General features: G+C 67.4%; 53 protein-coding genes and 1 pseudogene (2 of these 54 cut by a window edge). 18 read left to right on the top strand and 36 right to left on the bottom strand.

Annotated features, from left to right (window positions below; genetic code table 11):
- Positions 1-19, top strand: part of the annotated coding region (locus tag ASE66_RS02285; RefSeq protein WP_156412025.1) for a M20 aminoacylase family protein (this coding region is incomplete at its 3' end). The annotated region extends 1062 nt beyond the left edge of the window; 19 of its 1081 annotated nt are in view.
- Between the two features lie 28 nt (positions 20-47).
- The gene (locus ASE66_RS02290; protein WP_057187949.1) at positions 48-1151 is read left to right on the top strand and encodes an NAD(P)/FAD-dependent oxidoreductase; all 1104 of its coding nucleotides are present in this window, start codon (positions 48-50) and stop codon (positions 1149-1151) included.
- A gap of 179 nt (positions 1152-1330) precedes the next feature.
- Here ASE66_RS02290 and ASE66_RS02295 read toward each other — a convergent pair whose 3' ends face one another.
- Positions 1331-1666: a GIY-YIG nuclease family protein gene (locus ASE66_RS02295; protein WP_057187950.1), complete on the bottom strand. Its 336-nt coding sequence runs from the start codon at positions 1664-1666 to the stop codon at positions 1331-1333.
- A gap of 98 nt (positions 1667-1764) precedes the next feature.
- Here ASE66_RS02295 and ASE66_RS02300 point away from each other — a divergent pair, with 98 nt between their 5' ends.
- A complete protein-coding gene (locus ASE66_RS02300) occupies positions 1765-2328 on the top strand; it encodes a DUF2239 family protein (RefSeq protein WP_057187951.1) in 564 nt (187 codons plus the stop codon).
- Here ASE66_RS02300 and eda read toward each other — a convergent pair.
- The 8 genes from eda to ASE66_RS02340 all read right to left on the bottom strand — a co-directional run bounded on the left by eda (position 2325) and on the right by ASE66_RS02340 (position 10784).
- Positions 2325-2969 carry a bifunctional 4-hydroxy-2-oxoglutarate aldolase/2-dehydro-3-deoxy-phosphogluconate aldolase gene (gene eda, locus ASE66_RS02305; RefSeq protein ID WP_057187952.1) on the bottom strand — a complete coding sequence of 215 codons (645 nt, stop codon included), beginning with the start codon at positions 2967-2969 and terminating at the stop codon, positions 2325-2327. The two genes, ASE66_RS02300 and eda, sit on opposite strands and share 4 nt — an antisense overlap.
- Before the next feature lie 28 nt (positions 2970-2997).
- Positions 2998-3687 carry a 6-phosphogluconolactonase gene (gene pgl / locus ASE66_RS02310; RefSeq protein WP_057187953.1) on the bottom strand — a complete coding sequence of 230 codons (690 nt, stop codon included), beginning with the start codon at positions 3685-3687 and terminating at the stop codon, positions 2998-3000.
- The gene (gene zwf / locus ASE66_RS02315; RefSeq protein WP_057187954.1) at positions 3684-5192 is read right to left on the bottom strand and encodes a glucose-6-phosphate dehydrogenase; all 1509 of its coding nucleotides are present in this window, start codon (positions 5190-5192) and stop codon (positions 3684-3686) included. The genes pgl and zwf overlap by 4 nt, the downstream gene beginning before the upstream one ends.
- Positions 5193-5478: 286 nt before the next feature.
- Complete coding sequence (locus ASE66_RS02320; protein WP_057188645.1) at positions 5479-6234, bottom strand: ABC transporter ATP-binding protein; 756 nt, start codon at positions 6232-6234, stop codon at positions 5479-5481.
- On the bottom strand, positions 6231-7079 hold the full coding sequence (locus ASE66_RS02325) for an ABC transporter ATP-binding protein (protein WP_057188646.1): 849 nt from the start codon (positions 7077-7079) through the stop codon (positions 6231-6233). The genes ASE66_RS02320 and ASE66_RS02325 overlap by 4 nt, the downstream gene beginning before the upstream one ends.
- 8 nt (positions 7080-7087) lie before the next feature.
- Positions 7088-7999 (bottom strand): nickel transporter permease, encoded by a 912-nt coding sequence (gene nikC / locus ASE66_RS02330; protein ID WP_244494774.1) that lies wholly within the window; start codon positions 7997-7999, stop codon positions 7088-7090.
- 11 nt (positions 8000-8010) lie between these two features.
- A complete protein-coding gene (locus ASE66_RS02335) occupies positions 8011-9078 on the bottom strand; it encodes an ABC transporter permease (protein WP_057187956.1) in 1068 nt (355 codons plus the stop codon).
- Positions 9079-9194: 116 nt separating this feature from the next.
- Complete coding sequence (locus tag ASE66_RS02340; RefSeq protein WP_057187957.1) at positions 9195-10784, bottom strand: ABC transporter substrate-binding protein; 1590 nt, start codon at positions 10782-10784, stop codon at positions 9195-9197.
- Between the two features lie 258 nt (positions 10785-11042).
- On the opposite strand from ASE66_RS02340, the gene ASE66_RS02345 reads away from it, so the two are divergent.
- Genes ASE66_RS02345 through ASE66_RS02360 form a run of 4 tightly spaced genes read left to right on the top strand, consistent with a single transcriptional unit; the run spans position 11043 to position 18568 of the window.
- A complete protein-coding gene (locus ASE66_RS02345) occupies positions 11043-14426 on the top strand; it encodes a DUF2126 domain-containing protein (RefSeq protein WP_057187958.1) in 3384 nt (1127 codons plus the stop codon).
- Positions 14427-14434: 8 nt separating this feature from the next.
- The gene (locus ASE66_RS02350; protein ID WP_057187959.1) at positions 14435-16957 is read left to right on the top strand and encodes a circularly permuted type 2 ATP-grasp protein; all 2523 of its coding nucleotides are present in this window, start codon (positions 14435-14437) and stop codon (positions 16955-16957) included.
- Between the two features lie 10 nt (positions 16958-16967).
- Positions 16968-17846 carry a transglutaminase family protein gene (locus ASE66_RS02355; protein WP_057187960.1) on the top strand — a complete coding sequence of 293 codons (879 nt, stop codon included), beginning with the start codon at positions 16968-16970 and terminating at the stop codon, positions 17844-17846.
- Between the two features lie 14 nt (positions 17847-17860).
- Positions 17861-18568 (top strand): HAD family hydrolase, encoded by a 708-nt coding sequence (locus tag ASE66_RS02360; protein ID WP_156411990.1) that lies wholly within the window; start codon positions 17861-17863, stop codon positions 18566-18568.
- Positions 18569-18577: 9 nt separating this feature from the next.
- Here the strand turns inward: ASE66_RS02360 and ASE66_RS02365 are convergent, their stop codons facing one another.
- Positions 18578-19576, bottom strand: coding sequence for a BMP family protein (locus ASE66_RS02365; protein ID WP_057187962.1), 999 nt, complete (start codon positions 19574-19576; stop codon positions 18578-18580).
- 131 nt (positions 19577-19707) lie between these two features.
- A complete protein-coding gene (locus tag ASE66_RS02370) occupies positions 19708-21153 on the bottom strand; it encodes an aldehyde dehydrogenase family protein (RefSeq protein ID WP_057187963.1) in 1446 nt (481 codons plus the stop codon).
- Here ASE66_RS02370 and ASE66_RS02375 point away from each other — a divergent pair.
- Positions 21043-22812, top strand: coding sequence for a sensor domain-containing diguanylate cyclase (locus ASE66_RS02375; RefSeq protein WP_156411991.1), 1770 nt, complete (start codon positions 21043-21045; stop codon positions 22810-22812). The genes ASE66_RS02370 and ASE66_RS02375 overlap by 111 nt on opposite strands.
- Positions 22813-22851: 39 nt before the next feature.
- Here the strand turns inward: ASE66_RS02375 and ASE66_RS32600 are convergent, their stop codons facing one another.
- From ASE66_RS32600 to ASE66_RS02395, 5 genes are all read right to left on the bottom strand, one after another.
- Positions 22852-23004 (bottom strand): hypothetical protein, encoded by a 153-nt coding sequence (locus ASE66_RS32600; RefSeq protein WP_164470436.1) that lies wholly within the window; start codon positions 23002-23004, stop codon positions 22852-22854.
- Positions 23005-23079: 75 nt separating this feature from the next.
- Complete coding sequence (locus ASE66_RS02380; protein ID WP_057187965.1) at positions 23080-23775, bottom strand: phosphatase PAP2 family protein; 696 nt, start codon at positions 23773-23775, stop codon at positions 23080-23082.
- Positions 23776-23783: 8 nt separating this feature from the next.
- Entirely contained in the window at positions 23784-24767 is a 984-nt protein-coding gene (locus tag ASE66_RS02385; protein WP_057187966.1) for a diacylglycerol/lipid kinase family protein, read from the bottom strand.
- Between the two features lies 1 nt (position 24768).
- Positions 24769-25665, bottom strand: a complete 897-nt coding sequence (locus ASE66_RS02390; protein WP_057188647.1) for a transglutaminase-like domain-containing protein — start codon at positions 25663-25665, stop codon at positions 24769-24771.
- A 233-nt stretch (positions 25666-25898) separates the two neighbouring features.
- Positions 25899-26270: a PRC-barrel domain-containing protein gene (locus ASE66_RS02395; RefSeq protein ID WP_200964535.1), complete on the bottom strand. Its 372-nt coding sequence runs from the start codon at positions 26268-26270 to the stop codon at positions 25899-25901.
- A gap of 371 nt (positions 26271-26641) precedes the next feature.
- On the opposite strand from ASE66_RS02395, the gene ASE66_RS02405 reads away from it, so the two are divergent.
- Complete coding sequence (locus ASE66_RS02405) at positions 26642-26908, top strand: glycine zipper domain-containing protein (protein WP_156411993.1); 267 nt, start codon at positions 26642-26644, stop codon at positions 26906-26908.
- A 95-nt stretch (positions 26909-27003) separates the two neighbouring features.
- On the opposite strand, the gene hutC is transcribed toward ASE66_RS02405, so the two are convergent.
- On the bottom strand, positions 27004-27753 hold the full coding sequence (hutC, locus tag ASE66_RS02410) for a histidine utilization repressor (protein WP_057187969.1): 750 nt from the start codon (positions 27751-27753) through the stop codon (positions 27004-27006).
- 11 nt (positions 27754-27764) lie between these two features.
- Positions 27765-29132 carry a formimidoylglutamate deiminase gene (locus ASE66_RS02415; RefSeq protein ID WP_057187970.1) on the bottom strand — a complete coding sequence of 456 codons (1368 nt, stop codon included), beginning with the start codon at positions 29130-29132 and terminating at the stop codon, positions 27765-27767.
- A gap of 157 nt (positions 29133-29289) precedes the next feature.
- Here ASE66_RS02415 and hutI point away from each other — a divergent pair, with 157 nt between their 5' ends.
- Genes hutI through ASE66_RS02440 form a run of 5 tightly spaced genes read left to right on the top strand, consistent with a single transcriptional unit; the run spans position 29290 to position 35020 of the window.
- Positions 29290-30456, top strand: coding sequence for an imidazolonepropionase (gene hutI, locus ASE66_RS02420; RefSeq protein ID WP_057188649.1), 1167 nt, complete (start codon positions 29290-29292; stop codon positions 30454-30456).
- Positions 30453-31979, top strand: a complete 1527-nt coding sequence (gene hutH, locus ASE66_RS02425) for a histidine ammonia-lyase (protein ID WP_057187971.1) — start codon at positions 30453-30455, stop codon at positions 31977-31979. The genes hutI and hutH overlap by 4 nt, the downstream gene beginning before the upstream one ends.
- Entirely contained in the window at positions 31976-32785 is an 810-nt protein-coding gene (gene hutG / locus ASE66_RS02430) for an N-formylglutamate deformylase (protein WP_057187972.1), read from the top strand. Before hutH ends, hutG begins: the two co-directional genes overlap by 4 nt.
- A complete protein-coding gene (gene hutU / locus ASE66_RS02435; RefSeq protein ID WP_057187973.1) occupies positions 32782-34449 on the top strand; it encodes a urocanate hydratase in 1668 nt (555 codons plus the stop codon). Before hutG ends, hutU begins: the two co-directional genes overlap by 4 nt.
- Before the next feature lie 10 nt (positions 34450-34459).
- The gene (locus ASE66_RS02440; protein WP_057188650.1) at positions 34460-35020 is read left to right on the top strand and encodes a HutD family protein; all 561 of its coding nucleotides are present in this window, start codon (positions 34460-34462) and stop codon (positions 35018-35020) included.
- Between the two features lie 159 nt (positions 35021-35179).
- Here the strand turns inward: ASE66_RS02440 and ASE66_RS02445 are convergent, their stop codons facing one another.
- Positions 35180-36256, bottom strand: coding sequence for a citrate synthase/methylcitrate synthase (locus ASE66_RS02445; RefSeq protein WP_057187974.1), 1077 nt, complete (start codon positions 36254-36256; stop codon positions 35180-35182).
- A gap of 98 nt (positions 36257-36354) precedes the next feature.
- Here ASE66_RS02445 and ASE66_RS02450 point away from each other — a divergent pair, with 98 nt between their 5' ends.
- A complete protein-coding gene (locus tag ASE66_RS02450; RefSeq protein WP_057187975.1) occupies positions 36355-37494 on the top strand; it encodes a citrate synthase family protein in 1140 nt (379 codons plus the stop codon).
- 27 nt (positions 37495-37521) lie between these two features.
- Here the strand turns inward: ASE66_RS02450 and ASE66_RS02455 are convergent, their stop codons facing one another.
- The 11 genes and pseudogenes from ASE66_RS02455 to ASE66_RS33060 all read right to left on the bottom strand — a co-directional run.
- Positions 37522-38985 (bottom strand): argininosuccinate lyase, encoded by a 1464-nt coding sequence (locus ASE66_RS02455; protein WP_244494775.1) that lies wholly within the window; start codon positions 38983-38985, stop codon positions 37522-37524.
- Between the two features lie 111 nt (positions 38986-39096).
- Positions 39097-40218 carry an SAM-dependent methyltransferase gene (locus ASE66_RS02460; protein WP_274532921.1) on the bottom strand — a complete coding sequence of 374 codons (1122 nt, stop codon included), beginning with the start codon at positions 40216-40218 and terminating at the stop codon, positions 39097-39099.
- 279 nt (positions 40219-40497) lie between these two features.
- A complete protein-coding gene (locus ASE66_RS02465) occupies positions 40498-41904 on the bottom strand; it encodes a TRAP transporter large permease (protein WP_057187978.1) in 1407 nt (468 codons plus the stop codon).
- 3 nt (positions 41905-41907) lie between these two features.
- A complete protein-coding gene (locus ASE66_RS02470) occupies positions 41908-42486 on the bottom strand; it encodes a TRAP transporter small permease (RefSeq protein ID WP_057187979.1) in 579 nt (192 codons plus the stop codon).
- A 127-nt stretch (positions 42487-42613) separates the two neighbouring features.
- Positions 42614-43585, bottom strand: a complete 972-nt coding sequence (locus ASE66_RS02475; protein ID WP_057187980.1) for a sialic acid TRAP transporter substrate-binding protein SiaP — start codon at positions 43583-43585, stop codon at positions 42614-42616.
- A 42-nt stretch (positions 43586-43627) separates the two neighbouring features.
- Positions 43628-44380, bottom strand: a complete 753-nt coding sequence (locus ASE66_RS02480) for a FadR/GntR family transcriptional regulator (RefSeq protein WP_057187981.1) — start codon at positions 44378-44380, stop codon at positions 43628-43630.
- A gap of 127 nt (positions 44381-44507) precedes the next feature.
- Complete coding sequence (locus tag ASE66_RS02485; RefSeq protein ID WP_057187982.1) at positions 44508-45293, bottom strand: ABC transporter ATP-binding protein; 786 nt, start codon at positions 45291-45293, stop codon at positions 44508-44510.
- Positions 45290-46063: an ABC transporter permease gene (locus tag ASE66_RS02490; RefSeq protein ID WP_057187983.1), complete on the bottom strand. Its 774-nt coding sequence runs from the start codon at positions 46061-46063 to the stop codon at positions 45290-45292. The genes ASE66_RS02485 and ASE66_RS02490 overlap by 4 nt, the downstream gene beginning before the upstream one ends.
- Before the next feature lie 2 nt (positions 46064-46065).
- A complete protein-coding gene (locus ASE66_RS02495; RefSeq protein WP_057187984.1) occupies positions 46066-46578 on the bottom strand; it encodes a mismatch-specific DNA-glycosylase in 513 nt (170 codons plus the stop codon).
- Positions 46575-47143, bottom strand: a 569-nt coding sequence (locus ASE66_RS33055; protein WP_244494776.1) for an ABC transporter substrate-binding protein, incomplete at its 5' end; no start/stop codon positions are given. The genes ASE66_RS33055 and ASE66_RS02495, both read right to left, overlap by 4 nt.
- A gap of 1 nt (position 47144) precedes the next feature.
- Positions 47145-47450: pseudogene (locus ASE66_RS33060) on the bottom strand (ABC transporter substrate-binding protein); the annotation flags it as partial.
- A gap of 263 nt (positions 47451-47713) precedes the next feature.
- On the opposite strand from ASE66_RS33060, the gene ASE66_RS02505 reads away from it, so the two are divergent.
- Together ASE66_RS02505 and msrA are read left to right on the top strand one after the other, a co-directional pair.
- On the top strand, positions 47714-49270 hold the full coding sequence (locus ASE66_RS02505; protein WP_057187985.1) for an acetolactate synthase large subunit: 1557 nt from the start codon (positions 47714-47716) through the stop codon (positions 49268-49270).
- Between the two features lie 106 nt (positions 49271-49376).
- Positions 49377-49883: a peptide-methionine (S)-S-oxide reductase MsrA gene (msrA, locus tag ASE66_RS02510; protein WP_057187986.1), complete on the top strand. Its 507-nt coding sequence runs from the start codon at positions 49377-49379 to the stop codon at positions 49881-49883.
- 59 nt (positions 49884-49942) lie between these two features.
- Here the strand turns inward: msrA and ASE66_RS02515 are convergent, their stop codons facing one another.
- The 6 genes from ASE66_RS02515 to ASE66_RS02540 form a co-directional block, all read right to left on the bottom strand.
- Entirely contained in the window at positions 49943-50335 is a 393-nt protein-coding gene (locus ASE66_RS02515) for a VOC family protein (protein ID WP_057187987.1), read from the bottom strand.
- Between the two features lie 5 nt (positions 50336-50340).
- Positions 50341-51384 (bottom strand): histone deacetylase family protein, encoded by a 1044-nt coding sequence (locus ASE66_RS02520; RefSeq protein WP_057187988.1) that lies wholly within the window; start codon positions 51382-51384, stop codon positions 50341-50343.
- A gap of 65 nt (positions 51385-51449) precedes the next feature.
- A complete protein-coding gene (locus ASE66_RS02525; protein ID WP_057187989.1) occupies positions 51450-53768 on the bottom strand; it encodes a putative bifunctional diguanylate cyclase/phosphodiesterase in 2319 nt (772 codons plus the stop codon).
- 48 nt (positions 53769-53816) lie between these two features.
- Complete coding sequence (locus ASE66_RS33645) at positions 53817-54437, bottom strand: TetR/AcrR family transcriptional regulator (RefSeq protein WP_057187990.1); 621 nt, start codon at positions 54435-54437, stop codon at positions 53817-53819.
- Positions 54434-55609: an acyl-CoA dehydrogenase family protein gene (locus ASE66_RS02535; protein WP_057188652.1), complete on the bottom strand. Its 1176-nt coding sequence runs from the start codon at positions 55607-55609 to the stop codon at positions 54434-54436. The genes ASE66_RS33645 and ASE66_RS02535 overlap by 4 nt, the downstream gene beginning before the upstream one ends.
- Before the next feature lie 150 nt (positions 55610-55759).
- Positions 55760-56017 carry a hypothetical protein gene (locus tag ASE66_RS02540; RefSeq protein ID WP_057187991.1) on the bottom strand — a complete coding sequence of 86 codons (258 nt, stop codon included), beginning with the start codon at positions 56015-56017 and terminating at the stop codon, positions 55760-55762.
- 251 nt (positions 56018-56268) lie between these two features.
- Between ASE66_RS02540 and ASE66_RS02545 the strand changes: the two genes are divergently transcribed.
- On the top strand, positions 56269-56647 hold the 5' end (the start) of the coding sequence (locus ASE66_RS02545) for a hypothetical protein (protein ID WP_057187992.1). 803 nt of this gene lie beyond the right edge of the window; 379 of the gene's 1182 nt are visible here — the first part of the coding sequence; the start codon lies at positions 56269-56271; its stop codon lies beyond the right edge, outside the window.

The raw sequence follows: 56647 nt of genomic DNA on the forward strand, positions 1-56647 counted from the left end.
GAGTCCGCCGGGCTGCACCNCGAAATGGCGATGCCGCAGCGCGCGGCATGAGCGACATAGACTGCCTCGTCATCGGGGCCGGCGTCGTCGGCCTCGCGACGGCGCGTGCGCTTGCGCTCGCCGGCCGCGAGGTCGTGATCGCCGAGGCTGCCGACGGGATCGGCACGCAGACCTCGGCACGCAACAGCGAGGTCATCCATGCCGGCATCTATTATCCGCCGGGCTCGCTGAAAGCGCAGGTTTGCGTCGAGGGGCGCAAGCTCCTCTACGCCTATCTCCGCGAGCGCGGCCTGCCGCACAAGGCCTGCGGCAAGCTGATCGTCGGCACTCATGCCGGCCAGCGGCCGGCGCTGGAGACGATCGCGAGCCGAGCGCAGGCCTCAGGCGTGGCTTCACTGCGCTGGCTCGATGGTGCGCAGGCGAAGGCGCTGGAGCCGGAGGTGACCTGCGAGGTCGCCCTGCTCTCGCCCGAGACCGGCGTCGTCGACAGCCACGCGCTGATGCTGTCGCTGCTCGGCGAATGCGAGGCGGCCGGCGGCGCGCTGGCCCTCAACACGCCGATCCTGGCCTGGCGGCGCGAAGCCGACGGCTTCAACGTCGATTTCGGCGGCGAGGATCCGGCGACCTATACCGTTAACACCGTGGTGAACTCGGCCGGCCATGGCGCACCGCGCCTGCTCGGCAAGCTGGGCGGCTTTCCGGCCGAGCATGTGCCGAAGCAGTCCTTCGCCAAGGGCAACTACTTCTCGCTGCTCGGCAAGCAGCCCTTCAGCCATCTGGTCTACCCCGTACCGGAAGCGGCGGGTCTCGGCATCCACGCCACCATCGACATGGCTGGCCGCGTCAAGTTCGGCCCCGATGTCGAATGGGTCGAGCACGACCAGGACCTGATCGTCGATCCCGCCCGCGCCGAAAAATTCTATGCGGCGATCCGAACCTATTGGCCCGCTTTGCCGGACAACGCACTCGTCGCCGACTATGCCGGCATCCGGCCCAAGCTGCACGGGCCGACCGAGCCGATGCCGGATTTCCGCATCGACGGGCCGGCGGTCCATGGTGTGCCGGGACTGGTCAACCTGCTCGGCATCGAGAGCCCCGGCCTGACGAGCTCGCTTGCGATCGCGGATTTGGTGGTGGAGCGGTTGGCCTAAAACCCTGTTGCGACGAGTGGGCGCGGGATCCCCTCTCCTGGAAGGAGAGGGGTAGGGGTGAGGTGTTCGGACTGGAAACGTTCGCTTGAACCCAACCGCGCGGTGAGCGCTCACGCCACTGGTCAAGCGGCCTACACCTCACCCTGCCCTCTCCTTCCAGGAGAGGGTTCCCCGCGCCCTTACAATCCCTCCGCCCCCAACTCCACGCACCAATGCGCCAGCCGCGCCTTCATGACGCGCTCGCGGCCGGCCTCCAGCGCCTTCTCGTCGAGCCGCTCGATCTCCTCGAAGGCGAAGGCGCCTTCACCATGCGCGCTCCAGGCCGCCTGCAGCTTTCGCCCGCGATGGCTGCCATGGCGCAGCGTGAACCAGACGCGATTCTGGATCGTCGAAAGATCCGGCGCCTGCCCGGCCCAGCGCTCGCCTGTCGCGAGGCAGCGCACCAGATAGATGCCGGCGATGACCTTGCGCTCCTTGTAGGCCGCGACGGCGACTTTCCGGTTCTCGTGACGCATCGCGTCCTCCTTTCATGAGGCTGCGGTGAATATCACCCGGGCGATATTGACTCAAGTATTTTCATCCGGGTATTTTATTGCTCCACTGGGAACCGACCATGTCCGACGCTGACCGCCTTTCGACCGCCTTCGACGGCAACACCATCCTGGCCCGCGGCCCACTGGCCGAGATCGCCCTCGCCGTGCGGCAGCGCCTGAACGAACGCCCCGAAACGGCGTTGCTGACCTTCGACGACGCGACCGGCCGGGTAATCGATCTCGACCTGCGCGGCACGCCTGCGGAGATTGTGGCCAGGCTGAGCGATGAGCCCCGCGGGCGAGGGCGGCCGAAGCTCGGCGTGGTGGCGCGCGAGGTAACCTTGCTGCCGCGGCACTGGGAGTGGCTGTCGGCGCAGCCGGGCGGCGCATCGCAGGCGCTGCGGCGCCTGATCGACGAAGCCCGGCGCGGCGATCGCGGCGAGACGCAAGGCCGTATCGCCCGCGAGACGGCCTATCGCTTCATGAGCGCGCTCGCCGGCAATCTGTCCGGTTTCGAGGAGGCAACGCGCGCGCTCTTCGCCAATGACGAGATCGGCTTCTTCCGGCAGGCGGCGGGCTGGCCGGCCGACATCCGAACCTATGCCCAGGAACTGGCCTGGAGCGGGGTTCGGAGCGAGGACTAGCCGCGCAGCTCGGCCACTCTCGCGCGCGCTTCCTTCGACAGCTTTGTCACCTGTGCCCAATCGCGGTTCTTCACCGCATCGGCCGGGACGAGCCAGGAGCCGCCGACGCAGATCACTTGCGGCAAAGCGAGGTAGCTGCCGAGATTGGCGAGCGACACGCCGCCGGTCGGGCAGAACTGCATCTGCGGGAACGGACCGGAGAGCGCCTTGAGACCGGCGACGCCACCGGCCTGCTCGGCCGGAAAGAACTTGCAGGTGAAGCGGCCAGCCGAGACGGCGCGCATGCATTCGGAGGCCGTGGCGACGCCCGGCAGCCAAGGCAGGCCGGTCTTCTTCATCGCCTCGTCGACAGCCTCGGTGAAGCCCGGGCTGACGACGGCAAGGGCGCCGGCATTGTGGACCTCGGCGGCCTGAGCCGGCGTCACCACCGTGCCGGCGACGGGCAGGATGCCGGATACCTTCTTCGCGACCATTTCCAGCGCCGCCATCGCGGCGGGGCGGCGCAGCGTGATCTCGATCACGTCGATGCCGCCGGCGAGCAGGGCTTCCGCCAGCGGCACGGCGATCTCGACCTCGTCGATGACGACGACGGGGACAACGCCGCAGGCCTTGAGGCGGGCGATTTCGGGGGCAATCGACATCGGCAGAACTTCCTTTCGCGCCTTCCGCTTACGCCTTGGCCCAGTAGACGTCGAGCCCCTGCGGGCGGGCGAGCAGCAGGCCGACCGGGAAGGCCGCCGGCAATTCGACCGCCGAGGCCAGCACCCGGTCCTTCTCCTGCCCTGATATCAACAGGGCGACATGGCCGGCGCTCTGCAGCCGGGCCGGCGAGAGCGAGAGCCGTGGCGGCAAATCGGGCGGGCTTGCAGCGACAGCATGCACAGAGGCCGGCGCGGTCAGTGCCGCCGTATCGCCGGGAAAGAGCGAGGCGACGTGCCCGTCCGCGCCCATGCCGCTGACGACGATATCGAGTGCCGGCAGGCCCTTCAGCACGCGGTCGAGGCTGGCGGCGGCCATGGCAAGGTCGTCGCCGGCATTGTGGAAGGAGACGAACGGGCTCCGCCCCTCGCGCAGGGGGGCGAATGCCGCGCGGATCATGCGCTCGTTGGAAGCCGGATCGCCCGGCGCGACGAAGCGCTCATCGGTCGGCATCAGCGTGATGCTCTCCCAGGGCAGGTCATGCGCGCCGAGCGCCGCGAGAAAGCGCGCCGGCGTGGTACCGCCCGGCACGGCGACGAGCGCCCTGCCCTGCGCCGTGACGAGCGCACGCAGCCTGACCGCGACGGCCTCGGCCAGGGCCTCGGAGGCGTCGGCCAGCGTCTCGAAACGGTGGCGGACCAGCGGGCCGGCCGCACTCATTCCGTGAACTCCGGATCGGCCCAGGAGCGGCTCTCGCGCTCGATCAACCCGATCGCCTGCGACGGCCCCCAGGAACCGGCAGCGTAGCGATGCGGCTGGGGATAGTATTCCTGCCAGCCGGCGAGGATCGGGTCGATCCAGCTCCAGGCCTGCTCGACCTCGTCGCGGCGCATGAACAGGGTCTGGTCGCCGCGGATCACATCGGTCAGCAGCCGCTCATAGGCATCGGGCGTGCGCACGTCGAATGCGGTCTCGTAACGCAGGTCGAGCTGGCGCGGCACGACCTTGAGCTTGCCGGAGCCCGGCACCTTCATCATCAGCTGCAACTGCACGCCATCATTGGGCTGAAGCCTGATGACCAGGCGGTTGGCGTAGAGTTCCTCGCAACCGGGAGCGCGGCCGAAGATCGAATGCGGCACCGGCTTGAAGGTGACGGCGATCTCGGAATAGCGCTGCGCCATGCGCTTGCCGGTGCGCAGATAGATCGGCACGCCAGCCCAGCGCCAGGTATCGAGCTCGCAGCGGATCGCGACGAAGGTCTCGGTGCCGCTGCCATGGCCGAGTTCCTCGGAATAGCCCTTGACGCGCTGGCCGTCGATGACGCCCGGCCCGTACTGGCCGCGCACGGTGTGACGTTGCACGTCGGGCCCGACGATCGGCCGGAGCGCCTTCAGCACCCTGACCTTCTCGTCGCGGACGGCGTCGGCCTCGAGCTGGTTCGGCGGCTCGATCGCGAACAGGCAGAGCAGTTGCAGCACATGGTTCTGGACCATGTCGCGCAGATGCCCGGCCTTGTCGTAATAACCGGCGCGGGATTCGAGCCCGACCGTTTCCGCCACCGTGATCTGGACATTGTCGATGTCGCGGCTCGACCAGGAGCGCTCGAACAGCGTGTTGGCGAAGCGCAGGACGAGCAGGTTCTGAACCGTCTCCTTGCCAAGATAATGGTCGATCCGGTAGGTGCGGCTCTCCGGCAGGATGCGGGCGACGGCGTCGTTGATCTCGCGGGCCGAGGCCAAGTCGCGGCCGAGCGGCTTCTCCAGGATAACGCGGCAGGTCGGCGTCAGGATGCCTGCATTCGCCAGGTTCTCGCAAATCGGGATGAACAAGTCGGGCGGCGTCGAGAGATAGAAGGAGCGCACCCGCTGGGAGTCGCCGAGCGCCTTTTTCAAGGCTCCGTAAGTCTCGGGCCTCACGGCGTCGAGCAGCACCATGGTGAGGCGGCGACGGAAGGCGGCAATGCGCTCCTGCGACAGGCCGGCGGCGGCGAGCTTGGCGGCGATCTCGTTGGGGATGCCCTCGACATCCTCCTGCTTGCGGACGATGCCGATGATGCGGCTCTCCTGCGGCAGCACGCCCTCCTCATTGCGCTGGGCCAGTGCCGGAAAGAGCTTTCGCAAAGCGAGGTCGCCGCCGGCACCGAAGATCACCAGATCGAAGGGTGGGACCGGCGTGCGCTCCGGCGCAGCCTCCGGCTTCAGCAGGCGTTCAGCGATCGCGTCCATGGCGGCATGCTCCTGACCGGGCCGACGTGAGGTCGGCGCGAAATCTCGTCGATCGATCCGTTCCGGGTCGATCGGAAAGCGCGCGCCAGTCGAACCGAATCCTGCGACGACAATGCGACCAAGCCGGCAGCTTGCCAAACGGTTTAGGTGAAGAAATGGCGCACGCGCCATCATTCTCGGGCGGCGCGAAGCGCAGACCCGAGGATCTCATGACGAGCAGGCACCCAAAGGAGCCCCCTCCGGCCTGGGATGCTCGGGCCAAGCCCGAGCATGACGTGCTGACCCGCTACCCCGCCCGCCGGAAGCCCTCGCTCGCAGTCAGCAATTGCTGGGCATAGGCCGTCTGCGGGGCGCGCGCGGCGAGCGTTGCGGCGGTCATTTCCTCGACGCCGCGGCCGAACTGCATGACCAGCAGCCGCTCGCACATATGGCCGACCACGGCGAGGTCGTGGCTGACCAGGATATAGGTGAGCTTGCGCTCATGGCGCAGCGCCTGGAGCAGGTTCAGCACCTCGGCCTGGATCGAGACGTCGAGCGCCGAGGTCGGCTCGTCGAGCAGCAGGATGGTCGGCTCCAGCACGAGAGCACGGGCAATCGCGACGCGCTGGCGCTGGCCGCCGGAGAGCTGGTGCGGGTAGCGGAAGCGGAAGGAAGTCGGCAGGCCGACATCCTGCATGGCGCGGCTGATCTTCGCCTCGGCGTCGCTGATGCCGTGGATGGCGAGCGGCTCGGCCAGCGTGTCGTCGACGGTCTTCTTCGGGTGCAGCGACCCGAAAGGGTCCTGGAAGACCATCTGGGCGGCGCGGTAGAAGGCCTTGTCGCGGAGCTTGGGCTGGCGCTTGCCGAGGATGTCGACCTCGCCGCTCCAGTCGCGGTTGAGGCCGGCGAGCACGCGCAGCACGGTCGATTTGCCCGAGCCGGACTCACCGACGATGCCGTAGCTCTCGCCCGGCGCGACCGCGAAGGAGAGATCCTTCACGACATGCGAGTCGCCGAAGGAGACGTTGAGCTTGTCGACGGAGATGGCGGAGTTCGTGCTCATGCCAGCCATGCCGGGTCGCGGGTGAGGGTCGCGAGCTTCTCGCGCGGATGGTCGAGATCGGGCAGGCAGCCGAGCAGGCCGCGGGTATAGGGATGCTGCGCCCGGTCGAGTTCGCCAGCCGGCAGCGTCTCCAGCGCCTTGCCGCCATACATGACGATGACGCGGTCACAGAATGACCTCACCAGATGCAGATCGTGGCTGATGAAGATCAGCCCCATGCCGCGGCTGGTGACGAGGTCGTCGAGGATCTTCAGCACCTGCAATTGCACGGTGACGTCGAGCGCCGAGGTCGGCTCGTCGGCGATCAGGATCTCCGGCTCGGCGATCAGCATCATCGCGATCATCACGCGCTGCCCCATGCCGCCCGAGACCTCGTGCGGATAGAGATCGTAGACTCGCCCCGGCTCGCGGATCTGCACCGCTTCGAGCATGGAAAGGCTGCGCTCCTTCGCCTCGCGCGCGCTCGCCTTGTGGTGGACGCGATAGGCCTCGGCGATCTGGTCGCCGACGGCCTGAACCGGGTTCAGCGAGAATTTCGGATCCTGCATCACCATCGAGATGTGGCGGCCGCGCAATTTGCGGCGGCTCGCCTTGTCCATCGTCGTCAGATCCTTGCCGCGGAACTCCATGCGCTTGGCGTTGACCACGCCGGGATGCGGGATCAGATCGAGGATGGCGCGGCCGGTCATCGACTTGCCGGAGCCGGATTCCCCGACGATGCCGAGCCGTTCGCGGCCGAGCGTGAAGGAGAGCCCGCGCACCGTATTGACGATGCCGGTCGGGGTGTGGAAGTCGACGCGAAGATCGTCGAGCGTGAGCAGGGGCGCTTCAGACGTTGCATTCATCTCGGCGCTCACCTCGCATCCAGCACGTCGCGCAGGCCATCGCCGAGCAGGTTGAAGCCGAGCGCGACGACGCAGATGGCAAGGCCCGGGAAGGTCGCGACCCACCACTGGTCGAAAATCTGCTCGCGCCCGGCCGAGATCATTGCGCCCCATTCCGGAATCGGCGGCTGGGCGCCGAGGCCGAGGAAGCCGAGACCGGCAGCGATGATGATGATGCCGGCCATGTCGTAGGTGGTGCGCACGATCAGCGAGGGCACGCACATCGGCACGACATGCTTCAGCACGATCCGCATCTGGCTCGCGCCCTGCAGGCGCATCGCCGAGATGTAATCGGCGTTGCGGATGATCATCGTCTCGGCGCGGGCGACGCGGGCATAGGGCGGCCAGGCCGTGAAGGCGATGGCGATGACGGCGTTCTCCAGTCCGGGGCCCAGCGCCGCGACGAAGGCGAGCGCCAGCACCAGCCGCGGGAAGGCGAGGAAGACGTCGGTGATGCGCATCAGCACGGTGTCGATCCAGCCGCCGAAATAGCCGGCGGCACAGCCGATCAACAGGCCGAGCGGCCCGACCGTGATGACCACGAGCATGACGATCACCAGCGTGACGCGGGTGCCGTAGACGATGCGGCTGAAGATGTCGCGGCCGAGCGCATCGGTGCCGAACCAGTGCTTGGCCGAAGGCGCCAGCAGGCGCTGGTCGAGTGCCTGGGCGAGCGGATCGTATTGGGCGATCAGCGGCGCGAAGGCCGCGAGCAGCAGCAGGGCCAGCACGATCACGAGGCCGACCACGGCGGCCGGGTTCTTCCTGAAGGCGAGCCATTGCCGGTAGAGCTGGCCAAGCTTGGCCTGCCGGCGCGATTCCGGCGAGGTCGTGGTCAGCCAGGCATGCCAGGTAACGGGAGGGGCGGTGTGGTCGGTCATGGCCATCTCCTTCAGCGCGCCCGCGGGTCGGCCAGCCGGCCGAGAATGTCGGAGAACAGGTTGATGGCGATGAAGACGGTGCCAACCACCAGCGTGGCGCCGAGCACCGCGTTCATGTCGGCATTGAGCAGCGCGTTGGTAAGATAGCGGCCGAGGCCGGGCCAGGCGAAGATCGTCTCTGTCAGCACCGCGCCCTCAAGCAGGTGCATGTAGGAAAGCGCGATCACGGTGACGAGCGGCACGAGGGCATTGCCCAGCGCATGGCCGCAGACGACACGCCATTCCGACAGCCCCTTCACCCGCGCGGCCACGACATATTGCTGCTGCAGCTCGGTGATCATGAAACTGCGGGTCATGCGGCTGATATAGGCGACCGAGAGCAGGCCGAGCACGGAGGCCGGCAGGATCAGATGCCAGAATGCATCCAGGACCGCCTCCCATTCGCCCTGCATCGCAGCATCGAGCATGACGATGCCGGTCATCGGAGTGACGAAATCCTCGAAGGCGACCGAGAGCCGCCCGGGGCCGGCGACCCAGCCGAGCTTGGCATAGAAGAGCAGGAGCCCCATCAGCCCGAGCCAGAACACCGGGATCGAGTAGCCGATCAGCCCGATCACCCGGGCGATCTGGTCGATCCAGCGGCCCTGGTTGACGGCGGCGAGGATGCCAAGCGGAACACCGAGCGCGACACCGATCAGGGTGCCGAGCGTCGCGAGTTCCAGCGTCGCCGGGAATACCGTCTTGATGTCGTCGGTGACCTTCTGCGCAGTCAGCACCGAGGTACCGAGATCGCCGGTGAAGACCTTGCCGATATAGACCGCGAATTGCTGCCAGTACGGCTTGTCGAGACCGAGCGCGAGCCGCGCCTTGTCGTAGACGTCGGCAGGAGCGCGATCGCCGACGACGGCCAGCACCGGATCGATCGGCATGACGCGCGCGATCAGGAAGGTGACCAGCAGCAGGCCGAAGATCGTGATCGCGACCGTGGTCAGCTCGCGGCCTAGGATCTTGGCCCAGCGGGCGGCGCGGCTCTTGGCGCGCGGCGGGGCGGGTGGCGTCGGTGCGCTGATGGCGACCATCGTCGGCTCCGTCCTTCTTGTTCTTGGAGGGCATCGCCCGCCCGTGCGGGGGGCGGTAAAGCAAGAACCCGCCGCAGCCTGGTGATGGGCTACGGCGGGTTCTGCTGGCGGATGCCTCAGTTCTTGGTGATCGGAGCGTAGAAATTGGTGTCGGAGGTCGGACCGATCACCCAGTTGCCGACGTTCTTGCGCTGGGCCGAGACTTCGACCTGCTGGAACATGATGACGAAGGGCGAGACCTTCTGGTGGTCGCGCTGCAGCTCGCCATAGACGTTAGCGCGCTTGGTCGCATCACTCTCCAGGACGTTGGCCTGCGTGACCTTGGTCATGTCCGGGATATCCCAGGCATTACGCCAGGCCAGCGTCTTCGACTTGGCCTCCTCGCCATTATCCTCGTTGATGGCGAAGGTCTCGGCATTGGTGTGCGGGTCGAGATAGTCCGGGCCCCACTGGCCGATATAGATGTCGTGGGTGCGGGCGCGGTACTTGGTCAGCGTCTGCTTGCCGTCGCCCGGAAGGATCTCGAGCTTGATGCCGGCCTGGGCCCAGGTCGACTGGACCGCCTGGGCGATGTCCGTGATCGGATTGACCGAGCGGGTGTCCATGGTGACCGTGAAGCCGTTCGGCAGGCCGGCCTTGGCGAGCAGTTCCTTGGCCTTGGCGACGTCGAGCTTGTAGGGCCGGTCGGCGATCGCGCCGAGGAAGCCCTTGGGCAGGAAGCTCTCATGGCCCTTATAGGTGCCTTCGACGATGTTGCGCTCGATCGAGTCGTAATCGACCAGCCACTTCAGCGCTTCGCGTACCTCGGGCTTGGCGAGATTCGGGTTCTTCTGGTTCAGGCCGAGATAGAGAATGTAGCCCTTGTCGCCCTGGACGATCTCGACATTGGCATTGCTCTTGACCGCGGCGAGCTGGTCCTTGGAGAGATTGCGGGCGATGTCGATATCGCCCTTTTCCAGCAGCAGGCGCTGCGAGGCCGGCTCCGCAACGTGGCGGACGATGACGCGCTTGGTTTTCGGCGCGCCCTTGTACCAGCCTTCATTGGCGTCGAGCGCATATTGCTCGTTCGGCCGGTAGGTGCGGACCTTGTAGGCGCCCGAGCCGGCCGAGGCGAGCTTGAGCCAGCCATTGCCCCAGTCGCCATCCTTCTCATTGGCCTTGACCAGCTTGGAATCGACGATCGAGGCGACGCCCGAGGTCAGGCAGTTGAGGAAGAAGGTCGGCGCGAAGGGCTTGGAGACGGTCACCGTGACAGTGTTGTCGTCGGTCGCCTTGACCTTCTCCAGCACGGTGTCCTTGGTCAGGCCGAACTGGGTCAGGATGAAGCCCGGCGACTTGTTCAGCGTGACCGCGCGCTGGAAGGAGTAGACCACGTCGGCAGCGGTGAGCGGATTGCCGGAGTGAAACTTGACGCCCGGCCGGAGCTTGAAGGTATAGGTCAGATTGTCGGGGCTGACGGTCCAGCTCTGGGCGAGTTCGCCGACGAGTGCGTTGTTGTTCTTGAGATCGACGCCGATCAGCTTGTCATAGAGATTGGCGCCGACCTCGACGCCGGAGAACTCGAAGGCCTCGGCCGGATCGAGCGTGATGATGTCGTCGATCTGCTTGGCCATGACGATGGTGTCTTTGGGCGTCTGGGCCTGGGCGGTCGTCGCCAGCAGAGCAGCGAAGGCGGACGCCGCCATCAATTTCGCAACATGACGCATGGAAAATCCCCATTGTGCTGTCTGCGAGCGCTCCCGGGCGCCCGTTGGCGCGCACTCTGTGGCCAGATCGCGCCCGATGTCCAGCAGGGCCAAAGCAGAGTTCGGCGGATGGCGCGCAGCATGCACGCTTCTTGCGCAACGGCCTGAATTGCCGGCGCATTCCTGCGCACGAAGCTGCTTGCTCCGGCGTCTTCTGCAGTTATCGTGACGGATCGTGGCCGCTCCCGGTCCGCACTTTAGCAAGCAGGGGCCCAGCTCTTGGCCATCATCGCTGCACTGCATCACGTTACCCATTACCGCTATGACCGGCCGGTCACGCTCGGGCCGCAGATCATCCGCCTGCGACCGGCGCCGCATTGCCGCTCGGCGGTGAAGAGCTATTCGCTCAAGGTCACGCCGGCGCAGCATTTCGTGAACTGGCAGCAGGACCCGAACGGCAACTGGCTGGCGCGCTACGTCTTCCCCGAGCCGGTCACCGAATTCCGCATCGAGGTCGACCTCGTCACCGAGCTCTCGATCATCAACCCGTTCGACTTCTTCGTCGCGGCCGAGGCCGAGCAGTTCCCTTTCGCCTATCCCGAGGAACTGCACGACGAGCTCGCGCCCTATCTGGTCACGGAGCCGGCCGGGCCGCTGCTGAGCGAGTTCATGGCGACCGTCCCGCGCGAGAAAACCAACACCGTCAACTTCGTCGTCGACCTCAATGCCCGGCTCCAGAGCCTGATCGCCTATGGCATCCGCATGGAACCGGGCGTGCAAGAGCCCGAGCAGACCCTGGCGATCAAGTCCGGCTCCTGCCGCGACACGAGCTGGTTGCTGGTCCAGATTCTGCGCCATCTCGGCCTCGCCGCCCGCTTCGTCTCCGGCTACCTGATCCAGATGAAGGCGGACGTCGATCCGCTCGAAGGCCCGCGCGGCACCGACAAGGACTTCACCGACCTGCATGCCTGGGCCGAGGTCTATCTCCCCGGTGCCGGCTGGATCGGGATGGACCCGACCTCGGGCCTGCTCACCGGCGAGGGCCATCTGCCGCTGGCGGCGACGCCGCATTATCGCTCGGCCGCGCCGGTCAGCGGCGTCGCCAGCTATGCCGAGACGCAGTTCGCCTTCGAGATGAGCGTCGCGCGCGTTCACGAGGTGCCGCGCATCACCCTGCCCTTCTCGGACGCCTCCTGGCACGAGCTCGATGCGCTCGGCGAAAAGGTCGAGGCCGATCTCCAGGTGCAGGATGTCCGGCTGACCATGGGCGGCGAGCCGACCTTCGTCTCGATCGACGACCAGACCGGCGAGGAATGGAACACCGCCGCTGTCGGCCCGACCAAGCGCGAGCGCGCCGACGTGCTGATCCGGCGCCTGCGCGAGCGCTTCGCGCCCGGCGGCATGCTGCATTACGGCCAGGGCAAATGGTATCCGGGCGAGAGCCTGCCGCGCTGGGCCTTCGCGCTCTACTGGCGCGAGGACGGCGAGCCGATCTGGCGCAATGCCGCGCTGATCGCGCGCGAGCCCGGCGCCAGGACCGGAGGCGACCGCGAGCATGAGGTCGTGCCGACCTCGGCTGCGGTCGAGACGCTTGCTGCCGGCCTGTCCGAGCGGCTTGGCCTCGGCGCCGACTATGTGCTGCCGGCCTATGAGGACACCGGGCACTGGCTGGTGAAGGAAGGCCAGCTGCCGGAGAATGTCGATCCTCTCGACCCGAAGCTGTCGGATCCGGAGGAGCGCGCCCGCATGCTGCGCGTCTTCGAGCGCGGGCTCGGCAAGCCGAGCGGCTATGTCATCCCGGTGCAGCGCTGGCAGGCGGCGGCGGACGACCGGCGCTGGCGCTCGGAGAAGTGGAAGCTCCGGCGCGGAAAACTCTTCCTGGTGCCGGGCGATTCCCCGGTCGGCTATCGACTGCCGCTCGGATCGCTGCCGCATCTTCCGGAAAAGGCCTACCCGCATATCCACCCGCAAGATCCGCTGGAACCGCGCGGGCCGCTGCCGCCGGCGCAGGCCGGCGCCCGGGGAGCGCCGCTGGCGGCCGACCCGCCGCCCTCCTTCGCCGGCTCGATCCAGCCGACGCGGCCGGCCGGCAGCAGCGAGCCGCAGACCCCGCGCCAGGACATCGTCGAGCAGGAGCTCGGCGCCGAGTCGGTACGCACGGCGCTCAGCATCGAGGTGCGCGACGGCGTGCTCTGCGTCTTCCTGCCGCCGGTCGAGCGGCTTGAGGATTATCTCGACCTGATCGCCAGCATCGAGGCGACAGCGGAAGAGAGCGGCCAACCGGTCCATATCGAGGGCTATTCGCCGCCGCAGGACTCGCGCCTCAACGTCATCAAGGTCACGCCCGACCCCGGCGTGATCGAGGTCAACATCCACCCAGCGAAGAACTGGGCGGAAGCCGTGGCGATCACGCGCGGCGTCTATGAGGAGGCTCGGCAAACCCGGCTCTGCGCCGAGAAGTTCATGGTCGATGGCCGCCACACCGGTACGGGCGGCGGCAACCATGTCGTGCTCGGCGGCATGACGCCGGCCGACAGTCCGTTCCTGCGCCGGCCCGACCTGCTCAAGAGCATCGTGCTCTACTGGCAGCGGCACCCGTCGCTGTCCTATCTATTCTCCGGCCTGTTCATCGGTCCGACCAGCCAGGCGCCTCGCATCGACGAGGCCCGGCACGACCAGCTCTACGAGCTCGAGATCGCGGTGGCCCAGACACCCGGGCCGAACGCCCCGGCGATCCCGCTCTGGCTGGTCGACCGGCTCTACCGCAACCTCTTGGTCGACGTCTCCGGCAACACCCACCGCACCGAGATCTGCATCGACAAGCTCTATTCTCCGGATGGCCCGACCGGGCGGCTCGGACTGATCGAGTTCCGCTCCTTCGAGATGCCGCCGGACGCCCGCATGTCGCTGGCGCAGCAATTGCTGATCCGGGCATTGATCGCCTGGTTCTGGCGCGAGCCGCAGGTCGGCAAGCTCATCCGCTGGGGCACGAGCCTGCACGACCGCTTCATGCTGCCCGAGTTGGTCTGGCAGGATTTCCGCGATGTGCTCGCCGATCTGGAGCGGGCCGGCTACCGCTTCGATCCGGCCTGGTTCGCCGCGCAGCACGAGTTCCGCTTCCCCTTCTTCGGCAGGATCAACCAGGGCGGCGTCGAGCTGGAACTGCGCCAGGCTCTCGAGCCTTGGCATGTGATGGGCGAAGAAGGCGCGATCGGCGGCACGGTGCGCTATGTCGATTCCTCGGTCGAACGCCTGCAGGTCAAGGCGAGCGGGCTGACGCCCGGCCGGCATGTGATCACCTGCAATGGCCGGGCGCTGCCGCTGACCGAGATCGCCGCCGGGGTCAGCGTCGCCGGGCTGCGTTTCAAGGCCTGGCAGCCGGCCTCGGGGCTGCATCCGACGATACCGGTGCACGCGCCGCTGACCTTCGACATCGTCGACAGCTGGGCGGGCCGCTCGCTCGGCGGCTGCGTCTACCATGTCGCCCATCCCGGCGGCCGCAATTACGAGACACCGCCTGTGAATTCCTACGAGGCGGAAGCCAGGAGGCTGGCCCGCTTCGAAGCGATCGGCCATAGTCCGGGGCCGCTGGCGATTCCCGCAGAAGAGCGTAGTCCGGAGTTCCCGATGACCCTCGACCTGCGCCGCCCGCTGGGGGTTTGAGGTCAAGGATGGCTCTGCAGCGCCGACCGAGTTCGACGCGGACGCGCAACGAGCGCCGCAACGCCCTGCTCGCGGGCTATCGGCCGCTGCCCGGCGCCTATGACGAGCTGATGGCGCCGGATGGCTCGATCCGGCCGCATTGGGAGCCGTTCCTGGCCGAATGGTCGGCGCTCTCGGGCGACGAACTGCAGCGCCGCTTCGGCCTGGCCGACCGGCATGTCCGCGATACCGGCGTCTCCTATCGCGTCCATGGCGATCTCGACGAGAGCGACCCCCTCGCCAGCGAGCGCGCCTGGCCGCTCAGCCACGCCCCGCTCGTGCTCACCGGGCAGGAGTGGAAGACGATCGCGGCCGGCGTCGCCCAGCGCGCGCAACTGCTCGACACCGTGCTCGGCGACATCTACGGGCCCGGCCGCTTGATCGCCAAGGGTGCGCTGCCGGCCGCCGCGATCACCGGCAGCCCCGATTACCTGCGCCCCGTGCAGGGCACGGCCGGTGCCGGGCAACTTCAGATCTACGCTGCCGATCTCGGCCGCGGGCCGGATGGGCGCTGGTGGGTGCTGAACGACCGCACCCAGGCGCCGTCCGGCGCGGGCTATGCGCTGGAGAACCGGCTCGCCATCGGCCGCGCCTTCCCGGACCTGTTCCGGACGATGAATGTCGAGCGGCTTGCTGCCTTCTTCCAGGGCTTCCGCGCCGGCCTCGTCTCGCGCGCCAAAAGGGTCGAGCCGCGCATTTGCCTGCTGACACCGGGCCAGATGCACGAAAGCTATTTCGAGCAGGCCTATCTCGCCCGCTATCTCGGTTTCCTGCTGGTCGAGGGCGGCGATCTCGTGATGCGCGACGGGCTGGTGCATGTGCGCACCATCGCCGGCTTCAAGCGCGCGGATATCATCTGGCGGCGCATCGACGGCGATTTCGCCGATCCGCTCGAGCTCAACGCCCGTTCTGCGCTCGGTGTGCCCGGCCTGGTCGAGGCGGTTCGCGGCGAGAACGTCGTCGTCGCCAACGGGCTCGGCTCCGGCGTGGTCGAGGCGCGGGCGCTGATGGGCTTTATGCCCCGGCTGGCGAAGGACGTCCTCGGCGAGGAGCTGATCCTGCCGAACATCGCGACCTGGTGGTGCGGCCAGCCGCGCGAGCGTGGGATCGTGCTCGATCGGCTGGACGAGATGAGCGTATCCGCCGCGTTCCGCGCGCCCGGCGACGGGCTCGACGGCGGCACCGTGCTGGCCGCCGATCTCGGCCAGATGGAACGTGAAGCGCTGCGCGCCCGAATCGCCGAGCGCGGGCTCGACTATGTCGGCCAGGAGGTGGTCAGCCTCTCGACCATGCCGGTGATGCAGGGTGGGCGGCTGGAGCCCCGGCCAATGACGCTGCGTGTCTTCGCCGCCGCGACGCCCGATGGCTGGCAGGTGATGCCGGGTGGCTTCTGCCGCATCTCCGAGGAAAGCGATGCGCGCGCCGTGACGATGCGCTCCGGCGTGCGCTCCAGCGATGTCTGGATCACCTCCGACCAGCCGGTCGAGCAGGTGACGCTGCTGCCGAGCCCGGACCGGATCGCGATCCGCCGCATCGTCGGCATCCTGCCGAGCCGCGCCGCCGACAACCTGTTCTGGCTCGGGCGCTATCTCGAACGCAGCGAGGCGACGCTGCGGCTGGTGCGCGCTTTGCTCGGACGCCTGATCAACGCCGACGATCAGGCGCCGGGCCATGCCGAGACGATCAAGCGGCTCGCCAACCTGCTCGTCGCCTGGGGCGCTGCCCCGGCCACGCCCAAGAATCGTCCCGTCGCGGCGCAGGCGCGGGCTGCATTGCACGAACTCGATCAGTACGGCTCGGCGGCCGCCTCGGTGCGCGAGGCACGGCGCACCGCTTCCGTCATTCGCGAGCGACTCTCGGTCGATGCCTGGCGGCTGTTCGGCGACCTGCAGCGCCAGCTCACTCCGCCGGGCAAGCCGGAGAGCGAGGGCGAGGCCTTCGAGATCGCCGACACCGCGCTGAAATCGCTCGCCGCCTTTTCGGGCCTCTCCCAGGAGAACATGGTGCGCGGCGCCGGCTGGCGCTTCCTCGACATCGGCCGGCGGATCGAGCGCGGCGTCACCACCTGCCGCTTCGCCCGCCATTTCATCGAGAACGACGCGCCCGGCAATTGCCTCGACGCCCTGCTCGACCTGACGGACTCGCAGATCACCTACCGCTCGCGCTACATGCTCGGCGCCTCGCTGCAGCCGGTGCTCGATCTCGTCATGCTCGATCCCTACAATCCGCGCTCGGTCGCCTTCCAGGTCGAACGGCTCGATGCCGAGATCGCGGCGCTGCCCTGCCTCAACGATGACGGCATGCTGGAGGAACCGCGGCGGCTCGCGCTCAAGCTCGCCGCCGAAAACCGCACCGCCGAGGCGAGCCGTCTCGACCGCACCGGCATCCTGTTTTTCGAGCAATTGCTGATGGGGCTCTCCAGCGCGGTGGCCGAGCGCTATTTCCTGCAGAACTCCAGGCCGGAAGGTTCGCGGGCGACGCGACTCGCGTAAGGGAGAGGGCGTGATCTACGATATCCGCCATCTCACCACCTATGCCTACAGCCGGCCGGTCCCGTTCGCGCGCTGCGTCCTGCGCGTGCTGCCGCGCGAGGGGGCGGGCCAGCGCGTCTTGACGAGCACGCTAGCCGTCGCGCCGCGCGGGGCGGAGCGGCGGGATGGCGTGTGCTTCTTCGGCAACCGCACGACGACATTGACGATCGCCAAGCCACATCGCGAATTGCGGATCGAGATGACCTCGCGGGTCGAGGTGATGCGGACCGCCGCCCCCTTCCCCGCCATGACCCGAAACTGGGAAGAGGTCTCCGGGCTCGCGCTCGCGGCGCAGAGCCTCGCGCCGGATTCTCCGGCCCAGTACCTCTACCCGAGCCGCCTGGCGCCGACCGTGCCCGAGATCACCGACTATGCCCGCAAGAGTTTCCGGGCGAAGCGGCCGATCTTCGAGGCGGGATGCGATCTGATGGCCCGCATCCGCAAGGACTTCATCTACGATCCCGAGGCCACCGAGGTCTCGACGCCGATCCGCGAGGCTTTCGCAAATCGCCACGGGGTCTGCCAGGACTTCGCCCACATCATGATCGCCGGCCTCAGGGGCCTCGGCCTGCCGGCCGCCTATGTCAGCGGCTATCTGCGCACCATCCCGCCGGCGGGCCAGCCGAGGTTAGAGGGCGCCGATGCGACCCATGCCTGGGTGATGCTCTGGTGCGGGCCCGAGACCGGCTGGATCGGACTAGACCCGACCAACGATCTCGTCGTCGCCGACGACCACATCGTCACCGCGACGGGGCGCGACTATGCCGACGTCTCGCCGCTAGACGGCGTGCTGGTCGGTCCCGGCAGCCAGAAGCTCGACGTCAAGGTCGACGTCATCCCCGTCACATGATTGCCGGTGACCTCATGAGCCGGCCAGCCATAAGCGGCATCCTGTTCGACAAGGACGGCACGCTGATCGACTACCAGGCGAGCTGGGCCCCGACCAACCTCAAGGCCGGCCGGCTCGCGGCCAGGGGCGATATCGAACTGGCGGCGCGTCTACTGACCGTAGCCGGCGTCGACCCCGCAACCGGCTATGCCACCTCCGACGGACTGCTCGCCTCGGGCAATACCGAGGACGTGGCGCAGGCCTGGGCGGAGGCCGGCGCGCCGTTCGATGCGGCGGAGCTGACCGATCGGCTCGACACCCTGTTCCAATCCGCGGTCGTAGCGGCGGTGCCGGTGTGCGATCTCGCAGCCCTGTTCGCCAGCCTCGCAGGCCGCGGACTTGTCCTCGGCATCGCCTCAAGTGATAGCGAGACCGCGGTCGCCGCGACCGCCGAGCGCTTCGGCCTCGAACCGCATCTTTCTTTCCTGTGTGGCTATGATTCCGGCCATGGCGCCAAGCCGGGGCGCGGCATGGTCGACGGGTTCTGCCATGCGACGGGACTGCTGGCGGTTGCTGTCGCCGTCATCGGCGATTCCACCCATGACATGCATATGGCGGCGGCGGCCGGGGCTGGCCTGCGCATCGCGGTCCTGACCGGCGCCGGCAGCGCCGAGACGCTGCGCCCGCTCAGCCACCTGTTGCTGCCGAGCATCGCGACGCTGGAGCAGGCGCTGTTCGATTGAGAGCGCGGCTCAGGCCGGGTTCGGAAACTCCTCGCCCTGCCATTCGGCCGGAACGTGGAAGCGGCCAGCGACGATCTCGGCCGCCGTCGCCTCGATCCTGATCCGCACATCGTTCGGCACGGAGGGCGCCATGGTCAGGCGCACGGCTTCCGGCGACTCCAGTCCGATCTGCCTGATCTGCCCAGCGGCGAAACGCCCCTGAACCAGATCCTGCGCGGCGTTGAACAGAGCCCGCCCCGCATCGGCGAAGGCCGAGGCGACGAAGACCTCCGGCACGACCAGCGTCCAGTCGCGGACGTTGCCGATCTGCTTGGCGCTGCCCTCGCGGCAGGCCTCGATCGCGCCCGTCCGGCCAGCATTGAGCATGGTGAAGATGATGTCCGCCTTTGTCGCGATCATCGCGGCGGCGACTTTCTTCGACAGCCCATTGTCATCCTGGTTGCCGGAGAAATTGGTCAGCACCTTCACGGCCGGGTCGGCGTGGCGGACGCCGTTGAGGTAAGCCGCCCGCCCCTTCAGCCCGGGCGTCACCCTGATGCCCGACATATGGCCGACGACGCCGGTCCTGGTGGTCAGGCCGGCGAGCATGCCGGCGAGGAAGGCCGAGTGTTCCTGCAGCACCTCGTAGCTGGCGAGGTTGGAGCTGGTGACATTGCCCTGCGTGACCGCGAAGCGAATGTCGGGGAACTCCGCGGCGACCGCCTTGGCCGCTGCATTGTTCTGACCGCCATGGGCGATGACGAGATCCGGCCGGTCGCCCGCCAGCTTGCGCAGTGCCGCGGCCAGCTCCTCCGGCCTGGGCGCAACGCCCTGCTCGAAGGCGCCCGCGACGCCGAGCTGGCTTTCCGCCAGCTTCAACCCTTCATGACCGGCTTGCATGAAGCCGCCATCGTCGACCCTGCCGGCGAAAAGCGCCGCGATCTTATGCGTCGGCGCAGCTCCCAACGAGGTCGGCAGCACGGCTGCCGCGAGAGCGAGGAATCCGCGGCGATGAAGCGATCCTGGCATGGTCCCGTCTCCCGAAAAGCCGATCGGCCAGCCCAGCAAGACATATACCAGCGCAGCTGCCACCACGAGCGGAAGCCATGAAAAAGGGCCGCGCCTCGCGGCACGGCCCCCATGATCGTGCCGCCTGAACCTCAGGCGAGCGTGTAGGAGGTCTTCACCGTGGTGTAGAACTCGCGGGCATACGCGCCCTGCTCGCGCGGGCCGTAGCTCGAGCCCTTCCGGCCGCCGAACGGCACATGGTAGTCGACGCCCGCCGTGGCGAGATTGACCATCACCATGCCGGCCTCGGCATTGCGCTTGAAGTGCGTCGCGTACTTCAGCGAGGTAGTGCAGATGCCCGAGGACAGGCCGAACTCGGTGTCGTTGGCGACGGCAAGCGCCTCCTCGTAATCCTTGACGCGGACGACGTTGGCGACCGGACCGAAGACCTCCTCGCGCGAGATGCGCATGGCGTTGGTCGTCTCGGTGAACAGCGCCGGCTGCAGATAGAAGCCGGGGGTTTCGCGGTTGAGCAGTTCGCCGCCCCAGGCGAGCTTGCCGCCCTCGTCGCGGGCGATCTGGATGTATTTCAGGTTCTGGTCGAGCTGGCTCTGGTCGACGACCGGGCCGATCGTGGTGCCGGCCTTCAGCGCGTCGTCGACGGTGACGCCCTTCAGCCGCTCGATGCAAGCCTCGACGAACTTGTCATGGATGCCGGCCTGGACGATCAGGCGCGAGGACGCCGTGCAGCGCTGACCGGTCGAGAAGAAGGCGCCCTGAACCGCGGCCTCGACCGCGGTCTTGAGGTCTGCGTCATCCAGCACGACGAGCGGGTTCTTGCCGCCCATCTCGAGCTGGACCTTTTTCATCGGGTTACCGGCGATGCAGGCGGTCGCGACCTTGCGCCCGGTCGAGACCGAGCCGGTGAAGGAGATCGCGTGCACATCCTTGTGCTCGAGCAGCGCCTGGCCGACAACCGAGCCGCGGCCCATCACCAGGTTGAGCGCGCCCTTGGGCAGGCCGGCGCGCTGGATGATGTCGACCAGCGCCCAGGCCGAGCCGGGCACGAGATCGGCCGGCTTGATCACGACGCAATTGCCGTAGGCCAGAGCCGGGGCGATCTTCCAGGCCGGGATCGCGATCGGGAAGTTCCAGGGCGTGATCATGCCGATGATGCCGACGGGCTCGCGGGTGACCTCGACGCCGACGCCGGGACGCACGGAAGGGATGCTCTCGCCACCCAGGCGCAGGCACTCACCGGCGAAGAAGGCGAAGATCTGGCCGGCGCGGGTCGCCTCGCCGATGCCTTCCGGCAGGGTCTTGCCCTCTTCGCGCGAGAGCAGCTTTCCGAGCTCCTCCCTACGGGCGAGGATCTCGTCCGAGGCCTTCTTCAGGATTTCGTAACGCTCCTGCGGGGTGGTGCGGCTCCAGGCCGGGAAGGCGGCCTTGGCGGCGGCAACCGCGTTGTTCAGGTCCTCGACCGATCCTTGCGCGTACTCGCCAACGACGTCGTTGGTGTTGGACGGGTTGATGTTGCGCGAAGCGTTCTGCGAGCTGGCCCATTCGCCGGCGATCAGATTCTTGAAGGGAGCATTCATCGCAAAACCTCGTGCGTAACCGAAAGAGGAGCCGGTCTTAACCGTTTTACATCAGCAAAGCCATGCGAGCGGTCCGATGAAAGGCGATGCGCGTCCCGCCATGAGCGCATGCGGCGGCCCCGACAGCAGGCGGTCCGCCGCAGTTTATGGTCGCCATTTCAGCTTGCTTTCACCTTTGTCTGGTTTGCTCCGATGGCAATGAAGCTTGCTCGCGATCTCCTTTCCCGACGCGCCCGCAATCAGGAGCAGGTCGCCCCGTTTCGCCTGCCGCCATGGCGTGCAGCGGCGCTGGTCGCGAGCATCGTCTTCGCCGCCGCATTATTCGGTCATCTCACCCGGCCGCTCGGCTTTCTTTCGACTTTCTGGCCAGCCAACGCCCTGCTGATGGGCGTGATGGTGCGCAATCCCGGCTGGGCCGGGCCGCGCGGCTGGGCCGGTGCAGCCATCGGATATCTCGCCGCCGATTTCGCCATGGGCGGCAGCCCCGGCATCACCTTCTGGCTGACGGCCGGCAACCTGACCGACGCCGGCGTCGGCTATCTGCTGTTCCAGCGCGTCGCCGATGCGGATCGGCGGCTCGAGCGGCCGCAGGCCCTGCTGTTCCTGTTGTTGATCGCCTTTGGTGCGGGTGTTTCGGCCGCCATCGTCGGCAGTGGCTGCCTCATGGTCTATTTCGGCCAGGCGCCGCTGCAGGCCTTCGAATTCTACCTGACCAGCGAGTTCTCCAGCAATCTCGTCGTCCTGCCGATGGTGCTCACGGCGCCGCGTCTCGCCGATCTGGCAAAGCAGCTCGGTGCGCATGTCGCACCCAGCACCTGGCGGTTCAAGACGGCGCTTCCGGGCATCGCCCTGCTGGCCTCGATCCTCGTCGCCACCGCGATCGGCGGTTCCAGCGCGATCGCGGTCCCGGTTCCGGCGATCCTCTGGTGCGCGCTGAGCTACGGCGTCTTCCCGACCGCGCTCCTGACCTTCGGGCTCGGCCTCTGGCAATGCACGGTCTTGCTTGCCAAGTTGACGCCGGGTACCGGCGAATATGCGGCGGCACTCACTTCCCATCGCTTCGGCGTCGCCCTGTTCTCGCTGGGGCCGATCATGGTGGCGGCGATCAATACCGCCCGCTCGCGCCTGCTGGACGAACTCGACCTCGCCGCCAATCAGGACGTCCTGACCCGGACCCTGTCGCGCCGTGCCTTTCTCGCGCGCGGCGAGGCCGCGCTGGCAGACAGCTACGCCGCGAACCGGCCGCTGGCACTGCTGATGCTCGATGTCGACCGCTTCAAGCTGATCAATGACGAACACGGCCACGCGACCGGCGACGAGGTGCTCGTCATCCTGGCCGAGCACCTCGCGGCGATGCTGCGGCGGGACGATCTGTTCGGGCGGATCGGCGGCGAGGAATTCGCGGTTCTCCTCCCGGATCTGACGCGACGAGAGGCGCTCGCACTGGCGGAGCGGATGCGGGATGGCTGCACGCAGCTGCGTATCCCCGTGGACGGTGGGGCGTCGCTCGAGATCACCGTCAGCATCGGCCTGGTCTGGGGTCTGGCAGAGCCGAGCAGTTCCCTGCAGCTGTTGCTGAAACAGGCCGACGCGGCGCTCTACCAAGCCAAGCGCGCCGGCCGCGACCGCGTCGTCGATACGGCGCTCCGGGCGGCCTGAAGCGACTTTCGTATCCGACGCGCCGCCCCGGCAAAGCGCTCACTTCTCCTTGATAGACAGGCCGTTCTTGCCAACCGAGATTTCGACGCCCTCGGGCTGCTTCTTCTCCTGATAGAGCGCGTAGCTGACGGCCCCGAGGCCGACGACGAGCAGGCCGATCAAGAGAACAAGCGTATTGCGGGACAGCGTCATCAGGAGCTCCGTTGGTGGCCACGCCGAAACGGCGCCCCCATCAACGCCGGCACTGGCGCCCGGTTCCGGCCGGTCTCAGCCGGCAAGTTTGCCGTCTGCCGCCACGGCTTGTGCGAGATTCGCATCGGCCCTGGCCGCGATACGGCCGATCAGGAAGGTCGCGAGGCTCGACCAGGCGACGCCGAGGCACCAGCCGCCGAGCACGTCGCTCGGCCAGTGCACGCCGAGATAGATCCGGCTGAGCCCGATCGCGATCATCAGGGCCCAGGCCGTCCACAGGCAGAGCCGGGCGATGTCGGCGCGGCGCGAGGCGATGCCGACGAGGCTCGCGATGCTGAGCAGCACCACCGCAGCAAGAAAGGCATGGCCGCTCGGAAAGCTCGCGGTAAAGGTCAGCGCGGCATGCTCGACGATATCAGGCCGCTCGCGGCCGAAGGCCAGTTTCAGCAGCGTACTTGCCACAGTCGCCAGCAAGACATTGGCCAAGAGGCCGATCGCCAGTGGACGGTGACCGCAGAGCCGCAAGGTCATGGCCGCGATCACCGTCGCGATCCCCAGCCCGATGAAGCTGCCGAGCGCGGTCAGGTCGCGCATCATCTCCCGGAACCAGGCCGGACCGATCGGCAAGGAGGGATTGGCCGGGTCGCGGAACAGCATCACCAAGGCGCTGTCGATCGCGGAAGTGCTGTCCGAGACGACATAGAAGGCTAGGCCGATGAAACCGAAGATCGCCGCGACGGGCAGAAGGAAGCGCGGCTGGAGCAGGAACATCGAACGCCTCATGACGGGAACTGGTACTCGGCCGGATAGGGCAGAGGCTCCGGCGGGCGAGCGGCGATCACCTGCAGCGCATCCGGTAGCAGGCGATAGACCAGCGGCCCGGTGCGGCGCTCGACCTCGCCGTCGAAGGTAACATGGCCGCGGCGCTTGTCGCGGCGGGTCAAAGTGACGGCGGTGCCGGTCAGCGAGACCAGATGCTGGGAGTTGCGCCAGCCGCCGGTCAGCATCGAGAAGGCAGCCTTGGCGCGCGACAGCGGCCCGCCGGTGTCGAGGATATGGATCTCGAACTCGCCGCCATCGAGCCGCTTGCGGCGCCATTCGGCGCCGTCGAAGCGATTGACGGTGACGAGCACGGCATCAGCCTCGACCTGGCGCCGCTCACCGCCGATCTCCATCTCGACGCGGATCGGCCGCGTGAACAGGATCGAGCGCGTCGCGGCGAAGAGGAAGGCGGCGAGGCGGCTGAACGGGAAGCGGCGGCGGGCGTATTCGCGCTGGCGCGCCATCAGACTGAAGAAGCCCATGCCCGAGATCGAGTGGAACAGGCGGCCGTTGATGCTGCCGAGGTCCATCGCGATCGGCTCGCCCTCGCAGATCGCGGCGATCTGCTGCTCCACCGTGCCGGTGAGACCAAGATCGCGGCCGAGCACATTGACCGTGCCGAGCGGCAACACGCCGACCGGCCGCTCGCAGCCGACAAGGACCGGAAGGGCGCCGTTGATGCTGCCGTCACCGCCGGCGATGACTGGAGTCACGGTCTCGTCGGCGACCGCAGCCCGCAGGCGCTCCTGCAATTGGCGTGGCGGCACCAGCTCGACTTCGGCGCGGCAACCAGCGGCTTCGAACCCTGCAGCGATGCGCCGCGCGAATTGGTCGGCCCCGGCCTCCAACACCGCACCGGCGCGCGCATTGGCGATCACGCGGAAGCAGCGCATTGGCGCCGGCGTTTCGATCTCGGGCGATGGTTCCGACAATTTCGCCATGTCAGGCGGCGATATGGGCGTCCCTCTTGGCGGGAACAAGGCGGACCGCTGTCGGCGAAAGCCGTATCGGCTCCTCCTCGACCTCTTCGGTGATCACTTCGAAGCGCCGCAGCTCGTGCGGGCCGAAAGAGGTGATCATCGGCACGTCGGTCGCGTCGCGACCGCGGGCGAGAACGATGCGGCCGATGCGGCGCTGGTTATGGCGGGCGTCAAATGTATGCCAGCGTCCGCCCAGCCAGACCTCGAACCAGGCATTGAAGTCCATCGGCGCCGGGTTGGGAACGACGCCGATATCGCCGAGATAGCCGTTGCAATAGCGCGCCGGGATGTTGAGGCAACGGCACAGCGCAATCGCGAGATGGGCGAAGTCCCGGCAGACCCCGATACGCTCCGCGAAAGCCTCGGCCGCGGTCCGCGTGCTGCGTGCGAAGGCATAACCGAAGCTGATATGGTTATGAACGAACTGGGTCACGGCCTGAACGCGGGCCCAGCCGGGCTCGACCTGGCCGAACAGGCTCCAGGCGGTGCCGGCCAGGCGGTCCGTCTCGCAATAGCGGCTGCCAAGCAGATAGGGCAGGACCTCGTCCGGCAGATCGGCCGGCGCGACTTCCTGGGCTGCGGGCTCGGCAACATCGGGCTCGCCGCTATCGTAGATGAGGCCGTCGCATGCGATCACGGCGCCACCCGCCGGCACGGTGAAGCGGCGGCAGATGTTGCCGAACGGATCGAGATGCTCGCTGATCTTGATCGTCGCAGGCTGAGCCGTCACCGGCATGACTCGCATCTCGTCCGGACGGATCAGACCGTGCCGGCGCGAGGGGTGAATATCGAGCAGCGTGAGCAGCGCTGTCGGCTGCTCGCAGATAACCTCGATCCGGTAGCCATAGCGGATCTGCATGATGACCTCGACAATGCGTGAAGGGATTGCCTGCAGCCGCGGGAACAACGCCCAGCCGGCACTCAAACGACGCGCAGCTTCAGCTGAAGTTCCCTGCAGGCCTCGCCGATCCGCGCATAAAAAAAAGGTGCGGGCCTTTCGGCCCGCACCACGCAATCACGACGATCCGGCTGGGGGGATAGCGACCGCCGCGAGTTGCGCCTTTGTGTGGAACGCCGCCCTGAGGCGCGCTCTCACATCATCCAGTAGGGCATCGTGCCGTAGTAATCGTGCACCCGCTTGCCGTACTCCTTGTCGTGCCAGTCAGGCTCGCCATCGGAGCCGTACATCGGAGCGGCTTCGAGCTTCTCGCGGGTCAGCGGAACGACATAACCACCCTTCTCGACGTCGTAGTCGAGCATGCTCCACGGGATCGGGTGGTACTTCTCGCCGAGACCAAGGAACCCACCGAAGGACATGATCGCGTAGGCGACCTTGCCGGTCGCCTTGTCGAGCATGACGTCGTAGATCGAGCCGAGATGCTCAGCGGCGGTGTTGTAGACATCCGTTCCGGCGACGCGCGCGCCGGCGATCAACGGGTTGGCGGCGTGAGAGGCTGCGGTCATCGTAGCGCTCATCGGTCCCTCCATGCATATCTGACTGGTCGGCGCTGGGCCGGCACGTCTCATCAACCCGGCGAAGACGGTCTGGTTCCCTACGGACCGACAAAATCCCAGGCTCGGAACCACAGCTCGAACGGCCCGCCGAAGCCTGGCGGACACGCCCGCTGACCGGCCTCACCGTCATGATCGGGAACAAATGCCAGCCAGCACGGTTTGAGGGTGGATCGAGCGAACGGCATCAGCCGGCGCAAATAAAAGGCGGCGAGGGAGCGCCAAGCGGCGCTGTCGAGCATTGTGTACTCGCGGCATATCAAGACATCGCTCTTCAATGTCGCGTCGCGAAGCCGTCGGCTCTCAAGGGAAGGAAACATCCGATGATCAGGAAGCTTCTATTGGTAACCGCCGCGGTGGCCGCGCTCGGCGCCTGCACGCCGCGTGAGGAAAGAACGGCCACCGGTGCGCTGATCGGCGCAGGTGCGGGCGCGATCATCGGCGGCGCCGCGACAGGCCGGGCCGGCGGCGCGTTGGCGGGCGCTGCGATCGGCGGCGCCGGCGGCGCCATCATCGGCAATGCGACCTCGCCGGACCAGATCTGCTATGGCCGCGACGAATGGGGCCGCAGAGTCCGCTACGCCTGCTGAAGCTGCGTCATTGCGAAGAGCGCGTGCGACGAAGCAGCCCAGGACCCAGAGCGCCTTGGGCTGCTTCGCTCTGCTCGCAATGACAACGGTGGCGCTCAGACGGCGCCATACGGCCCGAAGCGGCCGACGAAGCGGTGACGGCCTCCGGGATAGAGCAGCCGCACGGCGGTGATCGGTTCGGCCTGATTCCAGGTCCGGCGCTCCACCAGCAGGCAGGGCGCAGCCGCATCGATCTTCAGGAGCTCCGCCTCGTGCGGCTCGGCCGCGATGGCGCTGATCGCATGCTCCGCCTGTGTCCACAGGCTGTTCTGGAGCAGCCAATCACCAGGCGGGGTCTCGGCGAAGCTTTCGTCCGCAGCCTGCGGGATGGTCGCAAGATGGATCACCCGATCCTCCAGCACATGCGGCGCGCCACCGGCGAAATGCAACAAGGTGAGGTGCGCGATAGTGGCCGAGCGCCCGAGCTCGAAGCGGTCGGAAAGCTCGCGCGGCGCCTTGCCGTCACGCCGCTGCAGGATGCGATAGCTGTAAGCTTGCCCGAGCTCGCGGACCTCCTGCGGGATCGAGAGGATGTCGAGCATGGCGTGGCTCGCCGGCGGGCTCGCGACGATCGTGCCCGAGCGGCGCCGGCGCAGGATCAGCCCTTCGCGGGCGAGCTGCGCCAGAGCCCGGTGCACGGTCATGCGCGAGGCGCCGAGCTTCTCCATCAGCGCATGCTCGGGCGGCACGGCCGTCCCCGGCGGCCAGGTGCCGGCCAGGATCAGATCGCGGACGGCGCGACGGATCTGGTCATAGAGCGGCCCCGCTCCGTCCAGCGTCACGGCGTCGATCTGGGTGGCTGACATGGCTCCCTGACTTAGGCGAGAAGGTTGCGGATCACCTGGCCATAGCGGGCAGCGATGCGGGCGCGGTCAATGTGCCGGCCGCCGCTGACCACAGGCTTTCCACCGGCGATCACCTCCGCGACCGGCAGGGCCGGAGCGGCGAAGATCGCGCTGTCGAGGGCGAAGTCACCGGCCTTGCCGACGATCGCGGGATGCTCGACATCGAGCGTGACGAGATCAGCGCGATGGCCGACAGCGATCGCGCCGATGCTGCGGCCGCAGGCCTGGGCGCCGCCGGCGCAGGCATCCGTCCAGAGCCTGAGCCCGGCCGAGACACCTGCTTCGGCCCAGAGCGCGCGGCGGCGGTCGCGCAGGCGCTGCGAGTATTCGAGCACGCGCAGTTCGCCGCCGGCGCCGATCTCGACATTGGAATCGCTGCCGACGCCGATGCGCCCGCCCTTCTCGCGGTAGCGCACGCCATCGAAGATGCCGTCGCCGAGATTGGCTTCGGTGATCGGGCAGAGGCCCGCGACCGCCCCGGAGAGCGCCATGGCGTCGCGCTCGGCGTCGCTGAGATGGGTGGCGTGGATCAGGCACCAGCGCTCGTTCACCGCGACGTTCTGCATGAGAAGCTCGACCGGGCGGCGACCGATGATGGCGAGGCTGTCCTCGACCTCGCGGGTCTGCTCGGCGACATGGATGTGCAGCGGCACGCCCGGCCGCAGCTCGGCGACCCAGGTGAGGTCTTCCAGCGCCACTGCCCGCAGCGAATGCGGCGCGAGGCCGACGCGGGCATCGGGGAGGCCGGAGACCGCCTTCTCGCTGCCCTCGATCAGGCGCGCATAGGCGTCGCGGTCGTTGAGGAAGCGGCGCTGGCCCGGCGCGACCGGCGCGCCGCCGAAATTGCCGTAGCGATAGAGCACCGGCAGCAGCGTCAGGCCGATGCCGGTCTCCGCAGCCGCCGCCGCGATCGCCCCGCCCATCGCGGCGATATCCGCATAGGCGGCGCCATCCTTGTCGTGATGGAGATAATGGAACTCGGCGAGCGCGGTGAAACCGCCCTCCAGCATCTCGACCATGGCCTGCGCCGCGATCGCCTGGACATCGTCGGGGCTGAGCCGGTCGAGGAAGCGGTACATCACCTCGCGCCAGGTCCAGAACGAATCCTCGGAGGCGCCGCGCCGTTCGGCCAGGCCCGCCATGCCGCGCTGGAAGGTGTGGCTGTGCAGGTTGGGCAGGCCGGGCAGCGCGAGACCTGCCAGCCTGATCGCGCCCGCAGGCGCCGCCTGCCCTGCCGTGACCGACGTGATGGTGCCGTTGTCGAGCGTCAGCGTGACATTCTCGGCAAAGCCCTCGGGCAGCAGCGCCTGGGCAAGATGCAGTGTCGTATGTCCGGTCACGCTGGCTCCCTTTTTATTTGCATATGCAAATCTCGCTTGCTATTTGCATATGCAAATGTCTAGCATAATCATAACGAAGACGAAGTCGAGAGGAGGGGACGTGGCGGCGACCCATTCACCCAACAACCGAGTGTGGACCAATGCCCGGCTCGCGACCATGGCGGTCGATACGGGCACACCCTATGGCGCGATCGAGGACGGCGTCGTCGTCGCCCGCAATGGCCGCATCGTCTTCGCCGGCCCGCGTGCCGAGGTCTCGAACTTCGGCCAGGCCGAGGTGATCGACTGCGAAGGCCGCTGGATCACCCCGGGGCTGATCGATTGCCACACCCATCTGGTCTATGGCGGCAACCGCGCCCACGAATTCGAGCTGCGCCTGAAGGGCGCGAGCTATGAGGAGATCGCCCGCGCCGGCGGCGGCATCGTCTCCAGCGTCAAGGCGACGCGCGCGGCGAGCGAGGACGAGCTCTTCGCCAGCGCCGACAAGCGCCTCGCCGCGTTAACCGCCGAGGGCGTCACCACGGTCGAGATCAAGTCGGGTTACGGGCTCGATACCGACAGCGAGGTCAAGGTGCTCGCGGTCGCTCGCCGGCTCGGACGCGAGCGCCCGGTCGGAGTGCAAACCACCTTCCTCGGCGCCCACGCCGTGCCGGCCGAATTCAAGGGTCGTTCCGGCGACTATATCGACCTCGTCTGCGGCCCGATGCTCGATGCGATCGTGGAACAGAAGCTCGCCGACGCGGTCGACGTGTTCTGCGAGGGCATCGCCTTTTCGCCGGAAGAGACGGCCCGCGTCTTCACCGCCGCCAAGGCGAAGGGCCTGGCCGTCAAGATCCACGCCGAGCAGCTCTCCAATCTCGGCGGCGCAGCGCTGGCGGCCGGCTTCGGCGCGCTCTCGGCCGACCATCTCGAACATCTCGATGAGGCCGGCGTGATCGCGATGGCCAAGGCCGGCACCGTCGCCGTCGTCCTGCCCGGCGCCTTCTATTTCCTGCGCGAGACGGTGAAGCCGCCGATCGAATTGCTCAGGAAGCACGGCGTGCCGATCGCGCTCGCCACCGACGCCAACCCCGGCACCTCGCCGCTGACCTCGCCGCTGCTGACCATGAACATGGGCTGCACCCTGTTCCGGCTGACGCCGGAGGAGGCGCTGGCCGGGATGACCCGAAACGCCGCCCGCGCCCTCGGACTTCAGGACGAGATCGGCACGCTGGAGGCCGGCAAGGCCTGCGATCTCGCGATCTGGGAGATCGGGCGCCCGGCCGAACTCGCCTACCGCATCGGCTTCAACCCGCTTCACACCCGCATCCGGAACGGACAATGACCACGCTATCGCTCACCCCCGGCGAGGCCCGCCTCGCCGATTGGCGCCATGTCATCGACGGCGCCACCGTCACTCTTTCCGACACCGGCGCGATCGCCGCCGCGCAGGCGATCGTCGACGAGATCGTCGCGGCCGGCACCGTGACCTATGGCGTCAACACCGGCTTCGGCAAGCTCGCCAGCGTGCGCATCGCCGACAACGACCTCGCCAAGCTTCAGCGCAACCTCATCCTCTCGCATGCGGTCGGCACCGGCCCCGCTCTGCCGGATGAAGTCGTCGCGCTGATCCTCGCCATGAAGGCGGCGAGCCTGGCGCGCGGCGCCTCCGGTATCCGGCCCGTGGTGGTCGAGGCGCTCGTCGGCGCGCTCAAGGCCGGCGCCCTGCCGGTCGTGCCGGCCAAGGGCTCGGTCGGCGCCTCCGGCGATCTTGCCCCGCTCGCGCATCTCACAGCCGCGCTGATGGGCGTCGGCGAGATCAGGCTGAAGGGCGAAGTGCTGCCGGCGGCCGAGGCGCTCAAGCGCATCGGCCAGGCGCCGCTGACGCTCGGCGCCAAGGAAGGCCTCGCGCTGATCAACGGCACGCAGGTCTCGGCCTCGCTGGCGCTGACGGGGCTCGCCAGCATCGCCCGCGTCTTCGATGCCGCGCTGATCGCCGGCGCGCTCTCGGTCGATGCGCTGAAGGGTTCGGACACGCCGTTCGACCCGCGTATCCAGCAGCTGCGCGGCCAGCCCGGGCAGATCAAGGTCGCAGCATTGCTGCTCGACCTCATCGCCAAGAGCGAGATCCGCGAGAGCCATCGCTTCGGCGATTCCAAGGTCCAGGACCCCTACTCGCTGCGCTGCCAGCCTCAGGTGATGGGCGCGGTGCGCGACCTGCTCGCCAATGTCGCGGCCACGCTCGCGATCGAGGCCAATGCGGTCACCGACAATCCGCTGGTGCTTGCACCGGGTGAGATCGTTTCGGGCGGCAATTTCCACGCCGAGCCGGTCGCCTTCGCCGCCGACATGCTGGCGATCGGCGTCTGCGAGATCGGCAATCTCTCCGAGCGCCGGATCGCGCTGCTGGTCGATCCCGTGATGAGCGGCCTGCCGCCCTTCCTCGCCCGCGATGCCGGTCTCAACTCCGGCTTCATGATCGCGCAGGTAACCGCCGCGGCGCTGGCCTCAGAGAACAAGCAGCGGGCTTATCCGGCGTCGGTCGACACCATCCCGACCTCGGCCAATCAGGAAGACCATGTCTCGATGGCGACGCATGGCGCCTTCCGCCTGATCGAGATGGCGAAGAACGCGGCGAGCATCGTCGCGGTCGAATTGATGGCTGCCGCCGAGGCGATCGAGCATCACCGGCCGATGAAGACCTCGCCGCGGCTGGAGCCGGTGCTGGCGCTGATCCGCGAGAGGATCGCGCCGCTGACCGAAGACCGCTATCTCGCGCCCGACCTTGCGGCAGCGACGGAGCTCGTGCTCTCGGGCGCCCTCGGCAAGGCGGCGGGGGTCGACAGCTTCGCGGAGCTCTCCGCATGAGCAGCCCCACCGTCAGCGTTAGCCGCGGCTCGTCGCCGCTCGTCCTGTCGATGCCGCATCCCGGCACCGGCCTGCCGGCCGAGGTCGCGGCGCAGCTCAATGCGCGCGGAAAGCTGGTCGAGGACACCGACTGGCATATGCGCCAGCTCTACGCCTTCGCCGAGCGCTTCCAGCCGACGATCGTAGAAGCGCAATTGTCGCGCTTCGTCATCGACCTCAATCGCGATCCCGCCGGCGTCTCGCTCTATCCCGGCCAGGCGACGACCGAGCTCGCGCCGACCACGACCTTCGACGGCGCGCCGATCTGGGAGACGGCGCCCGACGAGGCCGAGATCGCTCGCCGGCGTGAGGCTTACTTTCAGCCCTATCACGAGGCGCTTGCGGCCGAGATAGCGCACGCCAAGGCGCAGCACGGCTTCTGCCTGCTCTGGGACTGCCATTCGATCAAGTCGGTGATCCCCCGCCTCTTCCCGGATACCCTGCCGACGCTCAATCTCGGCACCAACTCCGGCGCCAGTGCAGCGCCTTCCGTCGAGGCCGCCGCAGCCGCTGCGATGGCCGGCGGCGCCTTCACGCAGGTGGTCAATGGCCGCTTCAAGGGCGGCTGGATCACCCGCCATTACGGCCGCCCGGCTGACCGCGTGCACGCGCTCCAGATGGAGATCGCGCTCTTGGCCTATCTCGACGACGAAGCCGCGCCCTGGGCTTTCGCCCCGGCCAAGGCCGCCAGCCTGCAAGCCACCCTCTCCACCATGATCGAGGCCGCGCTCGCCGCCGCCACCAAGCTCGAACGGAGCAAGCCATGACCCGCATCGACAACAGCCGCGTCATCCGCGCGCCCCACGGCAACGAGCGCAGCGCCAAGTCCTGGCTGACCGAAGCTGCGCTGCGCATGCTGATGAACAATCTCGACCCGGATGTCGCCGAGAAGCCGGGCGAGCTCGTGGTCTATGGCGGCATCGGCCGCGCCGCCCGGACCTGGGAGGATTTCGACCGGATCTGCGCCTCGCTCCGTTCGCTTGAGGCCGACGAGACCCTGCTGGTCCAGTCCGGCAAGCCGGTCGGCATCTTCAAGACCCATGCGGATGCGCCGCGCGTGCTGATCGCGAATTCCAATCTCGTCCCGGCCTATGCCAACTGGGAGCATTTCCATCATCTCGATAAGCTCGGACTGATGATGTACGGCCAGATGACAGCCGGCTCCTGGATCTATATCGGCACGCAGGGCATCGTTCAGGGCACCTACGAGACCTTCGTCGAGGTCGGCCGCCAGCATTTCGGCGGCTCGCTCAAGGGCAAATGGATCCTGACCGGCGGGCTCGGCGGCATGGGCGGCGCCCAGCCGCTGGCCGCGACGATGGCCGGCGCCTCGATGATCGCGGTCGAGTGCAAGCCGTCCTCGATCGATTTCCGCCTGCGCACCGGCTATCTCGACGAGAAGGCGGGCAGCGTTGACGAAGCGCTGAAGATCATCGAAGCCGCCCACGCCAAGGGCAAGGCCGTCTCGGTCGGCGTGCTCGGCAACGCCGCCGAGATCTTCCCCGACATGGTCCGCCGCGGCATCCGCCCGGACGTCGTCACCGACCAGACTTCGGCACACGACCCGCTGAACGGCTACCTGCCGGCCGGCTGGACGCTGGAAGAGTGGGAGGAGCGCCGCGAGCGCGACCCGGCCGGCACGATCCTGGCCGCCAAGACGTCGATGGCCGAGCATGTCAAGGCGATGCTCGACTTCCACAAGATGGGTGTGCCGACACTCGACTACGGCAACAACATCCGCCAGGTGGCCAAGGATATGGGCGTCGACAACGCCTTCGATTTCCCGGGCTTCGTGCCGGCCTATATCCGCCCGCTGTTCTGCCGCGGCATCGGCCCGTTCCGCTGGGCCGCGCTCTCGGGCGATCCGGAGGACATCTACCGCACCGACCAGCGCGTCAAGGAGCTGCTGCCGGACGACAAGCACCTGCACAACTGGCTCGACATGGCGCGCGAGCGCATCCAGTTCCAGGGCCTGCCGGCGCGCATTTGCTGGGTCGGCCTCGGCGACCGCCACCGGCTCGGCCTCGCCTTCAACGAGATGGTGGCCAAGGGCGAGCTCAAGGCCCCGGTCGTGATCGGGCGCGACCATCTCGATTCCGGCTCGGTCGCCTCCCCCAACCGCGAGACCGAGGCGATGAAGGACGGCTCGGACGCGGTCTCCGACTGGCCGCTGCTCAACGCCCTGCTCAACACGGCAGGTGGCGCGACCTGGGTCTCGCTGCATCATGGCGGCGGCGTCGGCATGGGCTATTCGCAGCATTCGGGCGTGGTGATCGTCGCCGACGGCACACCGGAAGCCGCCAAGCGCCTGGAGCGCGTGCTCTGGAACGATCCCGCCACCGGCGTGATGCGCCATGCCGATGCTGGCTACGACATCGCGCTCGACTGCGCCCGGGAGAAGGGCCTGAAGCTGCCCGGCATCCTGGGCTGAGATGGACGCCATGCGCATCATCCGCGCCGCCGACTGCCTGGTCATGCCGTGGAAGAACGGCGGCGGGACAACGACCGAGATCGCGGTGGCGCCGGACGGCGCCTCGCTTGATGATTTCGACTGGCGCATCAGCATGGCCCATGTCGGGCAGGATGGGCCGTTCTCGTCCTTCCCCGGCATCGACCGGACGCTGTCGGTGCTGACCGGGGCTGGCATCACGCTGGCCTTCGGCGGTGGCGAGCGCGTCAGGCTCGACCGCACCAGCGCGCCCTACCCCTTCGCCGCCGACCGGGCGGTCAACGGGCTGCTGGTCGACGGGGCAATCGACGATCTCAATGTAATGAGCCGGAGGGGCCGCTGGCAGCACAGGGTCGAGCGGGTGTCGGGCGCCGGCTCGCTCGCTGCGACCGAAGGCCTGCTGGTGCTGGTCGCCCGCAAGGGCGACTGGCTGGTGAACGGTGAGACGCTCGCCGCCGGCGACAGCGCGGTTCTCGATGCGCCGGGACGCGTCGGGCTGATCGTCAGTGGTGGTGAGGCTGAGCTCTACGCGGTTTGGCTGACAGCAATATAGGCAAGCGCGGGATCCCCTCTCCCGGATGGGAGAGGGGTAGGGGTGAGGGACCGCCGCTGATTATTGGAATGCGAGCGGGCCGCTACGCCTTCTACGGATAGGGCAGNTCCCTGCCCTTCTCCCACTCGGGAGAAGGGTTCCCCGCGCTCTGCCGAAACCTCACGCCGCCTGACGCGGCTGCGGGCCGACATAGACCGATTGCGGCCGAATCAAGCGTCCGGTCTCGATCTGCTCGCGGGCATGGGCGAGCCAGCCGGTGGTGCGGCCGAGCGCGAAGACGCAGGTAAAGGCTTCGGGCGGGAAGCCAAGCGCCTCCAGCAGCAGCGCCGTATAGAACTCGACATTAGTCTCGAGCGACCGGCCGGGCTTGCGCTCGCGCAGGATGGCCAGCGCCGCCTGCTCGACCGCCTCGGCATGGCGCAGGCGCCCGGCATCGGCGCCGAGCCTCGCGATCGCCTGCTTCAGCGCGTCGGCACGCGGATCGCGGACGCGATAGATGCGGTGGCCGAAGCCCATCAATCGTTCGCCGCGACCCAGCGCGTCTTCGAGCCAGGGCCGGGCATTGGACGGTTCGCCGATGGCGTCGAGCATCTCGATCACCGGCCCCGGCGCGCCGCCATGCAGCGGCCCCTTCAGCGCGCTGATCCCGGCCAGAACGGCCGAGACCAGCCCGGCCCGCGTCGAGGCGACGACGCGGGCGGCGAAGGTCGAGGCATTGAGGCCGTGATCGGCGACGGTGACGAGATAGGTGTCGAGCGCCGCGGCCTGGGCCGCGGTCGGGGTATCGCCACGCAGCATGCGCAGCGTGTCGGCTGCCTGGGACAGCTCCGGATCGGGAGCGATCGGGGCAAGGCCACGCTGCTTGCGGACTGCGGCAGCGGTGAAGACGGCCGGCGCGGCGAGCAGCTTCAGCGCCGTCTCGGGCCCCTCCCCGTCCGCCATCTGCGCGGCCCAGGCGCGAACCGCCTCGACCGGTCCAAGACCATCCGAAAGCGTGGTGCGCTCGACGATGCCGAAAAGACCGGCGCGAGCCTTGCCGAGCGCCGCCGGCAATTCGCGGCCCTGCGGCAAGCCGGGCAGCAAACCGTCGAGCATCAGCGCCGCCATCTCCTCGAAGCTGGTTCGGCCGGCGAGTTCGGCAAGGCTATGGCCGCGGATCACCAGGCGGCCGGCAGCGCCGTCGACCTCGGAGAGCACGGTATGGGCGGCGACGACGTCATCGAGACCATCGGACATGACAGGAACTCCTCAATAGGTTTCGGCTTGAAGATCGACCTCGGCATCGCTAGAATCAATCTTGAGCAATATAATCAACATACAGAAGTGAATGGGCGATGCAGGACTGGCTGACGGCGCAGGAGGCGATGACGCGGCTGGGCCTGAAGCCGCAGACGCTCTACGCCTATGTCAGCCGCGGGCTGATCGAGGCGCGTGGCGACGAAGGCGATTCCCGCCGCAGCCTCTACCGGACCGAGGACGTCGCCCGGCTGGAGCACCGCAAGGCGCGTGGCCGGCGCCCGGCCGCGATCGCCGAGGATGCGATCGCCTATGGCGAGCCGGTGCTCGCCTCCGGCATCACCACGATCGAGCGTGGCGGCCTCTGGTATCGCGGGCAGGATGCAACACGCCTTTCCGAGGCTGCCAGGCTGGAGGACATCGCGCGCCTGCTCTGGAATTGCGGCACCCAGCGCTTCCCGCCACTGGCGACGATCGTCCCGCCGGGCGAGCCGCTCGCCCGCATCTTCGCGGTGATCGCGGCGCGGGCCGCGACCGACCGGCCGATGGCGGGTCGCGCCAAGAAGGCGCTCTACCTCGAAGCCGCCGCCGTGCTCGACGCGCTGGTCGACGCCATCGCCGGCGGGCCGGGCGAAGGGCCGATCCATGCACGGCTGGCGCGGGCCTGGGGCTGCGAAGCCGAGGGCGCCGAGCCGATCCGGCGGGCGCTGGTGCTGCTCGCCGACCATGAGCTCAACGCCTCGACCGTCGCGGCGCGCGTCACCGCCTCGACGGGCGCCTCGCTCGCCGCCTGCGCTATGGCCGGGCTCGCGGCCCTCTCCGGTCCGCTACATGGCGGTGTCGCGCCGCGCGTGCTCGCCCTGATGCGAGAGATCGAGCGCGACGGGCTGGAGACGGCGCTGGCGGCGAGGCTGGAGACCGGCGCCAAGCTGCCCGGCTTCGGCCACCCGCTCTATCCCGATGGCGATCCCCGGGCGCGGGCGCTGTTTGCGGCCTTCGAGCTGCCGCCGGCCTATGCGCAGGCGCAGGCCGCGATCGGGGCGCTGACCGGCGAGGAGCCGAACATCGACTTCGCCCTCAGCGCGCTGGCGGCGCGGCTCGCGTTGCCGGAGACCGCGCCGTTCCAGATCTTCGCGGCCGCGCGCTGCACCGGCTGGCTCGCCCATGCGCTGGAGCAGAACGAGACCGGCCAACTGATCCGGCCACGCGCCCGCTATATCGGGCCGGCACCCGCCTGAGCAGAAAGCGCCAACAGCCCAACCGCGCTATTGCGCCTGCGCGCGCAGCGCCTCGAAATCCTTATCGAGCCTGCCAAGCGAGGTCGCGATCCGCTCGCGCCGCTCCTTGATCCAGGCGCCCTGCTCCGCGATCCGGCCCTTGGCCGCGGCCAGCATCCGCTCCATCTCGGCCGGCTGCGGGCCGCCGACGGTCGCGCGATTGCGCACGATCGCGACGGGGTCGAGCGTCGCACGGAACTCGGCCTCGCTGATCGGCAGCTCGGCCGGATAGTCCGTGCCCTTGACCGCTGCCGCATAGATCCGCCTCGCCTCGGCATAGGGGAAATCGAGCGGCCTGATGTCGTGATCCTTGGCGTGCGTGACGACCTCGGAGGCGAAATGGTGGCCGACGCGGAAGGGCAGCCTGTATTTGCGCATCAGGAGATCGGCCAGTTCCTGCGAGGCGGTCCAGTCGCTGTTCAGCTCCTCCAGCGCCCGCTCGGGGCTGATCACCAGCCCCTTGAGGATACGATCCCAGTTGGCGAGCACGGTGACCGCGCTCTTCACCATCGCGCTGTTGGGCCTGACGTCCTTGGGATCGCTCATCCCCGGCGTGATGTTATGGGCCTGGATCGCGGCTCCCATCGCGAGCGTGATCGCGGTCGAAGCCTGCTGGCGCGCGGTGTTGAGCAGGCCGGGATTGCGCTTCTGCGGCATCGCGCTGGAGACATAGGTGTTGCCATCGCCCTCCTGCAGCAGCATCCAGGGCCGCGCGAAGGCGTATTGCGTCATCACATCCTCGACGAAGGCGCCGGCATGGAGGGCGATGCTGGTGACGATCGCGCCCGCCTCGACCGGGTGCTCGGCCGAGGAGATCTGGCCGGCGTCATAGGCGTTGTCGACGATGGCCGCGAAGCCGAGATAATCGGCCATGCGCTTGCGGTTGAGCGGCCAGCTCGTGCCGTTGAGCACGGTCGTGCCCATCGCCGAGCGGTCGATCCGGACATAGGCCTCGCGGATGCGCTGGGCATCGCGCTCGAGGCCAGCGGCATGGCCGAGCAGGGTGTGGCCGAGGCTGTTCGGCTGGGCGGCGACGCCGTTGGTGTAGTTCGGCACGATGGTCGCGGTATGCTTCTCCGCCAGCCCGACCAGCGTCGCCGTAGTGCGATTGAGCTGGTCGGCGAGCGCCAACATGTCGTCGCGCAGGATCGCGGCGCGATAGGTCGCATGCATGTCCTGGCTCGATCGGCCGGCATGCAGCAGCGTCACTTCCTGCCCGGCGGCCGCGATCAGCAGCGGCTCGAAGCTGATCACGGTCGAAGGCCGCTTCGCGCCGGGCTTGGCCCCCTCCTGCAGCACCTTGCCGAGACCTCCCGCGATGCGCGGCGCCAGCGTCTTGTCCAGCAGGCCCTCTTCCATGTTGATCACGGCCGTGGCCTTGTTGATCTCGCCCAGCCAGAAGAACTCGTCGCGAGGCTGGCGTTCCTGGGCAAGGGCTGGAAGAGCTGACATCTGCGCTGCCAGTGCTAGCGCAATCATCGATGACCGCATGCTTGACCTCCGCTGCCCCCCGCCGGGGCTCGGAGCCTAGCGGGGGGATCGCGGCAGCTCAATCGCAAGCGGTCAGGCTGCCCGTTCGACCGGCTCGGCAGCCCTGCCCTTCTCGCTCATATAGTCGCGCGTCATCGGCAGCGTATCCAGCCGCTTGGCGAGCTGGAGCTGGAAGACGACGAGGCCGTCATAACGGAAGCTCGCTTCGGAGGCGGCGAGATAGAACTCCCACATCCTGGCGAAGCGCTCGTCATACATCGCGACCGCCTCCTGACGATGGGCGAGGAAACGCTCGCGCCAGGCCTTCAGCGTCTCGGCATAGTGCAGGCGCAGCACCTCGACATCGGTGATGATCAAACCTTCCTGCTCGACCGCCGCAGTGATCTCCGACAGGGCCGGGATATAGCCGCCGGGGAAGATGTACTTGGCGATGAACGGGTTGGTCGCGCCGGGCGGCGTGCTGCGGCCGATCGTATGGATCAGGGCGACGCCGTCATCCTCGAGCAGCTCCCTGATCTTGCGGAAGTAGTCGCGGTAGTAGCCGACGCCGACATGCTCGAACATGCCGACCGAGACGACGCGATCGAAGCGCTCGGGCACGGCGCGGTAGTCCTGCAGACGGAACTCGACCGGCAAGCCCGACTCCTCGGCCCGCTTGCTCGCAGCGGCGAACTGCTCCTCGGACAGCGTGATGCCGGTGACTCTCGCTCCGGTCTCGCGCGCGATCGAAAGCCCGAGCCCGCCCCAGCCGGAGCCGATGTCGAGCACGCGCTGGCCCGGCTTCAACGCCAGCTTCGCGGTGATGCGGCGCTTCTTGGCGGCCTGGGCTTCCTCCAGCGTCGCGCCCGGATGCTCGAAGAAAGCGCAGGAATACTGCCGGTCGGCATCGAGGAAGAGCCGGAAGAACTCGCTCTTCAGGTCATAATGGTGCTGGACGTTGCGCTTCGCCCAGGTCGGGGTGTTGTGCTGCTTCAGACGCCTGACCGCCGTGCGCAGCTTCGTCAGCGTGCCGGCGAAGGCCGAGGCCGGCTGACGCGACAGCCCGCAGACCAAGGTCTCCAGCAACTGGTAGATCGTGCCGCGCTCGACGATGACGCGGCCATCCATCACGGCCTCGCCGAGCGCGAGCTCCGGATCGAGCGCCAGTTTGAACTCGGTTTCGCGATCAGCGATACGCAGCTTGATCGCCGGCACAGCACCTTGACCGGCCGAATGGAGCGATCCATCGGCAAATACGACGTCAATCCTGGGTTCCCGGACCAACCGGGACAACATCTTCGCAATCAGCGCCCGCATGGCTCCACCTCGCGGCAGTGCCCCTTCGCCATCAAAGATGGCAATCACCTGCGGCAGCGTAACAGTGGGTTCTGCGCAAAGCTGATCCCCGCCTGCCGCATGCCGCAGCCATCAGTCTCCTGACAAAAAAGATGGGGAGGCAGCCTGTTTTTGCCAGCCCCGCCCTCGTTACGCGCCTTATCTGATCATACCCATGGTGCGCGGCAGCCAGAGCGTCAGCTCGGGGATGAAGGTGATCGCGAACAGCGCCGCGAAGAGCGGGATCAGCCACGGCAGGATCGCCATGGTGGTGCGCTCGACCGAGAGCTTGGCGACGCGCGAGAGCACGAACAGCACCATGCCAAGCGGCGGGTGCAGCAACCCGATCATCAGGTTGAGCGTCATGATCAGGCCGAAATGGATCGGATCGACGCCGAGCTTGAGCGCGATCGGCAAGAGGATCGGCACGACGATGGTGATCGCCGCGATGGTGTCGAGGAAGCAGCCGATGAAGAGCAGCAGCAGGTTGACCAGGATCAGGAACACCCATTTGTTCTGGGTGAAGCCGAGGATCAGGTCGGAGAGCAGCTGTGCCGTCTGCGACACCGTCAGAAGCCAGGCGAAGATCGAGGCGGCGGTGACGATGAAGAGCACCGAAGCGGTGGTCTCGATCGTGTCGAAGGTCGCCTTGGTCAGGCTGCGCATGGTCATCGAGCGATAGCGCACCAGGCCGAGGAAGAGCGACCAGATCACCGCCGCGGCGGCGGCCTCGGTCGGCGTGAACCAGCCCATGGTCATGCCGCCGATCAGGATGACCGGCGTCATCAGCGCCATCACCGCCGAGAAGTCGAAATAGTAGTCGACCGCCAGCAGCACGGCGAGCGCGATGCCGATGGCGAGATTGGGATCGAGCCCGGCGAAGACCAGCCCATAGGCGAGGACCGGGAAGCCGAGGACGACGAGGACCTCGATGCCGGCCGAGCCGAGCTCGCGCAGCGAGAACTTGGTGTCCGCGCCCCATTTGTAGATGCGGGCGAAGATTGCGACCGTGAGCATCATGAACAGGGTCATGATCACGCCTGGAATGACGCCACCGAGGAAGAGCGCGCCGATCGAGGTGTTCGCCATCATGCCGTAGATGACGAAGGGTAGGGATGGCGGGATGATCGGCCCGAGCGTGGCGGACGCCGCGGTGACGCCGACTGCGACCTCGGCCGAGTAGCCGTGGTCCTTCATCGCCTTGATCTCGATCGTGCCGATGCCGGCGGCGTCCGCGATCGCGGTGCCCGACATGCCGGAGAAGATCACCGAGCCGATGATGTTGACCTGGGCGAGGCCGCCGCGCATCCAGCCGACGAGCGCGACCGCGAAGGAGTAGATGCGGCCGGTGACGCCGGCGATGTTCATCAGGTTGCCGGCAAGGATGAAGAACGGCACCGCCAGCAGCGGGAAGCTCTCGACGCCGGCGATCATGCGCTGGGCCAGGATCACGTCCGGGACGGTGCCGGAGACGATGATGAAGGCGAGCGAGGCGACGGCCATCGAGATGGCCACCGGCACGCCGAGGATCATCAGGCCAAGGAAGCTTCCGAGCAGGATCAGCATGGGTCAGGCCTCCGAGCCGTCGAAGGCCGCGGGACGCTCCAGCACGGAGTAGCCGCGCCGCCAGTTCTGCCAGGCGACCTGGATCGCGCGCAGCGTCATCAGGGCGAAAGCGATCACGACCGCATAGAACACGATCGATTTCGGGAACTGGATAGTCGTCATCATCTCGTCCGGGATGAGCTCGGCATAGCGATGCGTCAGTACCGTCCCATAGGCGAAGAAGCCGATGCGCACGATGTCGACGGCGGTCGAGAGCGCCCGGCCTGCGCCGTGCGACAGGTAGCGATAGAGGAAGTCGACCTGGATGTGGCGCGAGGCCCGCACGCAGAGCGAAGATCCCAAGAAGACGACGACGATCAGCGCGTAGATCGCGATCTCCTCGGTCCAGGCGAAGCTGTCGTTGAGGACATAGCGGGTGAAGAACTGCGCCACGACGCAGGCGACCATCAGCCAGAAGGCGGCGAGCGTCACCCAATCCTCGAGGCCGTAGCCGGAGAGATCGGCCGGCGGCGGCGCCTCGTCGAAGACGTGGGCGATTTCCTCGCTGGTGACTTGGGTATGGACTTCCGGCGTGGTGGTCATGGCATGTCTTTTTTAACGAAGGCGGCGTGCCAGGCGTCATTCTCGGGCGTAGCGAAACGCAGACCCGAGAATCTCCTGAAAGAGATGCTCGGGTCGAGCCCGAGCATGACGAGCCCTGCGGATCAGCTCACTTGATCGCCTGGATGCGCTCCCAGTCGGCCTTGCGATAGCCGTACTGCTCGAAGCTGACATTCTTCTCCACGGCGGCGAGGAAGTCGGCCTTGTCGATCTCGGTGACCGAGAGGCCCTTGTCCTTGAAGACCTGGACGAGCTTCACCTCGTCGTCCTGGATCTTCTTGGTGGCGCGCGTCGCCGCCTCCTGGGCGACATCGGTGAAGAGCTTGCGATCCTCGGGCGACAGCTTGGCCCAGAGCTGCTTCGAGACCACCGTGTTGAGGTGGTCGACGATGTGGCCGGTGAGCACGATGTTCTTCTGGACCTCGTAGAATTTCTTGGCGTCGATGGTGTTGAGCGGGTTCTCCTGCGCCTCGACCGTGCCGTTCTGGAGCGCGAGATAGACCTCGGCGAAAGCGATCGGCGTGGTGTTGGCGCCGCAGGCGCGCGGCATGGCGAGATAGGCCGGCACGTCGGGCACGCGGATCTTCAGGCCCTTCATATCGGCGCAGGTCTTGATCGGCTTGTTCGAGGTGGTGTGACGCGTGCCGTAATAGGTCACCGCCAGGATCTGGTGGCCACTCTTCTCCTCATAGCCCTTGGCCATCTCCTTGAAGACGTCGCTCTTCACATAGGCGAGCAGATGGTCGGGGCCGCGGAAGATGAAGGGATAATAGGTCACGCCGATCGGCGGATAGGCGCGGGCGGCGAAGCTCGAGCCGGAGATGATCATGTCGACCGTCCCCAGCGTCAGGCCCTGGTTGATGTCGGTCTCCTTGCCGAGCTGCGAGGCCGGGTAGACCGTGATCTCGTATTTGCCGTTGGAGCGCTTCTTGATCTCCTCGGCGGCCCAGACCGACTCGGTGTGGAACGGCTCGGAGGTCTCGTAGACATGGGCCCATTTCAGCTTGGTCTGGGCCTGCGCGGGTGCGCCGGCGAAAAGAGCGCCGGCGGCGAGCGCGGCGAGGGCGTAATGCAACTTCATCTCATGTCCTCCCTGGACTTAACGATGCGATTGGGCCTTGCGTCATTTGATCGGGCGTGGCCGGCGTTGACGCTCGCCTGCCCGCTTGAGGTCGGTCTCGCCGAAGCTCTGCGAAAAGCGCTCCTGCGAAGCCTGGAGATGAGCGCACATCGCCGCGCGCGCCGCCTCGCAGTCGCCGCGCGCAAGCGCTGCATGGATGGCGCGGTGCTCGCGCGCCGCCGCCTGCCAGGACTCTTCGTTCTCGAAATACTGCGCGAGCTGGCGGAAATACGGGCTCATGCGCTGGTCGAAGAGCTCGCCGACGCAGCGCACCAGCACGGTGTTGCCAAGCGCCTGAGCGATCTCGACATGGAAGGCGCGGTCGAGCGCGATCAGCCGCTCGGCCGGCAGCCCGGGCTCCTCCATCTGGTCGAGAATGCCGGCGAGCCCTGCCAATTGCGCCGGCGTCGCCTGCGCTGCGGCCTCGGTCGCGACTGCGCCCTCAATCAGCCTGCGCGCGGCGAGCACTTCGAATGGCCCCTCGACGGGAAAGCCGGCCCCGGCGAGCTGCACAGCGGCCTGGGTGGGATCAAGGACATAGACGCCCGAGCCCATGCGGATGCGCACGCGCCCCTCGACTTCCAGTGCAATCAGGGCCTCGCGCACCGAAGGGCGGGAGACACCGAGCTTCTCCGCGAGCTCGCGCTCGGGCGGCAGGCGGCTGCCGACCGGGAACTCGTGCTGGTCGATGAGATGGCGCAATTGATCGGCGATCTGCCGATAAAGACGCGGCGACTCGACGACTGCGAGCGGCATCAGCTCCCTGGACCCTTCCCTGCGCCGCCCATTTTGAGCGGCATCGATTTGGCCATGTGGTCAGGCCAATTTCGAAAGGAAGGAACCACCATACCGGAGAGGAGTCAACCGGTATGGTGGATGGTGCTCAGTGCCCCTCAGCCGCCAGCACGGCCTCGACGCGGATCTCCTCGACCAGCCGCTCCTTCAGGGCGACGAACTCCGGTGAGGTCTTGATCGTGTAGGGCCTGGGATGGGGCAGCTCGACCGGGATGTCGGCCTTGATCCGGCCGGGCCGCGCGCTCATCACCACGACGCGCGAGCCGACGAAGATCGCCTCCTCGATATCGTGAGTGACGAAGAGGACGGTCTTCTGCTCGCGCTCCCAGATGCCGAGCAGCATCTCCTGCATCAGCGCGCGGGTCTGGTTGTCGAGCGCGCCGAAGGGCTCGTCGAGCAGCAGGATTTTTGGATCGTTGGCGAGCGCACGCGCGATCGCAGTGCGCTGCTGCATGCCGCCGGAGAGCTGCTTCGGGAAATGGTCGACGAAGCCTGAGAGCCCGACACGCTCGGCCCATTTGCGGGCAATGCCGAGCCGCTCGCGCTCCGGCACGCCTTTCTCGCGCAGGCCGAAGGCGATGTTCTGGGCGACATTCAGCCAGGGGAAGAGCGTGTAGCTCTGGAAGACGAAGCCGCGATCGGCGCCCGGCCCGGTGACGGGCGCACCGTCGAGCAGGATCCTGCCCTCGCTCGCCGTCTCCAGCCCGCCGATGATGCGCAGAAGCGTCGACTTCCCGCAGCCCGAGGGACCAAGGATCGTGATGAAGTCGTTGTCGGCGACGCTGAGCGAGGTCGGCATCAGCGCGCGCGTCGGCTGGCCCTTGCCTCTGGCCGGGAAGACCTTGCCGACCTGGTCGATGAGGAGCTTGCTCATGCCTGCGCCCACGGGAAGAGGCGCTGGTTGACCGCCTTGAAGAGGAAATCGGAGATCAGGCCGATCAGGCCGATGATGATGATGCCGAAAATGATCTGCCCGGTGTTGAGCAGCGCCTGGCTGTCGGTAATCATGTGGCCGATGCCGGAGGACGAGCCGATCAATTCCGCGACGATGACATAGGTCCAGGCCCAGCCGAGGACGAGGCGGAAGATCTCGGCGATCTCCGGCGCGGCATTGGGCAGCAGCACGCGGCGCACCACCGAGGAATCGCTCGCGCCCAGCGTATAGGCGGCGTCGACCAGATCGCGCCTGATGCCGCCGACGGCGACCGCGATCATCAGCACGAGCTGGAAGAACGAGCCGATGAAGATGACGAGCAGCTTCTGCGTCTCGCCGATGCCGGCCCAGAGGATCAGCAGCGGGATGAAGGCCGAGGCCGGCAGATAGCGCGCGAAGGAGACGAAGGGCTCGAGGAAAGCCTCGACCGGCTTGTAGGCGCCCATCAGGATGCCGAACGGCAGCGCCAGGACCACAGCCAGGACGAAGCCGCCCAGCACCCGCCAGATCGTCATGCCGATGTCGAACAGGAAGCCGTGATTGACGAGCAGATTCCAGCCCTCGGCGACCATGGTCAGGGGATCGGCGAGGAAGAGCTTCTGCACATAGCCGCCGAAGGTCGCGATCGACCAGACGACGACGAAGAGCGCGAAGAAGGCGATGCCGTAGCCGACGCGGGCGCCGGCGGAGACGGGCTGGAGTGGTTTCATCGTCAGAGGCTCGCTTCCTTGGCGAGAGCGGCGAGTTCACGCCAGGGTTCGATCGACCAGTAGCCCGAGGCGGCACCGGATGTGGAGGGAAGAACGACGACGCGAATGTCGTCGATAGTGTCGGGTTGCAGGCCGTAGGCGAGCCCGCGACCGATTTGGGGCAGAACAGCCTGGGCAGCACGCTTGCCGTTGAAGGCGACGATGGCGGGCCGATGCACCCGCATCTTGCCGAGGAAGCCCGCGACGTCGAAGTGATCCCGCGCCAGCGCGGTATCCGGCCCGGAGGTCCACTTGGCGACATCGGTGCAGCCGATGCCGTAGCGCGGGAGCTCGCGGAAATCGGCCGGACCGAGCTGCAGCGGGATCAGCCCGGTCTCGAACAGCGTCGGCCAGAACCTGTTGCCGGGGCCGGCATAATAGGCGCCCCGCCGGGCCGAGACGGAACCGGCCTGCGTGCCGCAGAAGACGACGCGCAAGCCCGGCCCCAGCACGTCCGGCAGGACGTGATCAATCACTTGCCGGCGACGTACTTCGTGTCGACCAGCGTGGTGATGTCGGGCTTGGCCTTGATCAGGCCGATCTCCAGCAGCAGCTCGGCCGCCTTGGTGGTGAAGGCCTGCCATTCGCCCGCGAAGAAGGCCTTGTTGCCGGCAGCATCCGACCAGCGCAGATAGCCGGCCGACTTGCCGAACTGCTCGCCGGTCTGCTTCACATCGGCGCCCATGATGCCGTAGGCCTTGGCCTGATCGGCCTTGATCAGCGCGAGCGCCTCGAAATAGCTCTTGGTCAGCGCCACGGCGGCCGCATCGTTCTCGGCGAGGAATTTCGGCGTGCAGCCGAAGGTGTCCATCACCATCGGGTAGTCGAGGGTGGTGGCGATGATCTTGCCGGCGTCGGGCTTCTCGCGCACGGCCGAGAGATAGGGTTCATAGGTCATGGCGGCGTCGTTCTGGCCGGCGATGAAGGCCTGCGCGGCCGGGCCGGGCTCCATGTTGACGACGCTGACGTCCTTCACCGACATGCCGTTCTCCTTGAGGATCCAGGCGAGGGCGAAATAGGGCGAGGTGCCGGGCGCGGAGGNGGCGCCATAGCTCTTGTCGAGCTGGAAGATCTGCTTGGTCTTGATGCCGGCGGCGTCCCAGACGATCCAGGTCTCGACCGTGGTCGCGGCGCACTGGATGTCGCCGGAGGCGATGGCGAGGTGGCGGTCCTTCTGCGGGATCTTCTTGATCGAGACGTCAAGGCCGTTCTTGGCGAAGATCCCGGCCTCCTTGGCGAGCACCAGCGGCGCGAAGCCGGTCCAGCCGGAAATGCCGATATTGACCTTGGTCTGCGCCTGCGCGGCACCAGCGGCGATGAGAGCCGCAAGGCCGGCTCCGGCCAGCATCCCGATACGCTTCACACCTGTCATGACGAACCTTCTCCCCTCTTGTTTCCGCTTGCGGCAGCCCCCGGCCAACGCAGCCCGATCGCGCCCGATAAAGCAAGCTTCGTTCCAATTCACGTTAAATGCATATGCAAAGCGGTCAAGGCGGCATCACCCGTACTTGGGGAAGCAATGACATTCTCTTGTTTGACACCGCAGTAGCGATCCCTTCCCCTCGCAGGCATCGGCGCAAAGCGCCTTTGGCTATCAAGAGGTTCTCAGGGATGAATGGCGCCGACCGCCTGTGCGACACGCTGCTGGTCAACGATGTCGATGTCTGCTTCGCCAATCCCGGCACCTCGGAAATGCACTTCGTCGCGGCGCTCGACCGCAAGCCGCAGATGCGCTGCGTGCTCGGCCTGTTCGAGGGCGTGGTCACCGGCGCGGCAGACGGCTATGCCCGCATGGCCGACAAGCCGGCGGCGACGCTGCTGCACTGCGGCCCCGGCATGGCGAACGCGCTCGCCAACATGCACAATGCCAGGCGCGCCTGGACACCGATGATCAACGTGGTCGGCGACCATGCGACCTACCATCTCCAGCATGACGCGCCGCTGACCAGCGACATCGAGAGCCTGGCCCGGCCGATGTCGCAGTTCGTACGCCGCATCGCCTCGCCGGAGGATGTCGGCCCGGCGATCGGCGAAGCCTATGCCGCCTCGCTGTCGCTGCCCGGCGTCACCACCGTGATCCTGCCGGCCGACTGCGCCTGGGGCAGCGTCGAGCCGGCGGAACTGAAGCCGACTTCGGTGCTGGCGGCGAAGCCGGTCGATGCGGCACAGATCCGCGAGACCGCCGCGCTGCTGCGCAAACACGGCTCGCGCGCTGCGCTGATGCTGACCGGGTCGGCACTGCGCGAGGGGCCGATGAACATGGCGGCGCGCGTTTGCGCCGCGACCGGCGCCCAGATCTTCGCGCAGATGTCGAACGGCCGGATCGAGCGCGGTGCCGGCCGCGTCGCCATCCCGAAGGTGTTCTATCCGATCGACATGGCGCTGCAGCAGCTCAAGGACATCGACCTGCTTGTCCTGATCGGCGCCCAGGTTCCGGTCGGCTTCTTCGCCTATCCGGGCAAGCCGGGGCGGCTCGTGCATGAGAACTGCCATATCGAGCAGCTCGCCGTGCCGGGCGACGATCTGCCGGGCACGATCGAGGCGCTCGCCGACGAACTCTCCGCCAGGGCGACGCCGCCAGCCTTCATCGCCGCGCCGCAGAAAACGGACGGCGCATTGCCGACCGGCACACTCGATGCCGACAAGGTCTGCGCAATCGTTTCGCGCCTCCTGCCGGAGAACGCGATCATCTGCGATGAATCCGTCTCGTCGGGCCGCAGCTTCTACTATGACTGCCATGGCGCGCCGCAGCACGACTACATCCAGCTCACCGGCGGCGCGATCGGCGAAGGCATCCCGCTCTGCGTCGGCGCGGCCGTCGCCTGCCCCGACCGCAAGGTCATCGGCATGCAGGCCGACGGCTCGGGCATGTACACGGTGCAGGGCCTGTGGACACAGGCGCGCGAGAACCTCGACGTCGTCACCGTCGTCTTCGCCAACCGCACCTATGCCATCCTGCACGGCGAGATGCGCAATGTCGGCGTCAACGATTTCGGCCGCAACGCCAAGCTGATGCTCAATATCGACGAGCCGGCGCTCGACTGGGTTTCGATGGCGAAGGGCATGGGCGTCGAAGCCGGTCGCGCCACGACGGCCGAGGAATTCGCCAGGCTGTTCAAGGGCGCGCTCGGCCGCAAGGGGCCGTTCCTGATCGAGGCGGTGATTTGAGCGGCGCACTGCCTCGTCCCGCCGGCGTTGCCAGCTGTAACCTGGCGCGCCGACATGGCGAACTCAGGCTTCGATGCTTATCTCGCCGGGATCAAGGAGGTTTGACATGACGGAACGTGCTGTACTCGCAGGCGGTTGCTTCTGGGGCATGCAGGACCTGGTCCGCAAGCTCCCCGGCGTCGAGACGACCCGGGTCGGCTATACCGGCGGCGACGTGAAGAATGCGACCTATCGCAATCACGGGAGCCATGCCGAGGGCATCGAGATCAGCTTCGACCCCGCCAAGATCGGTTACCGGCAGCTGGTCGAGTTCTTCTTCCAGATCCACGACCCGACCACGATGAACCGCCAGGGCAACGACCTTGGCACCAGCTACCGCTCGGGCATCTATTATGTCGACGAGGCGCAGAAGCAGATCGCCGAGGAGGTGATCGCCGAGGTGAACGCGTCGGGCCGCTGGCCGGGCAAGGTGGTCACCGAGGTGAAGCCCGAGGGCGATTTCTGGGAGGCGGAGCCGGAGCACCAGGATTATCTGGAGCGCTACCCGGCCGGCTATACCTGCCATTGGGTCCGCCCGGATTGGGTGCTGCCGCGTCGCGAGGCCGCGGAATAGCAGCAGGAACCAAAGGAAGAGGGGGCCCGGCGCCCCCTCTCTCGGACGAGGCACCAACGTCAGCGCGCCGGCTCGATCAGGTCCCAGCGATTGCCGTAGAGATCCTCGAAGACGGCGACGGTGCCGTAGCTTTCGCGGCGCGGCATCTCCAGGAAACGAACGCCGCGCGCCAGCATGCGGGCATGGTCGCGCGCAAAATCGTCGGTCTCGAGGAACAGAAAGACGCGGCCGCCCGACTGGTTGCCTATCTGCGTCCGTTGCTCGGCGGTCGCAGCCCGTGCCAACAGCAAGGTAGCGCCCTTGCCTCCGGCTGGCGCGACCCTCACCCAGCGCTTCTCCGGGTCGAGTGGCGTGTCCTCAAGGACCTCGAAACCGAGCTTCCCGACAAAGAAGGCGATCGCCTCGTCATAGTCCCGCACCAGCAAAGCGAGATGGGCGATCGCCTGCGGCACGGCCCCTAGTCCTTGAACCCGCCCAGGAACGCATCGAGGCAATCGCCGATCGCCTCGATCGCGTAGCCGCCTTCCTGCACCACCAGGGTCGGCAGGCCGAGCGCCTTCACGCGCTCGCCGATCGTGCCGAAATCGGCAGCCTCGAGCTTGAGCACACCGATCGGATCGTCCTTGTGAGCGTCGTAGCCGAGCGCGATGACGAGCGCCTCGGCGCCGAACTCACGGATGGCGCGGCCGGCGCGGTCGACCGCCGCTTCCATCTCGGCGCCGCCGGCGCCGGGGGCAAGCGCCAGGTTGAGGTTGAAGCCCTCGCCCGGCCCATTGCCGCGCTCGTCCTCATAGCCGGTGAAGAAGGGATAGTAGTTCGCGGGGTCGGCATGGACCGAGATCGTCAGCACATCGTCGCGGCGATAGAAGATCTGCTGGGTGCCGTCGCCATGGTGGGCGTCGACATCGAGGATCGCGACCCTGCCGAACCTGGAACGCAGGCGCTGCGCCGCGATCGCGGTGTTGTTGAGATAGCAAAAGCCGGTAGCGCGGTCGGCGCGGGCATGGTGCCCCGACGGACGGCAGAGCGAATAGACCGCCCGCTCGCCGGCGAGGATCGCATCGGCGCCGGACACCGCCGTCTCGGCCGAACGCAAGGTCGAGAGCCAGCAATGCTCGCCGACCGGGACCGAGAGATCGCCGAGATACCAGCCGAGCTGGCCCATGATCCCGGTCGGCCGGCAGGGCGGGCGGACATCCTCGTCGGTGCGGCCGCTCCAATAGGGGAAGGTATTGGGCCAGGCTTCCGGGCCACGTTCGGGCAGAACGAGCCAGCGCTCCCACAGCCCTTCGAGGAAGCGGACAAAGCCCTCGTCATGAACCGCCAGGATCGGCCCCGTGCCGTGTTCGGCCGGGCGCTCCGGCGTGACGCCGTGCTTGGCGAGCGCCCCGAGCAACCGCTCGGTCCGCTCCGGCAAGTCCTTCGGCGCGACGATCCGGCCGAAGCGCATGTATTGCTGCGGATCGTGCTTGGACTGGTCGGGGTGATAAAAGGCGCGCATGCAGGGCTCCGGTCTTTAAGGCCGGCATAGCGCCACGAAAACCGCGTCACGACCAGTGCGCCTGATCAGGCGGCGGCACTATCCCCGTGCATGGCGTCGCCCTTGGGCAGCAGGTCGGGCAGTTGTAGCAGCCAGGGCACGCGGCCAGCGGGAGCCGGCTTGGCGTAGCGATAGCCCTGGGCGAAACGGCAGCCCTGCGCCTGCAGAAAAGCTTCCTGCTCAGCGGTCTCGACGCCTTCGGCGATGACGTCGAGGCGCAGATCGGCCGCGAGTTGGATCAAGGCGCGCACGATCGCCGCATCGCCGCCCTCTTCGGCGACATGGCTGACGAAACCGCGGTCGATCTTGAGGGCGTCGACCGGGAAGCGTTTGAGATGGGTGAGCGAGGCGTAGCCGGTGCCGAAATCGTCGAGCGCGACGCGCAGGCCCGCGGCGCGCAGCGTCTTCAGCGTACGTTCTGCCTCGTCGGCATTGCGGGTCAGCAGCACCGTCTCGGTGACCTCGACGCCGAAATGGCTCGCCGGCACACCAGCTGCGGCGAGCTGACCGAGGAGGCGCTCCGGCAAGGCCGGGTCGCGGAAGACGCTGGCCGCGAGGTTGACGCAGACATGGCCGACATCGAGCCCGTCATCGAGCCAGCGACGCAGATCGCCGATCACCGCGCCGATGATCGCGTCGCTGATCCCGTTGGCGATCTCGGCGTCCTGGAAGCCCTCCTGGAAAGCAGCGGCCGGAACGATGCCCCGCTCGGAATGGCGCCAGCGCGCCAGCGCCTCGAAGCCTGCGATCCGGCCGGTGTCGAGCGCCACTTGCGGCTGGTAGTAAGGCAGGATGCGCTCTTCCTTCAGCGCACCGGCCAGCCCCTTGCAGACGGCGACGCGGCGCGCCATCGCGGCTCGCATCGCCGGCTCGTAGACGATCGCCATGTTGCGGCCGTTCGCCTTGGCCCGGTAGAGCGCGAGATCGGCGTCCTTCATCAGTTCGACGCCGTCACGGTCATGCTCGGGCGACAGCGCAATGCCGAGGCTCGCCCGCGTCGCGATCATCTGCCCGGCATGCTCGCAGGGCTGGCGCAGCACCTCGATCAGCGCCTCGCCCCGCGTCAGCGCCTGCAACGCCGTCAGCCGCTGCGTCGAGAGCACGATGAACTCGTCGCCGCCGAGGCGCGCGACGAGTTCATCGGGCCCGATCGCCGCGGCAAGCCTTGCCGCCACCTGGATCAGCAGCGCATCGCCAGCGTCATGGCCGAGCGTGTCGTTGATCGATTTGAAGTCATCGAGATCGATCAGGAAAAGCGCGACGGCCCCGCCCTTGCTCGCCATCCGCCCCAGGGCCTGCTGCATTCGCTCGCCGAACAGCAAACGGTTCGGCAGATCGGTCAGCGCATCATGCGTCGCCTGTCTACGCGTGCGGACCTCGGCCGCCTTGCGGTCGGTAATGTCGACGATGCCGGCGACGACAGCCGGATTCTCGCCGACCGGCAAGGTCGTCGCGGTGATCAGCACGTCGCGAACCGCGCCGCTGCCGTCGCGCACCTGCGCCTCATGGCTCTGGATCTGCTCGCGCTCGTTGAGCAGGCGGGCGATGATGCGGCGATTGCCGCCGTCGAGCAGGACGTCCTGGACCTGCGCCTGCGCGACCTCATCGCCGAAATAACGCTTCGCCGCATCGTTGCCGCGCAGGAAACGGCCCTCCCCGCGCGAGGTGACGACGAGCGGGATCGGCACCGCCATGAAGATGCGCTCGATCATCGCCTGGCTGGCGCCGAGCTCATCCTTGGCCTGGCGCTCGGCCTGGGTCGCCGCCCATTCGAGCCGGCGCAGGCGATTGCCGTGCACGACCACCAGCCCGAGCGCAAAGTTGAGCATGACCATGACCAGGATCAGGCCAGGCAGCGTCGACGGCATCGGACCGCGGCCGAGATAGCCGGCGAGCATCAGGGCGCTGCAGCCCACGCCCAGCGCCATCGTCCAGCGGAATGCTGTCGGCGCCACCAGATAGAAGATCGAGGGCAGCATCAGCACGACGAAGAGGGCGAGATCGCTGCGCGACGAGACCAGCAGCGCGACCATCAGCCCGGTCGTGACCTCCCAGCCGATCAGCACGCCCTGCGCCTGCGAGAAGCGCGTCGCCCTGCGCACCAGCACAAAGCACATGAGCGAGGCAAAAACGACCGCCAGGCGCGCCGGCACGGCGACGAAGAAATGCGGCGTGCCGTGGAAGCGCCAGTCGCTGGCGAGGAAGAGCGTGTTAAGGACGGCCGAGATCAGGAAGATCAGCCGGCACTGCCGCAGCGTCTCGCCGAAGCGCGCATCACGGAACGCCGCCTCGCGGGCGAAATCCCGGAATTCGCCGCCAAATCGAAACAGGCCATCGCGCGTCATGCCGTAGCTTCGTCCGGCAGCGGTCAAGGGCAGGTTAAAGCGAAGCGGCTAGCTGTCCTGGCCCGCACCGACAGATGCGACCAGCGTCGCAAGTTCGCCCGCCAGTTGCAGACCGTCGAAGCGCCCCTCGCGATACCAGTCGACCGAGCCGTTCATGGCGCCGAGCAGGAAGAGCCGTAGCCGCTCGGGCGCGATGCCGGGAGTGAGCGCGCTTGTGCCGGCGAGCTCGTCCATCAGCCCACGCCAGACATCCTCATAATCGCGGCGGATGCGCCTTACGCTCTCCGGTGTCGGGTTCTCGCCGAAGCTGAAGACCTTGATGCTGGCGCAGGTGTAGTCGGAATGGCCGTGCAGTGCCGACAGATGCGCGGCGATCGCGGCTTCGAGCCGGCGGCGCGGACCCGCTCCGCCGGCAGCCTCCAAAGCGGCGAGAACCGCCTCATGGACAAAGCGGACGCCGTCATTGACGACCGCCTCGACAATCTCCTCCTTCGAGCGGAAGTGATGATAGAGGCTGGCCTTGCGGATGCCGACCGCCTCGGCGATCTCGCGCAGGCTGGTCTGGTGATAGCCATTGCTGCGCAGCAGGCGCGCGGCATGGTCGAGGATCAGGCGACGCGCGCCACCCTCCAGCTCCGCCCGTTCGGCCCGCCCCGTCACGATCGTCACAGCCGCTTCGCCACCTCTTCGAGCATGACTTCGGTGGCGCCGCCGCCAATCGCCTGGACGCGGGCATCGCGGGCCATGCGCTCGATCGCGCTCTCGCGCATGAAGCCCATGCCGCCATGGAACTGGACGCAGGCGTACATGACTTCGTTGACCAGCTCGCCGCAATAGGCCTTGACCATCGAGACCTCGCGCGTCGCGTCGAAGCCCCTGGCATCGAGCCAGGCGGCGTGATGGACGAGCTGGCGACCGGCCTCGACTTTGCCCGCGAGCATGGCGAGCTTCTGGCGGATCGCCTGCTTGTCCCAGAGCGGGGCACCGAAGGCCGTGCGCGTGCGGACATAATCGACCGTCAGTTCGATTGCGGCCTGCGCCTCGCCCATCGCCATGGCGCCGATCACGGTGCGCTCGTTCTGGAAATTGCGCATGATCGCGTAGAAGCCGCGCCCCTCGCCGCCGAGCAGGTTCTCGGCCGGAATCCGGCACTCCTCGAAGACCAGCTCGGCGGTGTCGGAGGAACGCCAGCCATGCTTGTCGAGGGCGCGGCTGACACGGAAGCCCGGCGTGCCCTTCTCGACCAGGAACATCGAGACCGATTGCGAGGGCTTGGCCGAAGCATCGGTCTTGACGGCGACGCAATAGAGATCGGCATGGACGCCGTTGGTGATGAACATCTTCGCGCCGTTCAGCACATAAGCGTCGCCCTCGCGCCGGGCTGTGGTGCGGATGCCCTTCACGTCGGAGCCGGCGTCGGGCTCGGTGACCGCAATCGCGCAGATCACCTTGCCGGCGACGATATGGGGCATCCAGCGGTCGCGCTGCGCCTTGCTGCCGGCATTGAAGACATGGACCGAGGCCATGTCGGTGTGGACCAGCGCGGTGATGGCGAAGCCCGAGAAAGTCGAGCGGCCGAGTTCCTCGGCGAGTACCACGGTCGCCAGCGTATCGAGTTCGGAGCCGCCATAATCGGCGGGGTAGCGGATGCCGAGGAAGCCGAGCTCGCCCATGCGGGCCAGCACCTCGCGCGGCACCATGCCGGCCTCTTCCCAAGCGAGCCCGTTCGGCTTGACCTCGTTCGTGACGAAGCGGCGCAGCTGGTCGCGCAGCGCCTCGTGCTCTTCGGTGAAATAGGGCGAGCGGAGCGTTCCGCCGCCAGCCGCATCGAAACTGTTCATCGCCGCCATCATGCTCCGCTGTCTCCCTGGGAGCTTAACCTACCGATCGGCAGGTAGACAACTCTCGATACCAGCTGTGACGAGAGGGGCGACGAACACCCCTCTCTGCCGCATCGATGTGGTCGTGTTCGGCCAGGCCCTCCTCAGAGATCAGTTGCAGCCGCAGCCATGCCCGCCATTGCCGATGCCGCCGCGGCCGACGCTGACCCGGTTGCCGTTCAGGATGCCATTGCCGCTGAGGACCGCGACGTTGTTGAGCACCTTGACGTTCGAGACGGCGGTCGTGACCGAGGCCACCGAGGCGAAGACACCGCCGAGAAGGCCGCCGCCACGGCCGCCCTTGCTGCCAGCGAAGGCGGGGGTGACGGAAAAGGCGGCGATCGAGGCAAGAACAATTGCGTATTTCATCTTTCTCTCCCTGCGCTCGCTCCGGGGATCGAAGCGATATACACGTTTTGGTTGTATTTCATTTTTTTCGCAACCTATACACATCGTTAACCATACTTGCTAGCCTTAACCGGGCGCCGGCCGAATACATCTACCCAATTGCCAAAGAAGATAATCTATTACATGAAATCTATTTTTAAGTTTACGATCGAATTCTTGACTGTATTAACCACGCATTAGGCATGATCATCTACTCTCGACTGAGAGGGGTGATGTCCATGCGTCCTGTCCGATCAGTCTTCGTGCTGTTTTGCGTCGTGTTCAGTGCCTTGCCTGCTGCGGCCGGAGAGGACGCGGCCGAGACCCTGGCCTCGACGGCAGTGATCGGATTGCGTGGCGGCTTCGACTCGAGCCCGACCAACAGCAAGGGCGAGAAGGGCAGCCCGACTCTGACCGGCTTCGCCAGCTGGAACTATCTGCGCGGCACGCTGCAGGACGGCTACGGGCTCGACCTCCTGCTGGTCGACACCCAGTACGATCCACGCGAGCTTGCGGCCAGCCGGCTGCATACGCTGACACTGAAGCACGCAACCGCAATCGGCGAGAACCTCTCGCTGCAGTCCTCGCTGGCGATCGAGAACGAGCAGACCT

The organism is Allobosea sp. Root483D1 (assembly GCF_001429505.1).
Taxonomy (GTDB): Bacteria; Pseudomonadota; Alphaproteobacteria; order Rhizobiales; family Beijerinckiaceae; genus Allobosea.

Bases quoted from the DNA above. Each gene is read 5' to 3' on its own strand.
- ASE66_RS02340 (WP_057187957.1), bottom strand. From the start codon at position 10,784: ATGCGTCATGTTGCGAAATTGATGGCGGCGTCCGCCTTCGCTGCTCTG.
- ASE66_RS02540 (WP_057187991.1), bottom strand. From the start codon at position 56,017: ATGAAATACGCAATTGTTCTTGCCTCGATCGCCGCCTTTTCCGTCACC.
- eda (WP_057187952.1), bottom strand. From the start codon at position 2,969: ATGTCGATTGCCCCCGAAATCGCCCGCCTCAAGGCCTGCGGCGTTGTC.
- hutC (WP_057187969.1), bottom strand. From the start codon at position 27,753: ATGTCAGCCACCCAGATCGACGCCGTGACGCTGGACGGAGCGGGGCCG.
- ASE66_RS32600 (WP_164470436.1), bottom strand. From the start codon at position 23,004: ATGACGCTGTCCCGCAATACGCTTGTTCTCTTGATCGGCCTGCTCGTC.
- ASE66_RS02385 (WP_057187966.1), bottom strand. From the start codon at position 24,767: ATGGCGAAATTGTCGGAACCATCGCCCGAGATCGAAACGCCGGCGCCA.
- ASE66_RS02535 (WP_057188652.1), bottom strand. From the start codon at position 55,609: ATGAACAGTTTCGATGCGGCTGGCGGCGGAACGCTCCGCTCGCCCTAT.
- ASE66_RS02465 (WP_057187978.1), bottom strand. From the start codon at position 41,904: ATGCTGATCCTGCTCGGAAGCTTCCTTGGCCTGATGATCCTCGGCGTG.
- ASE66_RS02485 (WP_057187982.1), bottom strand. From the start codon at position 45,293: ATGAGCAAGCTCCTCATCGACCAGGTCGGCAAGGTCTTCCCGGCCAGA.
- nikC (WP_244494774.1), bottom strand. From the start codon at position 7,999: ATGACCGACCACACCGCCCCTCCCGTTACCTGGCATGCCTGGCTGACC.
- ASE66_RS02380 (WP_057187965.1), bottom strand. From the start codon at position 23,775: ATGTTCCTGCTCCAGCCGCGCTTCCTTCTGCCCGTCGCGGCGATCTTC.
- ASE66_RS02475 (WP_057187980.1), bottom strand. From the start codon at position 43,585: ATGAAGTTGCATTACGCCCTCGCCGCGCTCGCCGCCGGCGCTCTTTTC.
- ASE66_RS02445 (WP_057187974.1), bottom strand. From the start codon at position 36,256: ATGTCCGATGGTCTCGATGACGTCGTCGCCGCCCATACCGTGCTCTCC.
- ASE66_RS02325 (WP_057188646.1), bottom strand. From the start codon at position 7,079: ATGAATGCAACGTCTGAAGCGCCCCTGCTCACGCTCGACGATCTTCGC.
- hutU (WP_057187973.1), top strand. From the start codon at position 32,782: ATGACCCGCATCGACAACAGCCGCGTCATCCGCGCGCCCCACGGCAAC.
- ASE66_RS02295 (WP_057187950.1), bottom strand. From the start codon at position 1,666: ATGCGTCACGAGAACCGGAAAGTCGCCGTCGCGGCCTACAAGGAGCGC.
- msrA (WP_057187986.1), top strand. From the start codon at position 49,377: ATGACGGAACGTGCTGTACTCGCAGGCGGTTGCTTCTGGGGCATGCAG.
- ASE66_RS02320 (WP_057188645.1), bottom strand. From the start codon at position 6,234: ATGAGCACGAACTCCGCCATCTCCGTCGACAAGCTCAACGTCTCCTTC.
- ASE66_RS02480 (WP_057187981.1), bottom strand. From the start codon at position 44,380: ATGCCGCTCGCAGTCGTCGAGTCGCCGCGTCTTTATCGGCAGATCGCC.
- ASE66_RS02470 (WP_057187979.1), bottom strand. From the start codon at position 42,486: ATGACCACCACGCCGGAAGTCCATACCCAAGTCACCAGCGAGGAAATC.
- ASE66_RS02290 (WP_057187949.1), top strand. From the start codon at position 48: ATGAGCGACATAGACTGCCTCGTCATCGGGGCCGGCGTCGTCGGCCTC.
- ASE66_RS02520 (WP_057187988.1), bottom strand. From the start codon at position 51,384: ATGCGCGCCTTTTATCACCCCGACCAGTCCAAGCACGATCCGCAGCAA.
- ASE66_RS02390 (WP_057188647.1), bottom strand. From the start codon at position 25,665: ATGCAGATCCGCTATGGCTACCGGATCGAGGTTATCTGCGAGCAGCCG.
- ASE66_RS02505 (WP_057187985.1), top strand. From the start codon at position 47,714: ATGAATGGCGCCGACCGCCTGTGCGACACGCTGCTGGTCAACGATGTC.
- ASE66_RS02300 (WP_057187951.1), top strand. From the start codon at position 1,765: ATGTCCGACGCTGACCGCCTTTCGACCGCCTTCGACGGCAACACCATC.
- ASE66_RS02335 (WP_057187956.1), bottom strand. From the start codon at position 9,078: ATGGTCGCCATCAGCGCACCGACGCCACCCGCCCCGCCGCGCGCCAAG.
- hutI (WP_057188649.1), top strand. From the start codon at position 29,290: ATGGCGGTCGATACGGGCACACCCTATGGCGCGATCGAGGACGGCGTC.
- ASE66_RS02525 (WP_057187989.1), bottom strand. From the start codon at position 53,768: ATGACGCGCGATGGCCTGTTTCGATTTGGCGGCGAATTCCGGGATTTC.
- ASE66_RS02490 (WP_057187983.1), bottom strand. From the start codon at position 46,063: ATGAAACCACTCCAGCCCGTCTCCGCCGGCGCCCGCGTCGGCTACGGC.
- hutH (WP_057187971.1), top strand. From the start codon at position 30,453: ATGACCACGCTATCGCTCACCCCCGGCGAGGCCCGCCTCGCCGATTGG.
- ASE66_RS02440 (WP_057188650.1), top strand. From the start codon at position 34,460: ATGCGCATCATCCGCGCCGCCGACTGCCTGGTCATGCCGTGGAAGAAC.
- ASE66_RS02450 (WP_057187975.1), top strand. From the start codon at position 36,355: ATGCAGGACTGGCTGACGGCGCAGGAGGCGATGACGCGGCTGGGCCTG.
- pgl (WP_057187953.1), bottom strand. From the start codon at position 3,687: ATGAGTGCGGCCGGCCCGCTGGTCCGCCACCGTTTCGAGACGCTGGCC.
- ASE66_RS02350 (WP_057187959.1), top strand. From the start codon at position 14,435: ATGGCTCTGCAGCGCCGACCGAGTTCGACGCGGACGCGCAACGAGCGC.
- ASE66_RS02405 (WP_156411993.1), top strand. From the start codon at position 26,642: ATGATCAGGAAGCTTCTATTGGTAACCGCCGCGGTGGCCGCGCTCGGC.
- zwf (WP_057187954.1), bottom strand. From the start codon at position 5,192: ATGGACGCGATCGCTGAACGCCTGCTGAAGCCGGAGGCTGCGCCGGAG.
- hutG (WP_057187972.1), top strand. From the start codon at position 31,976: ATGAGCAGCCCCACCGTCAGCGTTAGCCGCGGCTCGTCGCCGCTCGTC.
- ASE66_RS02455 (WP_244494775.1), bottom strand. From the start codon at position 38,985: ATGTCAGCTCTTCCAGCCCTTGCCCAGGAACGCCAGCCTCGCGACGAG.
- ASE66_RS02370 (WP_057187963.1), bottom strand. From the start codon at position 21,153: ATGAATGCTCCCTTCAAGAATCTGATCGCCGGCGAATGGGCCAGCTCG.
- ASE66_RS02360 (WP_156411990.1), top strand. From the start codon at position 17,861: ATGAGCCGGCCAGCCATAAGCGGCATCCTGTTCGACAAGGACGGCACG.
- ASE66_RS02365 (WP_057187962.1), bottom strand. From the start codon at position 19,576: ATGCCAGGATCGCTTCATCGCCGCGGATTCCTCGCTCTCGCGGCAGCC.
- ASE66_RS02395 (WP_200964535.1), bottom strand. From the start codon at position 26,270: ATGACCGCAGCCTCTCACGCCGCCAACCCGTTGATCGCCGGCGCGCGC.